The sequence below is a fragment of the Pseudomonas paracarnis genome (genome assembly GCF_904063055.1).
Classification (GTDB): domain Bacteria; phylum Pseudomonadota; class Gammaproteobacteria; order Pseudomonadales; family Pseudomonadaceae; genus Aquipseudomonas; species Aquipseudomonas paracarnis.
In genome coordinates this window covers 114351-172021 of the sequence record NZ_CAJFCN010000005.1, presented here as the reverse complement: position 1 = coordinate 172021, position 57671 = coordinate 114351, and the positions used below count along the sequence as shown (strand labels likewise).

The following is a 57671-nucleotide window of genomic DNA, read 5'->3' as shown; positions in this document are numbered from 1 at the left end:
AGCGAAGTCCGGCGGCTGCATGACGTGCTGACCAGACCGTTTGAGGAACAAGCGGGGATGGAGCAGTACGCGCAACGACCGCCGGATTGGGGCAAGCATTTGGAGATTAGTTGTTCGTCGTAAGTCCTAAAGACGGTCGGATTATTCTGCGGTGAGTAGGCTCATCAGATCTGAGGCATACGCTGATGCTCCAGATCATAGGCCTCCACCCAGTCAGAAATGATGTCAAGTAGCCCACTCATTGGATGGTCTTCATCTTCTCCTGTGATATCGAGCAGCTCATCAATCGCCTCGACCAGGACGCCATAATCATCCTCGGTTTGGGGTTTGCGCAGCAGCGTTGCAACGTAAGGCCAATGTTCAATGGCCAGTTTTAGAGCGTGGTTCATGCTTTGTCCTTTTTTCGCGTGTTGATAAACCGCGTCGCCGACACCAGATTGAAGCCAATAGCCGCCCCCAAGGAGCCCCCGATGTCCGAATCTCTTGTAATCCCCTGCCCTCATTGCAACGGCCTCAACCGCATCCCCGGCGAACGCCTGGGTGATGCGCCCAAGTGCGGGCGCTGCAAGCAGTCGGTGTTGCTGAACAAACCCTTTGATTTGAAACAGGGTGACTATGCCAACCAGATCAAGGGCGACCTGCCGCTGCTGGTCGATGTGTGGGCCGACTGGTGCGGGCCGTGCAAGTCGTTTGCGCCGGTATTCGAACAGGCAGCCGGGCAGTTGGAAGGCAAGTGCCGGCTGGCGAAGCTGGACAGCGAGGCTAACCAGCAGCTGTCGGCGCAGTTGGGGATTCGCTCGATTCCCAGTTTGATTCTGTTCAAGAACGGCCGCGAAGTGGCGCGCCAGAGCGGGGCATTCCCGTTGCCGCAGTTGATGAGTTGGTTGAGCAGCCAGGGGGTGTAAACATCCCCCTCAATCAACTCGGTCAATGTGGGAGCTGGCTTGCCTGCGATGCAGGCGACTCGGTCGGCCTGATACACCGAGGTGATGCCATCGCAGGCAAGCCAGCTCCCACATTAGATGCATTTCATGCGTTAGGTCAGCGGGGCTTCGCGGTCCATCATCTGGCTGACCAGCATGACGCCCAGTTCGCTTAACTGGTGGATGGCCAGCGCTACGTCGCGGTGTTCGCCGGTGAGGTCGTTGGACAGGTTGAGCAGCAAGGTGCGCACTGAGGAGAAGGTTTCGTAGCTGTTGAGTACGAGGGTTCGGTGGGGAGGTTGGGTGAAACATTGAAAAGACGGATAGACATGCATTTGTTCCCTGATAGGGCCACTACCGTTTCGCTACTAAACGAAGGGTGGCAGCTGTACGCAGGTTAGTAGACCGGGGAACAAAGCAAAGACCGGCGCACCCGAAGGTGCCCTGCGCACAGCCACCATCAGATAGGCGATAAACGCCATGCTTTTGGAGCAGGTGCACATGCTTTGGTCGGTCGGGCTACTAAACCCGATCACTGAACATTCAGCGACCGGCAAACCTTAGAGACGCCCATCCAGACGCACAAGCCGGCGGATTCTGGCGTAGCTGTAGGCAAGGTTACAAGGCACAAGCCCCATTGCCAGCCCCTTCCTACATACCTGGTGGGACAAATCCAACTCACCTGTCGGCATGCAATCCAAACTGTGGGAGCTGGCTTGCCTGCGATAACGGTGTTCCAGGCGACACATTGACTCAATGTGCCGCCCTCATCGCGGGCAAGCCCGGCTCCCACAGTGTTCGGTGTTGCCTGTGGGGTCAGGCGTTTTCCAGCAAGTTATGCAGGTCCACAAACTGCTGCGTCAGCTTATGCCGTGGGTCCAGGTGGATCAGCGGCTTGCTCTCCTGGTGCGACTCGCGCATACGCACGGAGCTGGCCAGGTACACCGGCAGTACCGGCAGCCCTTCGGCAATCAACTCATCGAGAATCTGTTGCGGCAGGCTCGCCCGTGCCTGGAATTGGTTGACCACGATGCCTTCCACTTCCAGGCCTTCGTTATGGTCGTCCTTCAATTCTTCGATCTCTGCTAGCAGGCCATACAAAGCCTGGCGCGAGAAGCTGTCGCAGTCGAAGGGGATCAGCACCCGATCAGCGGCAATCAGCGCCGAAACCGCATAGAAGTTCAAGGCCGGAGGCGTATCCAGGTAAATGCGGTCGTAATCCTCGCTCAGCTCATCCAGCAGCTTTCGCAGCTTGTTGATTTTGTGCTTGGCTTCGAGCTTGGGCTGCAGGTCTGCCAGCTCGGCGGTGGCGGTGATCACGTGCAGGTTGTCGAACGGCGTTTCGTAGATATCCACCTTGTTCTTCTTCGAAAACGGCCCGGAAGACAACGTCTGCTTGAAAAAATCCGCGATCCCCATGGGGATGTCGTCACCCGTCAGCCCGGTGAGGTACTGGGTTGAGTTGGCCTGTGCATCGAGGTCCACCAACAGGGTTCGATAACCTTCGCTGGCGCTGACCGCCGCCAGGTTGCAGGCGATGCTGGACTTGCCCACACCGCCTTTTTGATTGAACACCACGCGCCGCATGGAAAAACCTCCGTGTATCAATGAATCCCCCGAGTGTAGAGCGCAAAAGCGCCGGTTAGCTACCTCGTTCATCCTTGCGCGCTGTCTGGCTCACAAATGAATGGAAACCGCGTAACGATCGAGTCCGGCCTTTGATCGCCGATAATCTGCAAATTCTTCCAACTTATTTGTGATCAATAGTGAACAAACTTTCACCACTATTTGCTAGAACCCCACGGCACCGGGATAATGCGCGCCATACGGCCATTGCTCCCTGTCCCGGAATCCGGGGCCATTGGCCGCACATGGAAGCCCGCAGGGGCGGGATAACTTCTCAGTGATCAACTTCAACATCGCCCAATGGCGCGCCTGGGCTCCTGGCCTTGCGAGTGCGGACGACTGGTACGCCTGGTGCCGGGACCGGTGTTGCCGCCTGTCAGCGAAGCGTCCCCCGATGTGTCATTTTTGCCAGCCATGCAGCGCCGCCGTCTGAGCCGGCTGGCGCGCATGGCGTTCAGCGTCGGCTGGCCGCTGGCCGAGGGCCTTGAAGACCTGCCGCTGGTGTTTATTTCCCGCCACGGCGAAACCCCGCGCACCCTGGACATCCTCAGTGACCTGGCCAACGAGCAGCCGCTGTCGCCCACTCAGTTCAGCCTGTCGGTGCATAACGCGGTGATTGGCCTGTGGTCGATCCTGCGCAATGAAACCAGCGAGATGACCGCCCTCGCCGCCGCCGGCGATGGCCTCGAACACGGCCTGCTCGAAGCCGCCGCGTTGCTCAACGAAGGCGCCGCCGCCGTATTGCTGGTAATCACCGAAGAACAACCGCCCCACGCCTACGCCAGCTGGATTAGGGATGTGCCCTTCCCCTACGCCCTCGGCCTGTTGCTCACGCCGGGCGACGAGTGGCAACTGGAACTCACCACCGGCACTGTCCAACTCACTCAAACCCAGTGGCCCCACGCCCTGAACCTGCTGCGCACCCTGCTGACCGAACAGGGCGCCTGCCAACATGCCTGGAAGAACCGAGTATGGAACTGGCAACGCAAGCCCTGACCCACAAGCCACGGCAGGCCTATTATTGGCGCCTGTTCGCCACGGCCCTCAGCTTTTGCCTGTTTGGCATCGGCGGGCTGTGCCTGCGTTTGCTGGTATTTCCGTTGCTCAGTTGCCTGCCGGGCGACACCAGCCAGCATCAACGGCGCGCACGCCACACCATCAGTTGCCTGTTCTGGTTTTTTATTCGCCTGATGAAGGGCCTGGGCATTCTCACGTACAGCGTCGAGGGTGCCGAAAAGCTTGGCCGCCCTGGCCAGATGATCGTCGCCAACCACCCGTCGCTGATCGACGTGGTGTTCCTGATCGGCCTGATGCGCCAGACCAACTGCGTGGTCAAGCAGAGCCTGTTCCAGAACCCGTTCACCCGCAGCCCGGTGCGCGATGCCGGCTATATCAGCAATGACGGCAGTGCCGACATGCTCGATGCCGCAGCCGACGCCCTGCGCGCCGGCCAGACGCTGATCATCTTTCCCGAAGGCACCCGCACCACGCCGGGCGCGGCGCCGGCCTTTCATCGCGGCGGTGCGGCCATTGCGCTGCGTGGTGCGACAATCATCACGCCAGTGGTGATCAAGGTCAGCCCCGCCACCCTGACCAAGGCCGAACCCTGGTATCGCATCCCCCACCGTCGATTTCACTTCAGTTTGCGCGTGGGCGCCGATATAGAGCCACAAGCGTTTGCCGCAGTCGGGCCCGCGCCCCAGGCTTCACGCAAGCTCAACGATCACCTGCATCACTATTTCATTAAGGAGCTCGCCGAAGATGAGCGACCAACACCGCCTTGAGCACGACATAAAGACGCTGATCATCGAGGCCCTGGGCCTGGAAGACATCAGCCCCGACGATATTGGCAGCGACCAGACCCTGTTTGGCGAAGGCCTGGGCCTGGATTCGGTCGATGCGCTGGAATTGGGCCTGGCGATCCAGAAAAAATACGGCATCAAAATCGATGCCGACGCCAAGGACACCCGCAATCACTTCACCAACGTGGCCAGCCTTGCGGCGTTCGTCACGGCCCGACAGGCAGCTTGAGACCGTACCATGCAAACTCGTGACGATATCTTCAACACCCTGCGCGACGCCTTGGTGGAACTGTTTGAACTGCCCCCGGAACGCGTCACCCTCGACGCCAACCTGTACCAGGACCTGGAAATCGACAGCATCGACGCCGTGGACCTGATCGACCACATCAAGCGCCAGACCGGCAAGAAAATCGCCGCCGAAGAGTTCAAGGCGGTACGCACGGTGAACGACGTGGTAGAGGCGGTGTACCGTCTGGTCCAGCCCGCCGCATGAGCCGGCTGATCGGCCTTGGCCTTTTATTGGCGGGGCTGCTGTACCCCTTCGCCGTGTATTACGGCACCGAGCATTTTGCACCCTGGCAGTTCGGCTTGCTGTTGGGCAGCCTGTGGCTGTTGCGCGCGCTCACCGCTGCGCGGCGCCCGGGCAGCCGTTGGATGGCGGTGGTGGTGATCGTGTTTTGCCTGGCACTGGCATGGTTCGATAACCCGCAGTGGCTGCGCTGGTACCCGAGCCTGGTCAGCGGGTTCATGCTGGCGCTGTTCGGCCTGAGCCTGAAATACGGCCCGCCGATGGTCGAGCGCCTGGCACGCATGACCGACCCGCACCTGCCGCCCCACGCGGTGGTGTATACCCGCCGGGTCACCCTGGTGTGGAGTGTGTTTTTTCTCTGTAATGGCCTGCTCGCCGCCGCGCTCACCCTGTGGGCGCCGCTGAGCTGGTGGACGTTGTACAACGGCCTGATCGCCTACGGGCTGATGGGGCTGTTGTTTGCCGTGGAATGGCTGGTACGACAAAGGGTTCGAGGCCGCGTATGAAAGGGTTGAAACTTGAGCATTTGCTGCTTGAGCCACTGCAAGATCGCGGGGTGACCACCGAGCCCCTCATGAACCACGCGCAACTGTGGGAGCAGTCGCTGAGCCTGGCGGCGGGCCTGCAAGCCCGGGGTATCCGGCGCCTGGCCGTGCACCTGGAAGACGCCGGGCTGCTGGCGATTGCGCTGCTGGGCGCCTGGCGCGCAGGCGCGAGCGTGCTGCTGCCCGCCGACCTGCAACCCCAGACGCGCCAACGCTGGGCCACTGCCGTGGATGCCTGGCTGGTCGAAGCCAGCGACCTGGACGCGCTGTATCAAGTGCCCTTGAGCGCCGCCGCCCTCGACCTGGACACTTGCCAACTGAGCCTGTGCACCTCCGGCTCCAGCGGCGAGCCCAAGCGCATCGACAAGTCCCTGCGCCAGTTGGCCAATGAAGTAGAGGCGCTGGAGGCCCTGTGGGGCAAAGACCTCAAGGACGCCTGCATCATCGGCAGTGTCGCCACCCAGCATATCTACGGCTTGCTGTTTCGCGTGCTGTGGCCGCTGTGCGCAGGTCGCACCTTTGTGCGCAAACAACTGGCGTTCCCCGAAGACATGCAGCGCGCCAGCCGAGAGCACCGGCAATTTGCCTGGGTGGCCAGCCCGGCGTTGCTCAAGCGCATGGGCGACAACCTCGACTGGCCGGCACTGAGCCAGGTTGCGCGAGTGTTTTCCTCCGGCGGTGCATTGCCGGTTGAAGCTGCCGGCAGCCTCTACGACCGTTTACAGCAATGGCCCATAGAAATCCTCGGCAGCTCGGAAACCGGCGGCATCGCCTGGCGCCAGGGTGCGCAACCCTGGCAGCCGTTTGCCGATGTGCAACTGAGCCAGGATGCCGACGGCGCTCTGCGTATCGCATCAAAATACCTGCCCGAAGGGCACATCGAACAGACTGCCGACGCTGCACGCATCCATGCCGATGGCCGTTTTGAGTTGCTGGGCCGCCTGGACCGTATCGTCAAGCTGGAAGAGAAACGCATCTCCCTGCCGATGCTCGAACAGGCGTTGATGACCCACCCGTGGGTCGCCGAAACCCGCTTGGGCGTGGTGCAGGAAAACCGCGCCTCCCTCGGCGCGCTGGTGGTGCTCAGCAGCGATGGCTTGCATGCCCTGCGCAACCAGGGCCGCCGCACGCTCACCCAAACCTTGCGCCAGCACTTGAGCCAACATTGCGAGGCCCTGGCCTTGCCGCGCCGCTGGCGCTTGCTGCGCCAACTGCCGCTGAACAGCCAGGGCAAGCTGCCTCAGGCCGATGTCGAAGCCTTGTTGCTGGCGCCTCGCCCCAAGGGGCCCGAGGTGTTGGCGCAAGTCGAAACCGAAGGTGAATGGACCTTGCAACTGAGCATCCCACCGGACCTGGCCTATTTCAGCGGGCACTTCCCGGTCACGCCGGTATTGCCCGGCGTGGTGCAAGTGGAATGGGCCTTCAACCTGGGCCAGCAACTGCTCGACTTGCCGAGCACCTTCGCCGGTATGGAAGTGCTCAAGTTCCAACAACTGGTACGCCCGGGCGATCACATCGAACTGCACCTGCGCTTTGATCGGGAGCGTAGCAAACTGTACTTCGCCTATCGCAATGGGGTTGCGGCGTGCTCAAGCGGGCGGATCGTGCTGGAGGCCGCGCATGCATAAGCCGGGTGAGCACTTCGTGCTCAATCGCGGGCAAACCCGCTCCCACACTGGATCAGTGTCGGCCAACAATCTTGAGTGCACAGCAAATCCAATGTGGGAGCTGGCTTGCCTGCGATGCAGGCGGCGCGGTGTATCGGTTGCCCCCCATCATGCATAACCCCTGCGCTTTAATCCCGGTGTACAACCACGAAGCCGCCGTGCCGGCCGTGGTCCACAGTGTGCTGAAAAGCGGCCTGCCCTGCCTCTTGGTGGACGATGGCAGCAGCGCCGCCTGCGCAGCCGTGCTGGCGCACCTGGCGACGCTGGACAACGTCACCCTGCTGACCCTGCCCAGCAACCAGGGCAAGGGCGGCGCCGTGATGGCCGGTTTCCGCGAGGCAGCGCGCCTGGGCTACACCCACGCCCTGCAAGTGGACGCCGATGGTCAGCACGACCTGCGCGAAGTCGAGACCTTTATCCACACCTCACGCCAGCATCCCGACGCCGTTATCTGCGGCTACCCCGAATACGACGACAGCGTGCCCAAGGGTCGCCTGTACGCACGTTACCTGACCCACGTGTGGGTGTGGATCAATACCCTGTCGCTTGAGATTCGCGACTCGATGTGCGGCTTTCGCGTGTACCCGCTGGCGCCGACCCTGGCGCTGATGGACTCGGCCTACATCGGCACGCACATGGATTTCGACTCGGACATCCTGGTACGCCTGGCCTGGCGCAACCAGCCTATGCGTTGGCTGCCCACCCAGGTGCACTACCCCGCCGACGGCCTGTCGCACTTTCGCTTGTTGCGTGACAACCTGCGCATCAGCGCCATGCACACGCGGTTGTTCTTCGGCATGCTCGTGCGCGCGCCGATGATCCTGTGGCGACGGTGGCAAGCATGAACGACAGCACCAAACATTGGGCCGACCGCGAGGAACGCGGCAGCTTCTGGCTGATGAAATTCACCGCGGTCGCGGTCAAAGTCCTCGGCCGTCGCCTATTGAGCCCGTTGCTCTACAGCATCGTCTTTTACTTCTTCCTGTTCGGCCGCACCGCACGCCACAGCGCGTGGCAATACCAGCAGCGGCTGGCGCAATGGAGCGGGCGCGATGACTTGCTGCCGAGCCACCGCACCGTCTTTGCCCAGTTCATGGCCTTCGCCGATTCGCTGCTGGACAAGCTGGACGTGTGGAACGGCAAGCTGCGCCTGGAGCAAATCGAGATCAACGACCCGGCGCAGTTGCGCAGCCAACTGCGTGGCGAGCGCGGGCAGATGCTGGTGGGTGCGCACCTGGGTAACCTGGAAGTGTGCCGCGCCCTGGCGGAAATGGGTGAACAGGTCACCATGAACGTGCTGGTGCACACCAAGCACGCCGAGCGTTTCAACCGCCTGCTGGGCGAGGCCGGCGCGACCCATTTGCGCCTGATTCAGGTGAGCGAACTGGACCCGGCCACCATGCTGCTGCTCAGCCAGCGCCTGGACGATGGCGAGTGGCTGGCGATTGCCGGCGACCGCATCCCGCTGCACGGCGGGCGTACGGTGCGCGTGGACTTCCTCGGCCATACGGCGGCATTTCCCCAAGGCCCATGGCTGCTGGCGGGCTTGCTCAAGTGCCCGGTCAATCTGCTGATGTGTCTTAAGCACCAGGGCCGCTATCGCCTGACTATCGAGCCCTTTGCCGATTTGATCGAGTGGAAGCGCAGCACCCGCGAGCAGGTCATCGCCCTGTGGACCGCCCGCTACGCCGCACGCTTGGGCCAGTTCTGCCTGCAAGCGCCCCAACAATGGTTCAACTTTTACCCTTTCTGGAAGACCGATGACGACGCCTCTTGAGCCCATCACCTTTGGTGAACGCCCCCTGCGCATCGAAGACGTGCTGGCCCTGGCCAACCGCCAGGTACCCACTCGCCTGCAGGACGATGCCGCGTACCGCCAACGCATCGCCAAGGGCGCGCAGTTCCTCGACTCGCTGCTGGACAAGGAAGGCGTGATCTACGGCGTGACCACCGGCTACGGCGACTCCTGCGTAGTGGCGGTGCCGCTGGAGCACGTCGAAGCCTTGCCGCGTCATCTGTACACCTTTCACGGTTGCGGCTTGGGCAAGTTGCTCGACGCCCAAGCCACCCGTGCCGTGCTGGCGGCGCGTTTGCAGTCGCTGTGCCATGGCGTATCGGGCGTACGCGTGGAGCTGCTGGAGCGCTTGCACGCCTTCCTCGAACACGATGTGCTGCCACTGATCCCGGAAGAAGGCTCGGTGGGTGCCAGTGGTGATCTGACGCCGCTGTCCTACGTGGCCGCGACCTTGTCCGGCGAGCGCGAGGTGCTATTCCGTGGTGAACGCCGTCCGGCGGCCGACGTGCACCGCGAGCTGAGCTGGGAGCCGTTGGTCCTGCGCCCCAAGGAAGCCCTGGCACTGATGAACGGCACCGCGGTGATGACCGGCCTGGCCTGCCTGGCCTTTGCCCGCGCCGACTATCTGTTGCAACTGGCCACGCGCATCACCGCGCTCAATGTGGTGGCCCTGCAAGGCAACCCGGAACACTTCGACGAGCGCCTGTTCGCCGCCAAACCACACCCTGGGCAGATGCAAGTCGCCGCGTGGCTGCGCAAAGACCTGGCCATCGACGCGCCCACCGCCCCCCTGCATCGCCTGCAAGACCGTTATTCGTTGCGCTGCGCGCCCCACGTGCTCGGCGTATTGGCGGACAGCCTGAACTGGCTGCGCGCGTTCATCGAGATCGAACTGAACAGCGCCAACGACAACCCGATCATCGATGCCGAAGAAGAACGCGTGCTGCATGGCGGGCACTTCTACGGTGGGCATATCGCCTTCGCCATGGACAGCCTCAAGACCTTGGTCGCCAACGTTGCCGACCTGCTCGACCGCCAGCTCGCACTGTTGGTGGATGTGCGCTACAACCATGGCCTGCCGAGCAACCTGTCGGGCGCCCCGGCTGATCGCGCGATGATCAACCATGGCTTCAAGGCCGTGCAGATCGGCACCAGCGCCTGGACCGCCGAAGCGCTGAAAAACACCATGCCGGCCAGCGTGTTCTCACGCTCTACCGAGTGCCACAACCAGGACAAGGTGAGCATGGGCACCATCGCTGCCCGCGATGCGATCCGCGTGCTGGAGTTGACCGAACAGGTGGCCGCCGCGACCCTGCTCGCCGCCAACCAGGGCGTGTGGCTGCGCGCCCAGGCCGAGGATGCCCGCCCACTGCCACCGGCACTGGCCGCGATGCACGCGGAACTGGCCCAGGACTTTGCGCCGGTCATCGAAGACCGCGCCCTGGAAGGCGAACTGCGCCTGTGCCTGCAGCGCATCGCCGCGCAACACTGGAGGCTGCATGCGTAGCCCCGGCGTGTTGCACAGCGACACTGAAATCCTCGTGCCGTTTTTCGACATCGACACCATGAACGTGGTGTGGCACGGGCACTACGTGAAGTACCTGGAAGTGGCGCGCTGTGCGTTGCTGGACAAGATCGGCCATAACTACACGGCGATGCTCGAAGCCGGCTACGCCTGGCCAGTGATCGACATGCAGCTACGCTATGTACGCGGCGCGACCTTCGGCCAGACCATCAATGTGCGCGCCAGCCTGGTGGAATGGGAGAACCGTTTGAAGGTGAACTACCTGATTACCGACCTGGCCAGCGGCGAACGCTTGACCCGCGCCAGCACCGTGCAAGTAGCGGTGGAAATCGCCAGCCGCGAGATGCAACTGGCCTCGCCCAAAGTCTTCACCGATGCCGTAGAGAGAGCCTTGAAATGAGATCCCCTGTGGGAGCGGGCTTGCCCGCGATGGACGTTAACGATAAAGCAGGTCGCCTGACGCTGCGCAGCGCCCTCAGGTTCTTCGCGGGCAAGCCCGCTCCCACATTGATCGCGTTGTTGCTGAGCTTGAGCGCCCACGCCTTCGACCTCCAGCAGTTGAGCGATCAGCTTGCCAAACCCTCCGTGATCCACGGCGACTTCACCCAGGAAAAACACCTGCGCGCCCTGCCCCAGCCATTGGTGAGCAAAGGCACCTTCGTGCTCGCCAAGGATCAAGGCCTGCTGTGGCTGTTGAAAAGCCCGCTGCAACAGGACTACCGCATTACAGCCCAGGGCATTGCCCGCCGCGATGCCAATGGCTGGCAACTACTGCCAAACAAGAGTGCCGGCGCCGAACAGAATCGTTTGTTCCTGGCAGTACTGCAGGGCGACAGCAGTGGCCTGCAGCGCGACTTCGACCTGCAACTGCAAGGCGAGGCCCAACAATGGAAGCTCACGCTGACCCCACGCTCACTGCTGCTCAAGCAAGTCTTCACCCAGATCAATATCGACGGCGGCGCACTGGTGCGCACCATTGAACTGCTGGAAACCCAAGGCGACAGCACGCTGTTGCGCATGCAGGACAATACCGCCGACCAGCCGTTGAGCAATGCGGAGCAACACGACTTTGCCCAGTGAGCGCCTGCTGCCGCGCCTGTTCCTGACCTTGCTGGTGGCCGTGCTGGCCCTGGCAGGCTGGCAGTGGCGTGATGGCGCGCCGTTGTCGGCCAACCTGATGGAACTGGTGCCCGGCAGCACGCCGGACGCCTTGGAACTGCAAGCCGAACAGCGCATGCAAGAGCCGCTCAACCGCGAAATGCTGGTACTGGTGGGGCATGCCGACCGCCAGCAAGCGGTGGCCGTGGCGCAGCAACTGGGTGAGCGTTGGCAGGCCAGCGGCCTGTTTGAAAAGGTGCAGTGGAACCTGCAAGCCGACTTGCCAGCGTTGCGCGAACAACTGCTGCGTGGGCGTTTGTCGATGCTCTCGTCCAAGGACCGCGAACAACTGATCCAGCAGCCTGAGGCGTTCATCCAGCAACGCGTGCAATCGCTGTTCGACCCCTTCACCGGTTTCAGCCTGGTACCAAGCCAGGACGATTGGCTCGGCCTGACCGGGCGCATCCAGAACAGCCAGCCGCAACACGGTGCGGTGCAAATGGACATCGGCAGCGGCGCCTTGATCGCCGATGCCGACGGCAAGAGTTGGGTGCTACTGCGAGCGCGCACTACCGGCAACGCCTTCGATATGAAGCTGCCGCTGCAAGTGGCGGACTTGCTGAAGGCCAGCCGCGAGCAAGCCAGCGCACACGGCGCGCAACTGCTCGCCGCCAGCGGTTTGCTCTATGCGGCCAACGGGCAACAGCAGGCCACGCGGGAAATGACCTGGGTCGGCGGCGGCGCCACCCTGGGCATCCTGTTATTGCTGCTGCTGGCGTTCCGACGCTGGCGGGTGTTGCTGGCGTTCGTGCCGGTGCTGGTGGGCATGCTGTTTGGCGCAGTCGCCTGTGTGGCGCTGTTTGGGCATATGCATGTGATGACCCTGGTGCTGGGTTCCAGCCTGATCGGCGTGGCGGTGGATTACCCACTGCACTACCTGTCCAAAAGCTGGAGCCTGCAACCCTGGCGCAGTTGGCCGGCGTTGCGCCTGACCCTGCCAGGGCTGAGCCTGAGCCTGGCCACCAGCGCTATCGGCTACCTGGCGCTGGCCTGGACGCCGTTCCCGGCGCTGACCCAGATTGCGGTGTTTTCGGCTGCCGGTTTGGTCGGTGCCTATTTGTGTGCCGTGTGCCTGTTGCCCGCGCTGCTCAAGGGCGTGGAACTGCGCCCGGCGCAATGGCCGCTGCGTGTCGCTCAAGGCCTATGGCAGCTGCGCACGGCCCTGCTCAAACGCGTGCCCAGTTCGGTACTGCTGGTGGGGGTGCTGCTCTTCTGCGCTGCGGGCCTGTGGCAACTGAACACTAAAAACGATATCCGCCAATGGATCGGTGCGCCGCCGCAGTTGCTGCAGGAAGCCCAGGCCGTGGCGCGCATCACCGGGTTCCAGCCCACCAGCCAGTTTTTCCTGGTGCGGGCGGACAATCAGCAGCAGTTGCTGGAACGCCAGGCCGCCCTGGGCAAACGCTTGGACCAGTTGGTGCAGATGGACAAGCTTCAGGGCTACCTGGCGCTCAATCAACTGGTCAACCTCCCCGCAGAACAACAACAGTTGCGCGAGGCGCTGAACAACCTGGCGCTACACTGGCAACCGCTACTGGACCTCGGCGTGCCCCTCAGTGCCCTGCAAGCCGAAGTCGCGCAGTTGCAGGCGCTGCCTACCGCAGACATCGACGCCGCACTGCAAGGCCCGCTGGCCGAGCCGTGGCGCACGCTGTGGCTGGGCCCGGTGGACGGTGGCGTGGCGGCCATGGTCAGCCTGCAAGGCTTGAACAACCCGGCGCTGCTGCGGGTGCAGGCGCTGGACTTGCCCGGTGTGCAACTGGTCGACCGCCTGGGCGACTTGAACCGCGTATTTGCCGACACGCAGATGAGCGCTGCCGAATTGAAGTTGCTGTCTTGCGTGCTGATCGTGCTATTGCTGATTGCGCCCTTCGGCGTTGGCGGCGCCTTGCGTATCGTCGCCCTGCCGCTGCTGGCCGCGTTGTGCAGCCTGGCCAGCCTCGGTTGGCTGGGCCAGCCACTGACCCTGTTCAGTCTGTTTGGCCTGTTGCTGGTGACGGCCATCAGCGTCGACTATGCGATTTTGATGCGCGAGCAGATCGGCGGCCCTGCCGTCAGCCTGTTGGGAACACTGCTGGCAGCGCTGACGACTTGGTTGTCGTTCGGCCTGCTGGCGGTCTCCAGTACACCGGCCGTGAGTAATTTCGGCTTGTCGGTCAGCCTGGGCCTGGCGTTCAGCTTTATGCTGGCACCCTGGGCCGGCCGGCAGAAACACGCCTTATGAATGTGATTAGCGCCTATGCGGCAAGGAGCCCTCGTGCCCACAGTTGAAATGGAACGTCGCCAGGTGGTGGTGATCGGTGCCGGGCCTTCCGGTGCCATCGCGGCCGCGCTGTTAAAGCGCAAAGGGCATGATGTATTGATCATCGAGCGCGAGCATTTCCCGCGTTTCTCGATTGGCGAAAGCCTGCTGTCGCACTGCATCGACTTTATCGAAGAAGCCGGCATGCTCGACGCTGTGCAAGCTGCAGGCTTCCAGGTAAAAACCGGCGCGGCCTTCGCCTGGGGCGAGCGCTACAGTGCCTTTGATTTCAGCGACACCTTCAGCAACGGCAAGCCCACCACCTTCCAGGTGCAGCGCGGCGAGTTCGACAAATTGCTGGCCGACCAGGCGGCACTGCAAGGCGTGGAAATCCGCTATGGCCAAACCATTGTCGGCGTGGATTTTTCTGCCGAGAGCCGGTATTTGCATGTGCGCCGCCAGAATGGCAGCGAGTACCACCTCAAGGCCAGGTTCGTGCTCGATGCCAGTGGCTATGGCCGTGTGTTGCCACGCCTGCTGGACCTGGAAGCACCGTCGAATTTCCCGCTGCGCCAGGCCGTATTCACCCACGTCGAGGACCGTATCGAACACCCAGGCTTTGACCGCAGCAAAATCCTGGTGACCACTCACCCGACCCAGCGCGATATCTGGTTCTGGACCATCCCGTTCAGTAATGGCCGTTGTTCGGTGGGCGTGGTTGCGGCCAAGGAGCATTTCGAGGGTGCCGACAGCGACCTCGACGCCTGCCTGCGCGACTTTATCGAGCAAACCCCAAGCCTGTCCGGCGTGCTGCAAAATGCCGTCTGGGACACCCCGGCGCGCACCATCGGCGGCTACTCGGCCAACGTCAAAACCCTGCACGGCCCAGGCTTTGCGCTACTAGGCAATGCGGCCGAATTCCTCGACCCGGTGTTCTCTTCCGGCGTGACCATTGCCATGCGTTCGGCGAGCATGGCCGCAGGGGTGCTGCACCGCCAATTGAGCGGCGAAACGGTGGACTGGCAAACCGAGTTCGCCGAACCGCTCAAGCGCGGTGTCGATACCTTCCGTTGCTACGTCGAGGGTTGGTATGCGGGCACGTTCCAGGACGTGATTTTCCATCCTGGCAGTTCACCGGAGATTCGCCGCATGATCAGCTCTATCCTGGCCGGTTACGCCTGGGATGAACGTAACCCGTTTGTCAGCGAGCCGAAACGGCGCTTGCGGATGTTGTCGGATATTTGTGCGAGTGAAGCGGTATGAGCAGCCCGGGCGTCGAAAAAAACTACCTGAGTCAAAACTACGTCGAAGAAACCAAGTTCGGTTTCTGGTTCCTGCGCAGCCATACCTGGCAGCATCACGTGTTGCGCGTGGCGATCAATGACCTGCGCAGCCTGTTCAGCGAGCCGCTGCCGGTGGCGCCGGTGTTGCTGGATGCCGGTTGCGGCCAAGGCAAATCCTTCCAGTTGCTGCATCAGGTATTTGCGCCTTCGCGCCTGATCGGCCTGGATGCGGACCCTCACAGCCTGGCACTGAGCCGCGAAGAAGCCGCGCGGCTGGGCCTGGACGTCGAGCTGATCGGCAGCGACTGCGCAACCCTCAACCTAGCGGATGCCAGCGTCGATATCCTGTTCTGCCACCAGACCTTCCATCATCTGGTGGAACAACATCGCGCACTCAAGGAGTTCTATCGGGTGCTCAAGCCGGGCGGCTATCTGCTGTTTGCCGAATCCACCGAAGCTTACATCGACACCTGGGTGATTCGCTGGCTGTTCCGCCACCCGATGCATGTGCAAAAGAGCGCCGACGAGTACTTGGAGATGCTGCGCGAGCAGGGCTTTGAATTCGATGCTCAGAACATTTCGTACCCTTACTTGTGGTGGAGCCGTTCCAGTGACTTCGGCCTGCTGGAACGCTGGGGCCTGCGCAAGGCACCGCCTGTGGGCCAGCGCGAGGAAACCCTGGTCAACTGCGTAGCGCGTAAACCTGTGGAGAATGCGGTCCCATGATGCGCCTGCTGTTGATAAGTTGCCTGTTGCTGCTCGGTGCCTGTGCCAGCCAGGCGCCGCTGCCGGAAAAAATGCCGGCCCTGGCCTTGCCGATGCAATTGCATGTGCAGCGCCTGGCGGACAGCCAGAGCCAGGACTGGCTGCTGGTGATCCAGCGCGAAGGCCGCGCGATTCGCTGGTCGATGATGGACCCGCTGGGCATTCCCCTGGCCCGGCAAAAACTGCTTGATGGGCAGTGGCAGGCAGACGGCTTGCTGCCGCCCAACCCCCAGGCGCGCACGCTATTTGCCGCGCTGCTGTTTGCCCTGACCGCGCCCGGTGACGTACCGGCGTTGTATCCCACTGCGCAGGCCATGGACCTGACGCGCACGCTGCCGGGCCACTGGCAGATCGTCTATCAGTCTTCGGAGGTGTTCACTGTGAACATAGCCGACCCGCCATTGAGTTACCGCATCACCCCGCTGGGTATGAGCCGATGACCGCCTACCTCAATGCCCTTGGCGTGATCTGCGCCCTTGGCCGTGGCCAGGCGCAAGTCAGCCGCAAGCTGTTTGCCGGCGACTGCTCGGGCATGCGTGCCGAAAGCGGCTGGGTGCCGGAGCGCGTCGTGCCGGTGGCCGCCGTACACGGCGAACTGGCGAGCCTGCCCCCTGAGCTGGCCCAGCAAAGCAGTCGCAATAACCAGTTGCTGTTGGAAGCGGCGCTGCAAATTGAAGATCAGATTCGTCAGGCCATCCAAACCTACGGCCCTGGCCGGGTCGGGGTTGTGCTCGGCACCAGCACCTCGGGCATTGACGAAGCCAGCCGTGGCATTGCCCATTACCTGCAAAACACGCAGTTCCCCGCCGACTACGATTACCAGCAACAGGAACTCAGCGCCCCGGCCAACTTCCTCGCTGACTGGTTGAACGTGAGCGGCCCGGCCTATGTGATTTCCACCGCCTGCACCTCCAGCGCCCGAGCATTGATGAGCGCCCAGCGCCTGTTGGACCTGGGGGTGTGCGATGCGGTGATCTGCGGCGGCGTGGACAGCCTGTGCAAGCTGACACTGAACGGGTTTACCGCGCTGGAAGCCGTGTCTGCCGAGCGCTGTAATCCGTTCTCGGTGAACCGCAACGGCATCAATATCGGTGAAGCGGCGGTGCTGTTCCTGATGAGCCGCGAGCCGGCCCCTATCGCCTTGCTGGGCAGCGGCGCCAGTTGCGACGCGCACCATATCTCTGCGCCCGAGCCCAGCGGCAAGGGCGCGTTGCTGGCCATGCGCAAGGCCCTGGCCAGTGCAAAGCTTTCGCCCGAGCAGATCGGCTACCTGAACCTGCACGGCACCGCAACCCAACACAACGACGCCATGGAAAGCCTGGCGGTCGCCAGCCTGTTTCCCGGCGGCGTCGCCTGCTCATCGACCAAGCCCATGACCGGCCACACCCTCGGCGCTGCCGGGGCCCTGGAAGCCGCGTTCTGCTGGCTGAGCCTGACCCATCGCCTGCTGCCACCCCACGTATGGGACGGCCACCCCGACCCGGCGCTGCCCGCGTTGCAATGGGCGCGCAGCGGCGACAGCTTGAAAAAACCCTGCCTGATGAGCAACTCGTTTGCCTTCGGCGGTAACAATGTCAGCCTGATAATCGCAGAGGCCCCATGATCGATTGGCCACTTGCCGAACTGCTGCCCCACGCGGGCGACATGATCCTGATCGACCAGGTGCTGTCGTTCGATGAAGAGCAGATCCACACCCGCGTCACCATCAAGCCCGGCGGCCTGTTCAACCGTGCTGACGGTAGCCTGCCCGCCTGGGTCGGCATCGAGCTGATGGCGCAAAGCGTCGCCGCCTATGCCGGTTGCCATGCACGCCAGCAAGGCAAGGCCGTGGAACTCGGTTTCCTGTTGGGCACACGTAAGTTCGAGTGCAACGTGGAGCACTTTCCGGCCGGCCTCGAGCTGAATATCCACGGCCTGCGCTCCCTGGAAGACGACAACGGCATGGGCGTGTTCGAATGCCACCTCACCGGCGACGGTATCCAGGCCAGCGCGCGCTTGAACGTATTTCGACCGCCCCAGGCGGCCAACTATTTAGATGAATCGAAGGACGAAACGCCATGACTGAATCCGTACTGGTCACCGGCTCCAGCCGTGGTATCGGCCGCGCCATTGCCCTGCGCCTGGCCCAGGCCGGCCATGACATCGTGCTGCATTGCCGCAGCGGCCGTGCCGAAGCCGACGCGGTACAGCTCGAGGTCCAAGCCCTGGGGCGCGAGGCACGCGTGCTGCAGTTCGACGTGGCGGATCGCGCTGCGTGCAAAGAGATCCTTGAGGCCGATGTGGAGCAGCATGGCGCCTATTACGGCGTGGTGCTCAATGCCGGCCTGACCCGCGACGGCGCCTTTCCTGCGCTGTCGGAAGACGATTGGGATGTGGTGATGCGCACCAACCTGGATGGTTTCTACAACGTGCTGCACCCGGTGATGATGCCGATGATTCGGCGCCGCGCCGCCGGGCGTATCGTGTGTATCACCTCGGTGTCCGGGCTGATCGGCAACCGCGGCCAGGTCAACTACAGCGCCTCCAAAGCCGGCTTGATCGGTGCGGCCAAGGCGCTGGCCATTGAATTGGGCAAGCGCAAGATCACCGTCAACTGCGTGGCGCCGGGCCTGATCGACACCGCGATGCTGGATGAAAACGTGCCGGTAGAAGAACTGATGAAAATGATCCCGGCCCAACGCATGGGCACGCCGGAAGAAGTCGCTGGCGCCGTGAACTTCCTGATGTCGGCCGAAGCCGGCTACATCACGCGCCAGGTGCTGGCCGTGAACGGGGGCCTGTGCTGATGAAGCGCGTTGTCGTCACCGGCATGGCCGGCGTGACCTCCCTGGGCAGCGACTGGGACACCATCGCCGCGAACTTTCGCGCCAACCGCAGCGGCATTCGGCGCATGGATGAGTGGGACCGTTTCACCGAACTGAACACGCGCCTGGCCGGCCCTATCGATGATTTCGTCGTGCCCGCGCACTGGACGCGCAAGCAACTGCGCAGCATGGGCCGCGTCTCGCGCCTGGCGGTGTGGGCGGCGGAGCAGGCGTTGCGGGACGCCGGCTTGCTGGGTGACGAGTCGATCAAGGACGGGCGCATGGGCGTGGCCTGTGGCTCGTCCACCGGCAGCACCGATGAGATCAAGGCGTTCGGCAATATGCTGCTCAACTCGGTGGCCGAGGGGCTCAATGCCAACTCCTATGTGCGCATGATGCCGCACACCACGGCGGCAAATATCAGCATCTTCTTTGGCCTCACGGGCCGGCTGATTCCTACCTCCAGCGCCTGCACCAGCGGCAGCCAGGGCATCGGCTACGCCTATGAGGCAATCAAGTTCGGGCGCCTGCCGTTGATGCTTGCGGGCGGCGCAGAAGAACTGTGCCCCACCGAAGCCATGGTGTTTGATGCGCTGTACGCCACCAGCCTGAAAAACGATGCGCCGCAAACCAGCCCTCGTCCCTACGACAGCGGCCGCGACGGCCTGGTGATCGGTGAAGGTGGCGGCATGTTGGTGCTCGAAGAGTTGGAACACGCACTCGCGCGAGGCGCGCATATTCATGCGGAGCTGGTCGGCTTCGGCAGCAACGCCGACGGCCAGCACACCACCCGCCCGGAACAGAAAACCATGCGCCGCGCCATGGAGCTGGCCCTGGAAGACGCAGGTCTTGAACCGTCCGCCATCGGCTACGTGAACGGCCATGGCACGGCTACCGATCAGGGCGACATCGCCGAAACCCTGGCCACCAGCAGCCTGTTTGGCAGCCGTATGCCGATCAGTTCGCAGAAAAGTTTCCTGGGGCACACCTTGGGCGCGTGCGGGGCGTTGGAATCGTGGTTCAGCATCGAGATGATGAACCGCGACCAGTACGTGCACACCTTCAACCTGGACGCGGTCGACCCGCAATGCGGCGAGCTGGACTACCTGCAAGGTGGCTTTCGCCAGATGCACAACGACTACGTGATGAACAACAACTTTGCCTTCGGCGGGGTCAACACCTCGTTGATCTTCCGCCGCTGGGCCTGACTTTTTAATCGATTGGAGAAAACGGAATGTCTTCCCTGCTACGCGCTGCCCTGATCACCCTGGCCCTGCTGACCACGGCTGGCTGCACCAGCAAACCCGTGCTCAACACCCAGCATGAGTTACCGGCCACAAGCCAGGTCAGCGAAGAAAAAATGAAGCAAGTGATCGTCGCCGCCCTGCAAAAACGCGAGTGGACGGTACAACGCCTGAGCCCACAACTGGTGCAGGCCGAGATCACCGTGCGCGGCCAGTTCTACGCCGCCATCGACATCCGCTACACCCGCAACAGCTACGCCATCACCTACCGCGACAGCCGCGACCTGGGCTACAAGGACGGTAAGATCCATCGCAACTACAACCGCTGGGTGAGCATGCTGGATCGGGATATTCTGGCGGGGTTGCGTACTTACAGCGTGAATGAAGCAAATACTTCGCCCCAAAACTGACCCCCTTGTGGCGAGGGAGCTTGCTCCCTTGCCACAGGTTATTGAGCGGCCTTACGCGTCAACAACTCCACAAACCCTTTCGCCATTGGCGTTTGCGCGCCCTTGCGCTGCACCAGCCACACCGCCGTCACCGCCTGCGGATCGAGCAAGGTGCGATAGACCACGCCGTCAATGCGGATGCGCTGGTAAGACGCCGGCAACACCGACACCCCCAACCCCGCCGCCACCAGGCCGATGATGGTCATTGCTTCCCCTGCTTCCTGGGCAAAGTGCGGGCTGAACCCGGCGTCGCGGGCCAGGTTGAGCAACTGCGCGTACAAGCCGCTGCCGTAACTGCGCGGGAAGAACACAAAAGGCTCCTCGGCCAATTGCTCCAGATGCAAGCCGCGCTCGCTGCCGTGGGCCAATGGGTGGCCGGCGCTCAGTACCGCGACTAATGGCTCGCGCATCAACTCGATCACGTTCAGTGAGTCGGGCAAGGGCAAAGGCCGCATCAACCCAACCTGAATCGACTCGTCCACCAGCGACTCGGCCACTTGGGTGCTGCTCATTTCTTGCAGGTTCAGATGCACCGCCGGGAATGCCTGGCGGAAGGCAAAGATCGCCTGGGGAATGCTGGCGTTGAACGGCGCAGACGAGGTAAAGCCGATCTTCAATTCACCCAGTTCCCCCAACTGCGCACGCCGCGCCACATCTGCCGCCTTGTCGACCTGGGCCAGCACCAGCCGTGCCTCTTGCAAGAACAAGCGCCCGGCCTCGCTCAGCTCGACCCGACGATTGGTACGCTCGAACAAGCGTGCGCCCAGCTCGTGTTCCAGCGCCTGTATCTGCTGGCTCAGGGGCGGCTGCGAGATGCCCAGCACCTGCGCGGCGCGGCCGAAGTGCAGCTCTTCGGCAACGGCGATGAAGTAGCGCAAATGGCGAAATTCCATGCAAGCCTCATTAGGTCGTAAAAGCTATCAAACAGGTCGAACAATATATTGGAAAGAATCATTAGCCAGCTATATTCTTTTTCGTATTGTCAGTCCTGGCAGACTTTCCTCCCCGAGGTCCCCCGTGAATCCTGCTGTTGCCCCACTTGCCCAACACACCTCGCCCTCAGCCCTTGATGACGTAGTGGCGCAGCTCAACGACGCGTACATCGAAAAAGGCACGCCGATGTTCATGCGCACCGTGCTGGCGCTGTTCTCCGGCGGGTTCGCCACCTTTGCGCTGTTGTATTGCGTGCAGCCGATGATGCCGGCGCTGTCCCACGAGTTTTCCATCAATGCCGCGCAGAGCAGCCTGATTCTATCCGTCGCCACCGCGATGCTCGCCTGCGGCCTGCTGATCACCGGGCCGATATCCGACAGGCTGGGGCGCAAGCCGGTGATGGTTGCCGCGTTGTTCTGTGCGGCGCTGGCCACCATCGCCAGCGGCCTGATGCCGAGCTGGGAGGGCATCCTGTTGATGCGCGCACTGGTGGGCCTGTCCTTGAGCGGCCTGGCCGCCGTGGCCATGACCTACCTGAGCGAAGAGATCCACCCACAACACATTGGCCTGGCCATGGGTTTGTACATCGGTGGCAACGCGATTGGCGGCATGAGCGGGCGCCTGATCATCGGCGTGTTGATCGACTTCGTCAGCTGGCACACCGCAATGCTGATCATCGGTGCCCTGGCATTGATCGCCGCCACAGTGTTCTGGAGGATCCTCCCCGAGTCGCGCAACTTCCGCGCCAGCAGCCTCAAGCCGCGCAACCTGGTCGACGGCTTCGTCATGCACTTCAAGGACGCCGGCCTGCCGTGGCTGTTCCTTGAAGCCTTCCTGCTGATGGGCGCCTTCGTGACGATGTTCAACTACATCGGCTATCGCCTGCTGGCCTCGCCCTATGAGCTGAGCCAGGCGGTGGTTGGCCTGTTGTCAGTGGTGTACCTGTCGGGCATCTACAGCTCGGCCAAGATCGGCTCCCTGGCCGACCGCCTCGGCCGCCGCCGAGTGCTGTGGGCCACCATCGTGCTGATGCTCGCCGGCATGGCGCTGACACTGTTCACCCCGCTGTGGTTGGTGGTGCCGGGCATGCTGATCTTCACCTTCGGCTTTTTCGGCGCCCACTCGGTCGCCAGCAGCTGGATCGGGCGCCGTGCGGTGAAAGCCAAGGGGCAAGCGTCGTCGCTGTATCTGTTCTGCTATTACGTGGGATCGAGTATTGCCGGGACGGCGGGAGGGTTTTTCTGGCACTTTGCCGGGTGGAATGGGATTGGCGGGTTTATCGTCGCGCTGCTGATTGGCGCGTTGCTGGTGGCGTTGAAGCTGGCGAAGTTGCCGCCACTGGGAAATATGCAGACCTGACGCGATTGGCTTTATGTGGGAGCGGGCTTGCTCGCGAATGCGGTGGTCTAGTGACGAATTTGTCGACTGACACTGCGCATTCGCGAGCAAGCCCGCTCCCACATTTGTTTTGTGTTTACCCATGAAAAAGCCCGGCTTCAAGCCGGGCTTTTTCGTCATTCGTGATACTGCGCCGACAGTTCGTGCACTGCGCGCAAGAACGCACCCGCATGCTCCGGGTTCACTTCCGGGGTGATGCCATGGCCGAGGTTGAACACATGGCCGGTGCCTTTGCCGTAGCTGGCCAGGATGCGACCTACTTCGGTACGGATCGCTTCTGGCTTGGCGTACAGCACGGTCGGGTCCATGTTGCCTTGCAGGGCCACCTGGTTGCCGACGCGACGGCGCGCTTCGCCGAGGTCACAGGTCCAGTCCAGGCCCAGTGCATCGGCGCCCGCATCGGCGATGCTTTCCAGCCACAGGCCGCCGCCCTTGGTGAACATGATCACCGGCACTTTACGGCCTTCGTGTTCGCGGATCAGGCCGCTGACGATCTTGCGCATGTAGGCCAGGGAGAACTCCTGGTACGCCGCCGCCGACAGGTTGCCGCCCCAGGTGTCGAAAATCTGTACCGCTTGGGCGCCCGCCATGATCTGGCCGTTGAGGTAGGAGGTGACCGACTGCGCCAGCTTGTCCAGCAACAGGTGCATGGCTTGCGGGTTGTCGTAGAGCATGGCCTTGGTCTTGCGGAAGTCTTTCGACGAGCCGCCTTCGACCATGTAGGTGGCCAGGGTCCATGGGCTGCCAGAAAAGCCGATCAGCGGCACACGGCCGTTAAGCTCGCGGCGGATGGTGCTCACGGCGTCCATCACGTAGCCCAGGTCTTTGTGTGGATCAGGGATCGGCAGGGCTTCGATATCGGCCAGGGTGCTGACGACTTTCTTGAAGCGCGGGCCTTCGCCGGTTTCGAAGTACAGGCCTTGGCCCATGGCGTCGGGGATGGTGAGGATATCGGAGAAGAGGATGGCCGCGTCCAGTTGTGGGTAGCGGTCCAGCGGCTGCATCGTGACTTCGCAGGCGAACGCAGGATTCATGCACAGGCTCATGAAATCGCCCGCATTGGCGCGACTGGCGCGGTATTCCGGCAGGTAGCGACCGGCTTGACGCATCATCCACACCGGGGTGACGTCTACGGGTTGCTTGAGCAGGGCACGAAGGAAACGGTCGTTCTTGAGGGCAGTCATGTCGGCATCCGCAAAAAAAGTGCGGGCATTTTCTCAGAGCGCGACGCAAAAGGCACGGAATGCACCGTGCCTTTTGTCTATCGGGTCAATTTGTCGCGGCAATGCCGCCGCAGGATCGTTCCCACGCTCCGCGTGGGAACGCCTCCTGTGACGCTCCGCGTCATGCTGTTCGGGACGCGGAGCGTCCCTGGCGGCATTCCCACGCGGAGCGTGGGAATGATCATCAGACTTGGAGGTAGTCCAGGATGCCTTCGGCGGCGTTACGGCCTTCGAAGATCGCGGTGACCACCAGGTCCGACCCGCGCACCATGTCGCCACCGGCGAAGATCTTCGGGTTGCTGGTCTGGTGCTTGTACTGGCCTTGCTCCGGGGCGACGACGCGGCCCTGGCTGTCGGTCTGGATCTCGAACTGCTCGAACCACGGTGCCGGGCTTGGGCGGAAACCGAAGGCGATGACCACGGCGTCAGCCGGGATGATTTCTTCGGAACCCGGGATCGGCTCGGGGCTGCGACGGCCACGGGCATCCGGCTCGCCGAGACGGGTCTCGACCACCTTCACACCTTCGACGCGGTCTTCACCGACGATGGCGATCGGCTGGCGGTTGTAGAGGAATTTCACGCCTTCTTCCTTGGCGTTCTTCACCTCTTTGCGCGAGCCGGGCATGTTGGCTTCGTCACGGCGATACGCGCAGGTCACCGACTTGGCGCCCTGGCGGATCGAGGTGCGGTTGCAGTCCATCGCGGTGTCGCCACCGCCCAGCACCACGACCTTCTTGCCCTTCATATCGACGAAATCTTCCGGCGACTTTTCAAAGCCCAGGTTGCGGTTGACGTTGGCGATCAGGAAGTCGAGCGCGTCATACACGCCTGGCAAGTCCTCACCGGCAAAGCCGCCCTTCATGTAGGTGTAGGTGCCCATGCCCATGAACACCGCATCGTATTCGGCGAGCAGTTGCTCCATGGTGATGTCTTTGCCGATTTCGGTATTGAGACGGAACTCGATACCCATGCCGGTGAACACTTCACGACGGTGGCTCAGTACGGTTTTTTCCAGCTTGAACTCGGGAATGCCGAAGGTCAGCAAGCCACCGATTTCCGGGTTCTTGTCGAACACCACCGGGGTCACGCCGCCACGCACCAGCACGTCGGCACACCCCAGGCCAGCAGGGCCTGCGCCGATGATCGCGACGCGCTTGCCGGTCGGCTTGACCTTGGACATGTCCGGGCGCCAGCCCATGGCGAACGCGGTGTCGGTGATGTACTTCTCCACCGAACCGATGGTCACCGCGCCGAAGCCGTCGTTGAGGGTGCAGGCCCCTTCACACAGCCGGTCTTGCGGACACACCCGGCCGCAGACTTCCGGCAGGGTATTGGTCTGGTGAGACAGCTCGGCGGCGGCGAGGATGTTGCCCTCGGCCACCAGCTTGAGCCAGTTGGGAATGAAGTTGTGCACCGGGCACTTCCATTCGCAATACGGGTTACCGCAACCCAGGCAGCGATGGGCCTGGTCGGCCGAGTGCTGGGGTTTGAAGGGTTCGTAGATTTCCACGAACTCTTTCTTGCGTTGACGCAACAGTTTCTTCTTCGGATCTTTGCGCCCGACATCGATGAACTGGAAGTCGTTATTCAGACGTTCAGCCATGTTAAAACCTCATCAAACTGTTCAGGCGCATATCACTGCGGGTTGGCACGGATGCTGGAAAGCAACGATTTCAGGTTGGCAGCCTTGGGCTTGACCAGCCAGAAACGACGCAGGTAATCATCGAGGTTTTCGGCGAGGTTACGACCCCATTCGCTGCCGGTTTCCTCGACGTACTCGTCCAGCACGTGCTGCAAGTGGTTCCGGTAGGACTCCATGGCTTCGCCGCTGATGCGCTGGATCTCGACCAACTCGTGGTTGACCTTGTCGACGAAGGTGTTGTCCTGGTCGAGCACGTAGGCGAAACCGCCGGTCATGCCCGAACCGAAGTTGTAACCGGTCTTGCCCAGTACCGCGACAAAGCCTCCGGTCATGTACTCGCAGCAGTGATCGCCAGTACCTTCCACCACGGTGTGGGCACCGGAGTTACGCACGGCGAAACGCTCACCGGCGGTACCTGCGGCAAACAGCTTGCCACCGGTGGCGCCGTACAAGCAGGTGTTGCCGATGATGGCGCTGTCCTGGGTCTTGTACACGCTGCCAGCCGGCGGGACGATGACCAGCTTGCCGCCGGTCATGCCCTTGCCCACGTAGTCGTTGGCGTCGCCTTCCAGGTACATGTGCAGGCCGCCGGCGTTCCACACGCCGAAGCTTTGGCCCGCAGTGCCCTTGAAGCGGAAGGTGATCGGCGCTTTCGCCATGCCCTGGTTGCCGTGCTTGCGCGCGATTTCACCGGAAATGCGAGCACCGATGGAACGGTCGCAGTTGCAGATATCCAGCGCGAATTCGCCACCGCTGGCGTCGTTGATCGAGGAGCCGGCCATTTCGACCATTTTCTCGGCCAGCAAGCCTTTGTCGAACGGTGGGTTGCGGTCCACCTGGCAGAATTGTGGCTTGTCTGCCGGGATGTGATCGCTGCCCAACAGCGGGGTGAGGTCCAGATGTTGTTGCTTGGCGGTCTGGCCTTCGAGGATGTCCAACAGGTCGGTGCGACCGATCAGCTCTTCCAGCGAACGCACGCCCAATTTGGCCAGCCACTCACGGGTTTCTTCGGCGACGTAGGTGAAGAAATTCACCACCATGTCGACAGTGCCGATGTAGTGATCCTTGCGCAGTTTTTCGTTCTGAGTCGCTACGCCGGTAGCGCAGTTGTTCAGGTGGCAGATGCGCAGGTATTTGCAGCCCAGGGCGATCATTGGCGCGGTGCCGAAGCCGAAGCTTTCGGCGCCGAGGATCGCGGCCTTGATCACGTCGAGGCCGGTTTTCAGGCCGCCGTCGGTCTGTACTCGCACCTTGCCGCGCAGATCGTTGCCGCGCAGGGTCTGGTGGGTTTCGGCCAGGCCGAGTTCCCACGGCGCACCGGCGTACTTGATCGAGGTCAGCGGCGAAGCGCCGGTGCCGCCATCGTAGCCGGAGATGGTGATCAGGTCGGCATAGGCCTTGGCCACACCGGCGGCAATGGTGCCGACGCCGGCTTCTGCGACCAGTTTCACCGAGACCAGGGCCTGAGGGTTGACTTGTTTGAGGTCGAAGATCAGCTGCGACAAGTCTTCAATCGAGTAGATGTCATGGTGCGGCGGGGGCGAAATCAGGGTCACGCCCGGTACGGCGTAACGCAGTTTGGCGATCAGGCCGTTGACTTTGCCGCCTGGCAGTTGCCCACCCTCACCCGGCTTGGCGCCTTGGGCCACCTTGATCTGCAGCACTTCGGCGTTGACCAGGTACTCGGGGGTCACACCAAAGCGGCCGGTGGCCACCTGCTTGATTTTCGAGCTTTTGAGCGTGCCGTAGCGCGCCGGGTCTTCACCGCCTTCGCCGGAGTTGGAACGCGCACCCAGGCGGTTCATGGCTTCGGCCAGGGCTTCGTGAGCTTCCGGCGACAAGGCGCCCAGGGAAATACCGGCGGAGTCGAAGCGCTTGAGGATCGATTCCAGCGGCTCGACTTGGCTGATGTCCATCGGCGTGTCCAGGGTCTTCACCTTGAACAAGTCGCGGATCATCGACACCGGGCGGTTATCCACCAGGCTCGTGTATTCCTTGAACTTGGCGTAGTCACCCTGCTGTACAGCGGCTTGCAGAGTGTTGACCACGTCGGGGTTGTAGGCATGGTATTCGCCACCGTGCACGAACTTGAGCAGGCCACCTTGCTGGATCGGCTTGCGCGCGCTCCAGGCCTCCAAGGCCAGGGCTTTTTGCTCGGCTTCGATGTCGACGAAACGCGCACCCTTGATGCGGCTCGGTACGCCACGGAAGCTCAGCTCGCAGACTTCTTCGGACAGGCCGATGGCTTCGAACAACTGAGCGCCACGGTACGAGGTGACCGTAGAGATGCCCATCTTCGACAGGATCTTCAGCAGCCCCTTGGTAATGCCCTTGCGGTAGTTCTTGAACACCTCATAGAGGTCGCCCAGGACTTCACCGGTACGGATCAGGTCACCCAGCACTTCGTACGCGAGGAACGGGTACACCGCCGAGGCGCCGAAACCGATCAGCACCGCAAAGTGGTGCGGGTCGCGGGCGGTGGCGGTTTCCACGAGGATATTGGAGTCGCAGCGCAGGCCTTTTTCGGTCAGGCGATGGTGCACCGCGCCGGTCGCCAGGGACGCGTGGATCGGCAACTTGCCCGGCGCGATGTGGCGGTCGGTCAGTACGATCTGGGTACGGCCGGCGCGCACGGCTTCTTCAGCCTGGTCAGCAACGTTACGTACAGCCGCTTCAAGGCCCAGGCTCTCGTCGTAGTTCAGGTCGATGATCTGGCGGTCGAAGCCTGGACGCTCCAGGGTCATCAGCGAGCGCCATTTGGCCGGAGAAATGACCGGCGAGCTGAGGATCACGCGGGACGCATGCTCAGGCGATTCCTGGAAGATGTTGCGCTCGGCACCGAGGCACACTTCCAGGGACATCACGATGGCTTCGCGCAGCGGGTCGATCGGTGGGTTGGTCACCTGGGCGAACTGCTGGCGGAAATAGTCGTACGGCGTGCGCACGCGCTGGGACAGCACGGCCATTGGCGTGTCGTCACCCATGGAGCCTACGGCTTCGTAGCCTTGCTCACCGAGTGGGCGCAGCACCTGGTCGCGCTCTTCGAACGTGACCTGATACATCTTCATGTACTGCTTGAGCTGGTCGATGTCGTAGAAAGCCGAACCGTGGTCGTTGTCTTCCATGGTCGCCTGGATGCGCAGGGCGTTCTTGCGCAGCCATTGCTTGTACGGGTGACGCGACTTCAAACGGTTGTCGATGGCGTCGGTGTCGAGGATCTGTCCGGTTTCGGTGTCCACAGCCAGGATCTGGCCAGGGCCGACACGGCCTTTGGCAATCACGTCTTCAGGCTTGTAGTCCCACACGCCGATTTCCGAGGCGAGGGTGATGAAACCGTTGGTGGTGGTCACCCAACGCGCCGGGCGCAGGCCGTTACGGTCGAGCAGGCACACCGCATAGCGGCCGTCGGTCATGACCACGCCGGCCGGGCCGTCCCACGGTTCCATGTGCATCGAGTTGTACTCGTAGAACGCACGCAGGTCCGGGTCCATGGTCTCGACGTTCTGCCACGCTGGCGGAATGATCATGCGCACGCCACGGAACAGGTCGATGCCGCCGGTGACCATCAGTTCGAGCATGTTGTCCATGCTGGAGGAGTCGGAACCCACGCGATTGACCAGCGGGCCGAGCTCTTCGAGGTCCATCAAATCGTTGGCGAACTTGGTACGACGGGCCTGGGCCCAGTTGCGGTTGCCAGTGATGGTATTGATCTCGCCGTTGTGGGCGAGGAAGCGGAATGGCTGAGCCAGCGGCCATTTCGGCAAGGTGTTGGTGGAGAAGCGCTGGTGGAACACGCAGATTGCGGTTTGCAGGCGCTCATCGCTCAGGTCTGGATAGAAGGCGGTGAGGTCCGCCGGCATCATCAGGCCTTTATAAATGATGGTCTTGTGGGAAAAGCTGCAGATGTAATGGTCAGTGTCGGCGGCGTTGAGCACAGACGAACGACGACGGGAGGTGAACAGCTTGATCGCCATGTCCTGGTCGCTCAGGCCATCGCCTGCGATGAACACTTGTTCGATCTGCGGCAGGCGCTCCAGGGCCAGACGGCCGAGTACGCTGGTGTCGATGGGCACTTTGCGCCAGCCGACGATCTGCAGGCCGGCGGCAACGATCTCGCGGTTCATGTTCTCGCGAGCGGCCTCGGCTTTTACCGGGTCCTGGTTGAAAAACACCATGCCCACGGCGTACTGCTTGGGCAGTTCGACCGCAAATTGCTCTTTGGCGACAGCACGCAGGAACTGGTCGGGCTTTTGAATCAGCAAGCCACAGCCGTCACCGGTCTTGCCGTCGGCGTTGATCCCACCGCGGTGGGTCATGCAGGTCAGGGCCTCGATGGCCGTTTGCAAAAGGGTATGACTGGGTTCGCCCTGCATGTGGGCTATCAGGCCGAAACCGCAGTTATCCTTGAATTCATCGGGTTGGTACAGACCTGCTTTCATAGACACTTTCTCACCAGGCTGCCTCTTATATCGAGGCAAATTTCTTTTCAATTCAACCGGTTACCTTCCACGCCGAACGTACGCCGGCTTAGCGGGGGCAAAAGGGAGGTCATTGTACACACCGACACAGACGCTCACAAATTTAGCGACGAAATGTCGCAAATCTATGTCGCATTTATGAAAGGTTTAAAGCGATATGCTGTGCTAGTCAAAACTTTTTTAATTCTGACCGCTACGACTCAAAAGCCACTGTGACGCAGACACCACAAAGCGCGCGGTCTCGGAAGACTGCACGCACTTGCGGATTTTTTTGAGGTGCCGGGAGGGCGGCCTGGGTAAGGCCGCCGGATCTTCAGCGAGTTGCTGCCAGTTCTTGTTGAACGCTGGCAACAGTGCGAGGCCAAGGTTTACCAGCCTGAACCTTCGCTGGCAAGGCTTTGATAGCAGAATCGGCTGCGGCGCGGCTTGGGAAGCTGCCGTAGGTGATCACGTAGAGAGGCTTGCCGTTGAGCACTTTCTTGAAATAACGGTACTGGCCGCCCTGCTCTTTGACGAACGCCTGGGCGTTAGCTTCGGAGCTGGTGCCGAGGATCTGCACCACGAAATTGCCGGTAGGCTGGCTGCTGTACCAGCTGCTGCCGGCGGCACCGGCCTTGGCCACGGTGGCGGCTGGTTTTTCAGCAGGCTTGGCGGCTGGCGCTGGAGCCGGCGCTGGTTTTGCTACCGGTGCCGGCTTGGCGGTGGCAACGGTCGGCGCAGGCGTTGGCTTGGCCGCTGGCGCTACCGGTGTGACTGGCGCTACCGGAGTGGCTGGCGTGCCAGCCGGTACGCCCGCAGGTGGCGCGGTGGTGGTCACAGTCGGCGGCGTGGCGCTGGAGCCTTCCACCGGCACTCCGTCGTCGCCTTCGGAGATGCCACCGGCTTCTTCTGCCAGCGGGCCGCGCATCACCGGTTGGCCGACCATCGGCAGGTTGGTCGGTTGGCCGGAGTTGGCAAATTCGACGTTTGGCGTGGGCTTGCCCAATGGCAACTGCGCCTGCTCAGTTGGCGCGCCGGTGGTTGTCGGTGCCTTGTTGCGACCCGGGATCAACCAGGCGGCGGCTACAGCGACCACGACAACGGCGGAAATAGCCAATACGTGCTTCTTAGGCATAGTGAACCCCATCTTTGGACGCTTGACCGCAGAGCGGCTGGCAATCATGGCTTCGATCATCGCATCGCGGGCAACCTGGTTGATGTTTCCAGGCCAGCCATCGGAGCTTTCGTGAATATCAGAGATCTGCGCAGCGGTGAAAAGTTCGATACCCGCCCCGGCGCCTTCAAGGCGTTGTGCCAGGTATTCGCGGGTTTCTTCCTCTTCGTACGGCTGCAACTCGATGACGTGGAACAGCTCCTGCTCACCACTGATCTGCTCCAGATCGGCGATCAGCGACGACTCACCGAACAGGAACACATGCGGGCGACCTTCCGGCGTGCCCGCCGCGAGCGCCAGCAGCGCTTCGAGGGCGGATTCGTCGAGCTGCTCGGCGTCATCTACCAGCAGGTAGACTTCCTGGCCGGTCAGGCCCAACTGCACCACTTGCTTGAGAATCGCGTTCGGCTCGGCATTGGAGACGTCCAACGCCTGCGCTACCTGGCGCAATACGCCGGCCGCATCACCGGCACCGCGGGCCGATACCACCACGCTCTGCACCGATTGCTTGTTGGTGCTGGCCACCAGCGCCTGGCGCAGCAAGGTCTTGCCGCTGCCCAGAGGGCCGGTGACCACCAGCAGCAACTGGCTGTAGCGCGCGAGGTGATGCAACTGCCCCAGTACCGGCTTGCGCTGGGCGGGGAAGAATTTGAAACCCGGCACCCGTGGAGCAAAGGGGTCGTGGCTCAAGTGGTAATGGCCGAGGAACGCCTCGTCGGCATGCAAACTAGTCATCGGGTCTTATTAACCTTTGAGCTGGGCCAGGGCGCGGTAATCCGCTCCCAGCGTGGCCTGTAGAATCTCTTTTGGATAATCGTCGGTCACCACGGCTTCGCCGATGTGGCGCAGCAGTACCAGTCGAAGTCGACCGTCGATCACTTTCTTGTCTATCGCCATATGTTCAAGGAAATCCGCCTCGGTCATATCCGTGGGCGGAATAACCGGCAAACCGGCGCGCTGGAACAGGCGGATACCGCGATCACGCTCTTGGGCGCTGATCCAGCCCAGGCGCTGCGACATGTCCAATGCCATCACCGTGCCAGCCGCTACGGCTTCCCCATGCAACCACACACCATAGCCCATGTGCGTTTCGATCGCATGGCCGAAGGTGTGGCCCAGGTTCAGTGTGGCCCGCACACCGGACTCGCGCTCGTCGGCATTGACTACCAGCGCCTTGGCCGCGCATGAGCGGGAAATCGCCTCGGTAAGCGCCACCTGGTCGAGGCCGCGCAAGGCGTCCATGTGCTCTTCCAGCCAGGTCAGGAACGGCTCATCGCAGATCAGCCCGTACTTGATGACTTCCGCCAGGCCGGCCGACAGCTCACGCGGTGGCAGGGTGTTGAGGGTAGCAGTGTCGATCAGCACAGCTTGGGGCTGATAGAACGCGCCGACCATGTTCTTGCCCAGCGGGTGGTTGATACCGGTCTTGCCGCCCACCGACGAATCGACCTGGGACAGCAAGGTGGTCGGCACCTGGATAAAATCCACGCCGCGCTGGTAGCAGGCCGCGGCAAAACCGGCCATGTCGCCAATCACACCGCCGCCCAGGGCGACCACAGTGGTTCGACGGTCATGGCGTGCGGTCAGCAGGCCATCAAAGATCAGTTGCAGGGTTTCCCAGTTTTTGTGGGCCTCGCCGTCAGGCAACACCACGGAGATCACCGAGTACGCCGCCAGGCTGCGGCTCAAACGCTCAAGATACAGCGGCGCGACCGTTTCGTTGGAGATGATCGCCACCTGTCGGCCGGCAATATGCGGCGCAAGCAGTTCGGGCTGGTCCAACAGACCTGCGCCAATGTGGATCGGGTAGCTGCGCTCGCCTAGATCGACCTTAAGTGTCTGCATGTGTCCCCGCGTTGAAGATGTATTGACGACCGGCACTGTCGATATCTCGACACCGCCTAGTGGCTCTACGCCATACCTTACAGGGTGATGGCGCGCCGCCGAGAATAGCGCATTTCGGGCCAGGCTTTAACGGGGTGGCAACCGTTGCAAGCGCTCGAGGATGTCGAGCACGACCATCCGAGGTGGCCGCTCATCGGTTTCCACCACTAGATCGGCGATTTCCCGGTACAGCGGATCGCGCAGCGCCAGCAGGTCACGCAGGGTTTTGGCCGGGTCGGCAGTGCGCAACAACGGGCGATTGCGATCACGGGCGGTACGGCCCACCTGCTGCTCGACCGACGCGTGCAAATACACCACTCGACCACCGGCATGCAGCGCCCGACGGTTTTCATCGCGCATGACAGCGCCACCGCCGGTCGCCAATACCACGCCATCGCAGCCGCACAGCTCGGCAATCATCGCCTGCTCGCGGTCACGAAAGCCCAGCTCGCCTTCTTTATCGAAGATCCATGGGATATTGGCACCCGTGCGCAATTCAATTTCCTTGTCGGAATCTTTGAACGGCAGGCGCAGCTCTTTGGCCAGCAAACGGCCGATGGTGCTTTTTCCAGCCCCCATCGGCCCTACAAGAATCAAATTTCGCACAGAATCAACGACTCACAGCAATCGCCTGGTTATTCATGATACGCGGAGTCAGGAATACCAGCAGCTCGGATTTTTTCTCCGCCAGCACATCGCGCCGGAAAAGGCGGCCAAGATACGGCACATCGCCCAAAAATGGCACTTTATCTACCACTTTGCTCTGGGTGTTGGAGAAAACCCCGCCAATGACGATGGTCTCGCCATCCCTGACCAGAACCTTGGCGTTGACCTCGTTTTTCTTGATCGGCGGCACGTCATTGAGGCGATTCAGGTAGTCAGGCTCATCCTTGGTGACCTTGACCGCCATGATCACATGGTCGTCGGGGGTGATTTGCGGCGTGACTTCAAGCGACAGCGAAGCCTCTTTGAACGACACCGAGGTGGCGCCCTGGGAGGTGGATTCCTGGTAAGGAATCTCGGTGCCCTTGAGGATGCGTGCAGTCTCTTTGTCGGAGGTGACGACCTTGGGCTGCGAGACGATCTCACCGTTGCCGGTTTTTTCCATGGCGGTCAGCTCAAGGTCCAGCAACAGGTTGTCGGTGATATAGGCGATCCCCAGGCCCGAGGTTCCGGCCAGCGACCCCAAGTCGACAAAGGGTGAACTGGGTGGGTTTTGCGGCGGCTCGGCACCCTCCGCCGGCGGCTTGGCAATACCGCCAACGCCGCCGTTGCCGCGGGTGAGCCGCCCACCCCAGCGCACACCCAGGCTTTTGTCGTAGTCGACATTGGCCTCCACAATCCGCGCCTCGATCATGACCTGGCGTACCGGGATATCCAGCTGCGCCACGATGCGCCGCAGCTCTTCGAGCCGCTCGCCAGTCTGGTAGGCGATGATGTTGTTGGTGCGGTCATCCACCGCCACCGAACCGCGCTCATCGGTGGCGCCCTCAAAGCCGGTCACCGACTGAAACAGCTTGGCCAGGTCGGCGGCCTTGGCGTAATTGACCTGCAGCAGCTCCCGACGCAAGGGCGCCAGCTCGGCCATCTGCTTGCGCGACTCCAGCATCAACAGCTCTCGGGCAGCCAATTCATCGGCGGGCGCCACCAGCAGCACGCCCGCCTTGACTCGCTTGTCCAAGCCCTTGGTTTGCAGTACCAGGTCCAGAGCCTGGTCCCAGGGCACATCCTTGAGCCGCAGGGTGATCGAGCCCTGCACCTCATCGCTGGTCACCAGGTTGAGCCCGGCGACATCGGCGATTTGCTGCAATACCGCACGCAAGTCGATGTCTTGGAAATTCAGGGTCAGTTTGGCGCCTGTATAGCTGACCGGCGGGGCGCTGTCGGGCGGCGGCAGTTGGATAAGGTCCAGGCGATTGGGCACAGCAGCAGCCATCGGTGCCGTGAACGCTATCCATAGCGCCACACCGAAGGACGAGAAGGTCCTTTTCATTGTTTGATTCCGTTATGAGTTGACGTTCAGCACAAGGGTTCGCGGGCGTTCCAGCCAGGCACCCTGTCCATCGGGAAACAGCTCCACCAGCTCGACAGCAGCGTCTTGAATGGCCGTGACCTGGCCATGGTCCGGCCCCAGGTAATCACCCACCGCCAGCCGATACACCCTGGCCCCAGCCCGCAACAAGGCAAAGGCCTGCGCACCACGGGACAACGTGCCGACCATTTCGAACTGGTCGAGACGCATACCCTCCAACAGTCCCCGTGGCCGGGTGAAATCCGGGGCAAGGGCCGGCCGGCCCGGAACGTGGGGTGCCTGCAAAGCGGGCGGCGTGAACGGGTCGCGCAAGGACGAGGGCTCGTAGACAAATTGCGGCCCTGGGTCGAGCACCTGGCGGGCCTTGCCGTTTTGCAGGGTGCTGCGATAGGTCTTGGCGAGCATGTTCAGACGCAACAAGGCACCCTGATGCCCGAGCGCAACATCCTGCACGGTAACGACCCGCGGCAACCCACCCAAGGCACTGACAAACGTCGCCAGGTCGTGGTAAACCCCGGACGCGCTTATCTGCATGGGTTGTTCGATATAAAGCTGCCGAGGCGCTTCATCCAGCACGGTGATGCCTTCGACCCACACCCCATGGGCAGCCGCCAGCCGGGCGATGTCTTCCAGCACGGCAGGCAGCTCGGACTCGCCGGGCAATTGCCCTAGAAGGCTGGCAAGGTTGTCTTCCATGCTCCGGACTTGCCGGGTGCGCAGCTCAAGGCTCGCGGCCAGGTCGGACTTTTCTGTGAGTTGCTGCTGCAGCGCCTGCTCCCGCGCCTCAAGCCCGTGCAATCGCTCCCGCTGCGGCCCCCCATGCGAAACCTCGCCCAGCACCAGCACCAGGCCGGCCAGCGCACAGCCAAGCAGCACCTTGCCCGGCAGGGACCATTTAGCAGCGTTGTAAGAGAGCGTGGAAAAATCGAGCCTGGGCAGGCTCATGGTTGCGCCTCGCTGGATTCTCCCTGGCGCACCATCAGCTGAAATTCGCTTTCGCCGCGCGCACCTTCGGCCTGCACGCGCTGCAGACGGGTCGAACTGGAACCCTGGGTTGGCTTGAGCTGCTGCATCAAACGGGCGATATCCTGGTTGCTTTCAGCCGTGCCGCGAATGCTGATGGTGTCGCCGTTTGCGACCACCTCATGCAGATGGACACCTTCAGGCACCGCACGCGCCAATTGTTCGAACAATCGAGCCCCGGAAGAGCGGGCATCGTGCAGGTCCTGAACCACCTTCATGCGTTCGGCCAGTTGCTGGCTTCGCTCCTGAAGATCGTCGATCGTCTTGATGCGCGAGTCCTGGGTGGCGATGTGCTCTTCCAGGCGGCTGTTGCGGCTTACCTGCCGGTCTATCGCCTGGTCGATCACTTGATCAGCCAACCACAATGCCGCGAGCGCCATGCAGGCAAACGCCAGCAATAGCACCAACAGGTATTTGCGCCTGCGCTCCGCCAGGGCCTGGCGCCAAGGCAAAAGATTGATTCGTGTCATCCAGCGAAACTCCTCAGGGCCAGCCCGCAAGCCACTCCCATCCCTTGGGCATCCAAGGCCCATTGTGCACCATCGACTCTGTGACCCGGCGTGAAGCTGGCAAAATCCTGAAGGCAAGCGCGCTGCAATGCAAACCCTTCTACATCAACCACCCGCGGCACCAGCCCCGCCAGGGCCAAAACCGCCTCGCGCGCTTCGACCTGCTCGCGCAGGCACGCCGCCAGCATCACCTCCACCCACTGTGGGCCTTGAGCCGATGGCCCTTGAACCTGAAAGTCGATGGCCACTTCATCCAATGGATAAGGGATGAACTGGTCGGCTTCCATCTGGATCTTCCAGGCCATTTCCTCGTCGCTGAGGCCTGCGTCCATGTCAATCAGCCGGGTAATTACCGACGGGCCCGCAACCGCCACGGCGGCGTACCGGGCCGAGGTACCCAGGCGCGACAGCGCCTGTTGCAGCCCCCGGCCCACACCCTCAAGGTCCAGCAGGGTGCCGTCGACCACCGCGTGGGGCGCCAGCACTTGCGTGGCGTAGCCCTGGACGCTGAAACCGCCGGATGAACGGCCCAGTTCGATCAGCTTGATGCCACTGTCATTGATATCGACCCCCAACACCGTGTCGACTTTTCGCCTGAAAAATCCCTTTCCCATAAAACTCCCCAAAACTTTCCCTGTCATACCGGCTGTCATCTCGCCTGATTGCTGCCAGGCACCTTGCATTCGGTCGGCTTGTTCAAGGCTCGCGAATGACGCCCCAAGCCGAAAAATGCTTTAATGCCCAGCGTTTTTTCCCGCTTTTTATCTGCTGCCCGGGTCGATCCATCGTTTGCCATGCATGCCCCGACGCGTAACTCTTTCTTTTCTCTGGAAATCCAAAAGCCTTGATTCGTCTGCTGAAGTTTTTCGGGTACTCCATTGTCGCCATCGTCTGCGGGCTGCTGCTCGTATTCAGCGGGGCCTACCTCTACCTTAGTCCGGGTTTGCCCTCCGTAGAGGCCCTCAGAAGTATCCAGTTGCAGATTCCTTTGCGGGTCTACAGCAGCGATGACAAGTTGATCGCGGAGTTCGGCGAAATGCGCCGCACACCGATCCGTTTCGCCGATATTCCACCCAATTTCATCAGCGCATTGCTGTCCGCCGAAGACGATAATTTCGCCAACCACTACGGCGTAGACCCCAGCAGCCTGGTGCGTGCAGCCACACAACTGGTAAAAAGCGGACACATTCAATCGGGCGGCAGCACCATCACCATGCAGGTGGCGAAGAACTTCTTCCTCACCAGCGAGCGCAGCTTTTCCCGCAAGGCCACCGAAATCCTGTTGGCGCTGCAGATCGAACGCCAGCTGACCAAGGATGAAATCCTCGAGCTGTACGTCAACAAAATCTACTTGGGCAACCGCGCCTACGGCATCGAGGCCGCGTCCCAGGTCTATTACGGCAAGTCGATTCGTGACGCCAGCCTGGCGCAGATGGCCATGATTGCTGGCCTGCCCAAGGCACCTTCGCGCTTCAACCCGCTGGCCAACCCGGCGCGCAGCAAAGAACGCCGCGACTGGATCCTGGGCCGCATGTACAAGCTGGGCAAGATCGACCAGGCCGCTTATGAAAGCGCCGTGGCCGAGCCGCTGAATGCCAGCTATCACGTGCCGACGCCCGAAGTGAATGCACCCTATATCGCTGAAATGGCCCGCGCCGAGATGGTTGGCCGTTATGGCAGCGAGGCCTACACCGAAGGTTTCCGCGTCACCACGACGGTGCCGAGCGACTTGCAGGAAATCGCCAACCATTCGGTACATGAAGGCCTGATTACTTATGACCAGCGTCACGGCTACCGCGGTCCCGAGTCGCGCCTGCCGGGCAAGACCCTGAGTGCCTGGACCACCGAATTGAGCAAACAGCGTTCGATCAGCGGCCTGGACCCGGCCATCGTTACCCAGGTATCGAAAGACGGCATCCAAGTGCTGACCCGTTCTGGCGAAGCCCATGTAGCCTGGGACAGCATGAAGTGGGCGCGCCCGTTCCTGAACACCAACAGCATGGGCGCGATGCCCAAGCAGCCCTCCGACGTGGCCCAGGTGGGTGATCTGATCCGCGTGCAACGCCAGAAGGATGACAGCCTCAAGTTCAGCCAGGTGCCGCTCGCCCAGGGCGCCCTGGTGTCCCTGGACCCGCAGAACGGTGCGATCCGTGCGCTGGTCGGCGGTTTTGCCTTTGAGCAGAGCAACTACAACCGCGCTACCCAGGCCAAGCGCCAGCCAGGCTCCAGCTTCAAGCCGTTCGTCTACAGTGCGGCACTGGACAACGGCTACACCGCCGCCAGCCTGGTCAACGACGCGCCAATCGTGTTTGTCGACGAATACCTGGACAAGGTCTGGCGCCCGAAGAATGACACCAACACGTTCCTCGGCCCGATCCGTATCCGCGAGGCGCTGTACAAGTCGCGCAACCTGGTGTCGATTCGCCTGTTGCAGGCGATGGGCGTAGGCAAGACCATCGACTACATGACGCGCTTTGGCTTCGCCAAGTCGGACCTGCCGCCGAACCTGTCCCTGGCCCTGGGTACCGCAACCCTCACGCCGATGGAAATCGCCACCGGCTGGAGCACCTTTGCCAACGGCGGCTACAAGATCGCGCCTTACCTGATCGACAAGATCGAAAGCCGCAATGGCGACACCCTGTTTACTGCCAATCCGCCACGGGTACCGGGTGATGTGGTCAATGGCGTGGCGGCAACCGACGGCCTTGCGGCACCGAGCAACGGCGGTATCACCATCGAGCCGACGCCAGGCACGCCGTCGGCCGCAAACGCCAGCGCACCGGCCGAACCGCAAGCGCCAGCGGTTGCCGAGCGCATCGTGGATGGCCGTACTACCTACATCCTCAACAGCATCCTGCAAGACGTGATCAAGAAGGGCACCGGCCGCCGCGCACTGGCCCTGGGCCGCGCGGATATCGCTGGCAAGACCGGTACCACCAACGAATCCAAGGACGCCTGGTTCTCCGGCTACAACGGCGACTACGTGACCACCGTGTGGACCGGCTATGACCAGCCTGAAAGCCTGGGCCGCCGCGAGTTTGGTGGCACCGTCGCCCTGCCGATCTGGATGAGCTACATGGGCGCAGCGCTCAAGGACAAGCCGCTGCATACCCAGCCAGAGCCGGAAGGCATCCTCAGCCTGCGCATCGACCCGATCAGTGGCCGCGCAGCTTCACCGAGCACGCCGAATGCGTACTTCGAGCTGTTCAAGAGCGAAGACACACCGCCGTCGGTCAACGAACTGGGCAACGGCGCAGTGCCGGGCAGCCCACTGCCGGCGGATGAAGGCGCGCCGATCGATTTGTTCTGACCTGATCACGCTGATCGGCCGATCGTTCCCACGCTCCGCGTGGGAATGCATCCTGTGACGCTCTGCGTCACGACCTCAAAAGCAGACGCGGAGCGTCCAGGTGGGCATTCCCACGCAGAGCGTGGGAATGATCAGCCAAAGCCTCTCGTGAATCGCTACCCACAAAAAAGCCCCGACTGATCACTCAGCCGGGGCTTTTTGTTGGTGCGCTATAACGGCTTAGCCGTTGAACACATCATCCACGCTCTGCAGCGGGTAGTTCTTTGGATACGGCAGGGTAGCCACACCAGTCTCGATCGCGGCCTTGGCCACGGCATCGGAGATCAGGGTGATCAGGCGCTTATCCATTGGTTTTGGAATGATGTACTCACGACCGAATTCCAGCTTGGCGCCACCGTAGGCGTCGCACACGTCCTGAGGTACCGGCAGCTTGGCCAGTTCACGCAGGGCGTTGGCAGCGGCCACTTTCATTTCTTCGTTGATACGCTTGGCGCGAACGTCCAGGGCACCACGGAAGATGAACGGGAAGCCCAATACGTTGTTGACCTGGTTCGGGTAGTCCGAACGGCCGGTGGCCATGATCACGTCGCTGCGAGTGGCGTGGGCCAGCTCAGGAGAAATTTCCGGATCCGGGTTGGAGCAGGCGAACACGATAGGGTTCGGCGCCATGGATTTCAGGCCTTCAGCGCTCAGCAAGTTCGGGCCGGACAGGCCAACGAACACGTCGGCACCGTCGAGGGCGTCAGCCAGGGTGCGCTTGGAGGACGGATGGGCAAACATCGCCTTGTACTGGTTCAGGTCGGTACGCTCGGACTGGATCACGCCCTTGCTGTCGACCATATAGATGTTTTCCAGCTTGGCGCCCATGCTGATGATCAGCTTCATGCAGGAAATGGCCGCGGCACCGGCGCCCAGGCAGACGATTTTCGCCTCGCCCAGGGTTTTGCCAGCGATTTCCAGGGCGTTGATCATGCCGGCTGCGGTAACGATCGCGGTGCCGTGCTGGTCATCGTGGAATACCGGAATGTCGCACTGCTCGATCAGGGCCTTTTCGATCTCGAAGCACTCAGGTGCCTTGATGTCTTCCAGGTTGATGCCACCGAACGTGATGGAAATGCGCTTGACGGTGTCGATGAACGCCTGCGGGCTTTCGGAATCGACTTCGATGTCGAAAACGTCGATGCCGGCAAAGCGCTTGAACAGCACGCCCTTGCCTTCCATGACTGGCTTGGAAGCCAATGGGCCGAGGTTACCCAGGCCCAGAATCGCGGTGCCATCGGAAATCACTGCAACCAGGTTGCCTTTGCCGGTGTACTTGTACGCCAGCTCTGGGTCACGGGCGATTTCACGTACGGGTTCGGCAACACCAGGGCTGTAGGCCAGCGACAGGTCGCGGGCAGTGGCAGTGGCTTTGGTGAGCTCTACACTCAGCTTTCCTGGACGAGGATTGGCATGGTATTCGAGAGCGGCAGTTTTCAAATCAGACATATCGGCATTCCGCTTTTACTGTTGGTCGACGGACCGCCGAGGATACGCGTGTCGTAAAGTCCCTACAAGACTGGGCAGTCACAGGTGTCAAGGGCCCTGGGCTACGACTTTTGGCCAAGAGCCACGGGATACAAGGGCTCAACTGTTCACAATCGAAATAAAAAATGTCTACAATTTTTTATTCAAAGCGTCGATTTCAGCATGCGAGAGTCGGTTATTGGCAACAGCCAGCGTGCTTGGCCTTTTTTCAGGCCGCCACGGCGGGAACGATCCTGCACCCAGCCACGCGCCTCAAGGGTGCGGCCTTGCAGACCATTGAGCATGGCCGTATCGAACTGGCTGATCAGCTCGGGCGCAATGCGTAATACCAGTGAACCCTGCAGTTCAATCCAGATTCCGCCGCGATTGCGCTCGATCTTGCTGACCCGACCAGCCACCAGGGCAAACCCGGAGCGCTTGAGATTGGCCACGTTTTGCACCGGCGATTGGCACCACAGGCCGAGCCGTGACTGGCGGGCGCTGTTTTCGGCCGCCTGCTGGCAGGCCACCAGGTCCACGTTCGGCGCCACGCCCACCTGGTACCCCAGGCCCTCGGCCAGCAGTTGCGCCTCCAGGTTCTCGCCATTGGCGCCGTAGAGGTAAGCCAGGGTGCGCCCGTAATGATCTTTGCCTTCGCGCCCCGGCACCAGGCCGACACGCCCATCACTGGCCTTGACCAACGCCTGCAGGCGCTGGCGTGCGGCGACGGCAAATGGCTCGTCTGGACGGCCCTTCTTGCCGGTTTCCGGCGCATTGAGGCCGATCATACGTACGCTGCGACCATCCTTGAGGCGTACTGTGTCGCCATCCACCACACGCTGCACCTCAACGCGGGCGATAGCTGCCGGGGCGGGGCAGAATGCATCGGCCTCAGCGGTCACCAGCCAAATTCCAGGCACAAAAAAGGCGCCCACAAGGGACGCCTTTTTCAACAGCGGGTAAAAGCCCATAAGGCTCTTGAACCTTACTCTGCTGGAGTAGCAGGCTTCTTGCCGAAAGCACCAAAGCGATCTGCGAAGCGCTGTACGCGGCCGCCGGTGTCCAGAGTTTTCTGCTTACCGGTGTAGAACGGGTGGCACTCGTTGCATACGTCAGTACCCAGTGGCTTGCACAGGTTCGAACGAGTTTCGAACTTGTTGCCGCAGCTGCAGGTGACTTGGATGGTTTCGTACGCTGGATGGATATCGGCTTTCATGGCACTTCCTCAGGCTAGCGTGCCGCCACTCGACACTATTGTCGAATACCGCACGTAATTAGGCCGCGGATTCTACCAGACCTTTTTAATCGCGCAAGCGGCGGTAATGGCCGAAAGCTCCCTTTCATCAGATATTCCTGACACACCGCCGACAATGTGGGAGCCGGGCTTGCCCGCGAAGGCGGTGTGTCAGTCACTGCATCTGTTACTGCACTAGCGCTTTCGCAGGCAAGCCAGCTCCCACAAGATCCGGTTCCAGTACTGGAGACGTGACAACCCCGGTCTGCTAGGCTCCCGCCCCTGCGCCACCGCTGCCTTAATAGATGAGACTCCTCGCGTGCCCGACGCCATTTTGCGCCTAGCCCTGCCCTCGCCCCTGCGCCGCCTGTTCGATTACCGGGCCCCGCCCGGCGTGTCGCGTGCGCAGTTGCAGCCAGGCATGCGCGTGCGCGTGCCGTTCGGGCGCAGGGAAATGATCGGCATTCTGGTGGAAGTTACCGACCACAGCGAAGTGCCTGCCGAAAAGCTCAAGCCGGCTATTGCCCTGCTCGACGCCACACCGCCGCTGCCGCCCGCGCTGTTCAAGCTGTGCCTGTGGACCGCGCAGTATTACCAACACAGCCTGGGCGATACCTTGAGCTGGGCGCTGCCGGTGCTGCTGCGCCAGGGCGAACTGGCCGAAGCGCGTCAGGAGCGTTTCTGGTCGATGGCGCCCGGCGCACGCCTCGAAGACCCGCGCATCGCCCGCGCCCCGCGCCAGCGTGAGGCCCTGGCCACCTTGGCGCAGCATCCACACGGCGTGGCCCATCAGCTATTAAGCAAGCTGATGCTGAGCAAAGACAGCCTCGACCTGCTGCTGGCCAAGGGCCTGGTGCAGGTGGAAATCCGCAAGCACGCCCCGGACCCGCGCCACGAACACTGGCTGGCCCAGCCGGAGTTGCCGCTGAACCCCGAGCAACGCGCCGCGTATGAGGCGATTCGCGCCGGTTTCGACAGTTTCCACGCGTTCCTGCTAGCCGGCGTCACCGGCAGCGGCAAGACCGAAGTCTATTTGCAACTGATCCGCGAAACCCTGCAGGCGGGCAAGCAGGCACTGGTGCTGATCCCCGAGATCAATCTGGGCCCGCAGACCGTGGCGCGTTTCGAGCAACGCTTCAATGCCCGGATCGCCCTGGTGCACTCAGCGGTCAATGACCGTGAACGCCTGGAGTCGTGGCTGGCGGCGCGGGACGGCGAGGCCGACATTATTATCGGCACGCGCTCAGCACTGTTCACGCCGATGAAAAACCCCGGGCTGATCATCGTCGACGAGGAGCACGATGGCTCCTATAAACAGCAGGAAGGTTTGCGCTACCACGCCCGCGACCTCGCGCTGGTGCGCGCCCGCCAGGAAGACATCCCGATTGTGCTGGGCTCGGCCACGCCGTCCCTGGAAAGCCTGCACAACGCCTACACCGGCCGTTACGGGCTGCTGCGCCTGAACGAGCGCGCCGGCGGCGCCAAACAACCGCGTTTCCTGCGCCTGGACGTGAAAAGCCGCCCGCTGGACAGCGGGATTTCCGGCCCGATGCAACAGGCCATTGGCCAGACCCTGGCCGCCGGCCAGCAAGTATTGGTATTTCTCAACCGCCGCGGCTTTGCCCCGACGCTGCTGTGCCATGACTGCGGCTGGATGTCCGGCTGCGAGCGCTGCGATGCGCGCATGACCGTGCACCAGCGCCACGGCGAGTTACGCTGCCATCACTGCGGCCATGTGGAACGGGTACCGCGCCATTGCCCGCAGTGCGGCAAGGTGGACCTGCGGCCCGTGGGCGCCGGCACCGAGCGCGCCGAAGAACGCCTGGGCATTCTGTTCCCGGATTACCCGGTGCTGCGGGTCGACCGCGACAGCACGTCGCGCAAAGACGCTATGAACCAACTGTTCACCACCATCCACAAGGGCCAACCGTGCATTCTGGTGGGCACGCAGATGCTTGCCAAAGGGCATCACTTCCCACGGGTGACCCTGGTGTCGATCCTGGATGCCGATGGCGGGCTGTTCTCCGGGGATTTTCGCGCCAGCGAACGCATGGCGCAGTTGATCGTGCAGGTGGCAGGGCGCGCCGGGCGGGCCGAAGAGCCAGGCAGGGTGATTATCCAGACGCACCTGGCCGACCACCCGCTGCTGATTCAACTGACGGAACAAGGCTACTTTGCCTTCGCCGAGCAGGCCTTGAGCGAACGCCGCGCCGCCGGCCTGCCGCCCTTTGCGCACCTGGCGCTGCTGCGTGCCGAAGCCCACAAACCCGGGCAGGCCGAAGGCTTTCTTGATGAGGCCTGCAGCGCCGCCGAACGTTTATTGGGCGAACTGGCCCTCAGTGGCATCGAACTACTCGGCCCGGTGCCAGCGCCCATGGAGCGGCGCGCCGGGCGTTATCGCGCTCAGCTACTCTTGCAGGCAACCTCCCGCGCGCCGCTGCATCGGCTATTAAGTCGCTGGATGCTTGAGCTGGAGCAACTGCCCAGCGGTCGGCAGGTGCGATGGTCGTTGGATGTAGACCCGGTAGATTTGTATTGAGGGTAATTACGTCATCGCAGGCAAGCCAGCTCGCACATTATGAAATGTGAATACCCTTAAATGTGGGAGCGGGCTTGCCCGCGAAGAGGCCCGCAGGTCCGCCATATAGTCTGAACGGTTGGCAAGCCCGCCCTCGCCACGGATAATGCCCAGTTTTTCCACCTGCGCATCGCGCGCCGCCGCTTGCGGTCGAAAGAGAACACCATGAAAGACACCATTCGCCAGCTGATCCAACAAGCCCTCACCCAACTCGTCCACGAAGGTGTGTTGCCTGAAGGCCTGTCGCCGGCGATCCAGGTGGAGAACACCCGCGACAAGACCCATGGCGACTTCGCCAGCAACATCGCGATGATGCTGTCCAAGCCGGCCGGCATGAAACCGCGCGACCTGGCAGAAAAAATCATCGCCGCGCTGCCGGTTGACGCCAGTGTCACCAAGGCCGAAATCGCAGGCCCTGGCTTTATTAACTTCTTTCAGAACACCCAGGCCCTGGCGTCACGCCTGGATGCTGCCCTGGCCGATGCCCGCATCGGTGCACGCAAGGCCGGCGACAGCCAGCGCGTGGTCATCGACCTGTCGGCGCCGAACCTGGCCAAGGAAATGCACGTGGGCCACCTGCGCTCCACCATCATTGGCGACGGCGTGGCACGGGTGCTGGAATTCCTCGGCGACACCGTGATCCGCCAGAATCACGTGGGCGACTGGGGTACCCAGTTCGGCATGCTGATGGCCTACCTGCAGGAAAACCCGATCACCAGCAACGAGCTGGCCGACCTGGAAAACTTCTACCGCGCCGCCAAAAAGCGGTTTGACGAGTCTGAAGAGTTCGCCGACCGCGCACGGGGCCTGGTGGTCAAGCTGCAAGCCGGCGACGAAGAGTGCCTGGCGCTGTGGAACCGCTTCCGTGAAATTTCCCTGTCCCATTGCCAGGAAATCTACGAGCTGCTCAACGTGAAACTGACCATGGCCGACGTGATGGGCGAAAGCGCCTATAACGACGACCTGATCAACGTGGTCAACGACCTCAAGGCCAAAGGCCTGCTGGTCGAAAGCAACGGCGCCCAGTGCGTGTTCCTCGAAGAATTCAAGACCGCCGACGGCGAGCCGCTGCCGGTGATCATCGTCAAGGCCGATGGCGGCTACCTCTACGCCACCACTGACCTGGCCGCCGTGCGTTACCGCAGTGGCGTGCTCAAGGCTGACCGTGCGCTGTACTTCGTCGACCAGCGCCAGGCCCTGCACTTCCAGCAGGTGTTCGAAGTGGCCCGTCGCGCCGGTTTCGTCACCCACCCGATGCACATGGAGCACATGGGCTTTGGCACCATGAACGGCGCCGATGGCCGCCCCTTCAAGACCCGCGACGGCGGCACCGTGAAGCTGATCGACCTGCTGACCGAAGCCCAGGAACGTGCCTACAACCTGGTGAAGGAAAAGAACCCGGAGCTGGCCGAGGCCGACCTGCGTAATATCGCCCGCGTGGTGGGCATTGGCGCGGTGAAATACGCCGACCTGTCCAAGCACCGCACCAGCGACTACAGCTTCAACTTCGACCTGATGCTCAACTTCGAAGGCAACACCGCGCCGTACCTGCTGTACGCCTACACCCGCGTGGCCGGGGTATTTCGCAAGCTGGGCAAGGACTTCAGCGAAGTCGAGGGCCAGATCGCGCTGGACGCCGCCCACGAACAGGAACTGGCGGCCAAGCTCGCGCAATTTGGCGAAGTGCTCAACAGCGTTGGCGAAAAAGGCACGCCGCACATCCTGTGCACCTATTTGTACGAAGTGGCCGGCCTGTTCTCCAGCTTCTACGAGAACTGCCCGATCCTGACCGCCGACGACGAAGCCCAGAAACAAAGTCGCCTGCGCCTTGCCGCATTGGCTGGACGCACCCTCAAGCAAGGCCTGGAACTCTTGGGCCTGGAAACTCTGGAGCGTATGTAAGTTGGCTGCCAAGAAAAAACCTGCACCCAAGCGCGGCGCCAGCCGCTACCAGGCCCCGGCGAAGCAACCGATTCCGGGTTGGTTGTGGATGGCCATCGGCCTGACGGTCGGCGCATTTATCGTGTTTCTGATGAAGCTGGAGCCCGGCCAGGGCGATGACGTCAAGCGCGTCAAACAGGAGCAGCAAAAGGCCACGAAAATCGCCGAAGCCAACAAGACCGCGCCGAGCCCGACCGCACCGGTAAAGCCCAAGTACGACTTCTACACGCTGCTGCCGGAATCGGAAGTGATCGTGCCGCCTGACGCCGTGCCGGAAAAAACCCTGCCGACGCCACAAGTGCCGACCACGCCGGTAACCCCAGCGGAAGCGGCGAAAATCGACACGGCGCGCGCCCAGGCCGCGCTGGCCGGTATCACGCCGCCGCCAGCACCGCCAGTGGCTGCAACCAAGGCGGCGCCGGTGACCAAGTTCTTCCTGCAAGCGGGCTCGTTCCCGAAACAGGCGGATGCGGACCGTGTACGCGCACAGATCATTCTGTTGGGCCAATCGGTATCGGTTGAGTCCGGCACGGTGAAGGATGCGACTTGGTATCGCGTATTGGTGGGGCCGTTCAGCAACCGTGAACAGCTGACCGTGGCGCAAAAGCAATTGGCCGGCGCCGGGTTTAGCAACCTGTTGTTACAACAACGCCAGAGCCGCTGACGCATACCCACTGATCGTTCCCACGCTCCGCGTGGGAACGTGCCCCTTGACGCTTTGCGTCACAGAGCAGGCGCAGAGCGCCCAAGGCGGCATTACCACGCGGAGCGTGGGAACGATCACCACTCGTCCGCACTCCCTCCCTACGGTTGAAATCCCCCTCGCCACCCCCATATGAGTTTCCATCAGGGCATTTTCGCCCCGCTGCGTGGAGACTCTCCCCTTGACCACCATCGTTTCAGTACGTCGCCACGGCAAAGTTGTCATGGGCGGCGACGGCCAGGTTTCCCTGGGCAACACCGTGATGAAAGGCAACGCCAAGAAAGTGCGCCGCCTGTACCACGGCCAGGTGCTTGCCGGCTTCGCAGGCGCAACCGCCGATGCCTTTACCCTGTTCGAACGCTTCGAAGGCCAGCTTGAGAAACACCAGGGCCACCTGGTGCGCGCCGCTGTAGAGCTTGCCAAAGAATGGCGCACCGACCGCTCCCTCAGCCGCCTGGAGGCTATGCTGGCGGTTGCGAACAAAGACGCTTCCCTGATCATCACCGGCAACGGCGACGTGGTTGAACCCGAGCATGGCTTGATCGCCATGGGTTCAGGTGGCGGCTACGCCCAGGCTGCGGCCAGCGCGCTGCTGAAGAAAACCGACCTGTCGGCCCGTGAAATCGTCGAGACCGCCCTGGGTATCGCTGGCGATATCTGCGTGTTCACCAACCACAATCAGACCATTGAGGAGCAGGACCTCGCCGAATAAGCCCTAGGCTTATTCAGGCTTGAGGCCGCCAAACACTATGTCCATGACTCCCCGCGAAATCGTCCATGAACTCAACCGCCATATCATCGGCCAGGACGATGCCAAGCGCGCCGTTGCCATTGCGCTGCGTAACCGCTGGCGCCGGATGCAACTGCCAGAAGAACTGCGCGTTGAAGTAACGCCCAAGAACATCCTGATGATCGGCCCTACCGGCGTCGGCAAAACCGAGATCGCTCGGCGGCTGGCCAAACTGGCCAATGCCCCGTTCATCAAGGTCGAAGCGACCAAATTCACCGAAGTCGGCTATGTGGGCCGCGATGTCGAGTCAATCATTCGTGATCTGGCTGACGCCGCCCTGAAGATGCTGCGCGAACAGGAAGTGACCAAGGTCAGCCATCGCGCCGAAGACGCCGCTGAAGAGCGCATCCTCGACGCCCTGCTGCCACCGGCACGCATGGGTTTCAACGAAGACGCCGCACCTTCGTCGGATTCCAACACCCGCCAGCTGTTCCGCAAGCGCCTGCGTGAAGGCCAGTTGGATGACAAGGAAATCGAGATCGAAGTGGCCGAAGTGTCCGGCGTGGATATCTCTGCCCCGCCTGGCATGGAAGAAATGACCAGCCAGTTGCAGAACCTGTTCGCCAACATGGGCAAGGGCAAGAAGAAAAGCCGCAAGCTCAAGGTGAAAGAAGCGCTCAAGCTGGTGCGCGACGAAGAAGCCGGGCGCCTGGTCAATGAGGAAGAACTCAAGGCCAAGGCCCTGGAAGCGGTCGAGCAACATGGCATTGTGTTTATCGATGAGATCGACAAGGTGGCCAAGCGTGGTAACTCCGGCGGCGTGGATGTCTCCCGCGAAGGCGTGCAGCGCGATTTGCTGCCGCTGATCGAAGGCTGCACGGTCAACACCAAGCTGGGCATGGTCAAGACTGACCACATCCTGTTTATCGCCTCCGGTGCCTTCCACCTGAGCAAGCCCAGCGACCTGGTGCCCGAGCTGCAAGGCCGCCTGCCGATTCGGGTGGAGCTCAAGGCACTGACGCCGGGCGACTTCGAGCGCATCCTCAGCGAACCGCATGCCTCGCTCACCGAGCAGTACCGCGAGCTGCTGAAAACCGAAGGGCTGGGTATCGAATTCCAGGCAGACGGTATCAAGCGCCTGGCGGAGATCGCCTGGCAGGTCAATGAAAAGACCGAGAACATCGGTGCCCGTCGCCTGCATACCTTGCTTGAGCGCCTGCTTGAGGAAGTATCCTTCAGCGCCGGCGACATGGCCGGTGCGCAGAATGGCGAAGCGATCAAGATCGATGCCGATTATGTGAACAGCCACCTGGGCGAATTGGCGCAGAACGAAGATCTGTCTCGTTATATCCTGTAAGCCTCACTCAATGTGGGAGTGGCTTGTGTGGGCGCTGGCTTGCCTGCGATAGCATCACCTCAGTGTTCCTGAAACACCGAGGTGCCGGCATCGCGGGCAAGCCCGGCTCCCACATTGGTCCCTCCCACATTTTGGGCCGGTTCCTTCAGGGTTATCTCCAATGTCGAAATTTCCTACCGCAGTAAACCTGCATAAAACCTCCAACACCCTCGGCCTTACCTACGGGCCCGACGAGGTTTACCAACTACCCGCCGAATTCCTGCGGGTGCACTCCCCTTCCGCCGAGGTCCAGGGCCACGGCAAACCCATCCTGCAATTCGGCAAGCTCAACGTCCGGTTGATCAAGCTGGAACCGGCCGGCCAGTACGCACTGAAATTGACCTTCGACGACGGTCATGACAGCGGACTGTTCACCTGGGACTACCTCTATCAGTTGGCCGTACGTCAGGACGCTTTGTGGGCCGACTACCTGGCCGAGCTCAAAGCCGCTGGTAAAACCCGCGATCCGAGTGAGTCGGTCGTGCGGCTGATGCTCTAGCTCAACGGTCTTGCTGTTTAGAGCGCATTTTCTAATTTCATCTGCTTGAATGCCCTGTCGCGTGGCCAACGATTGGCCCGCTTGCGAAAAAAAATAAACTCGGGTAACCAATGGAGCTGGCAAGTTCCCTGCATTTGACGATGCGGTATCAACGGTCACCCGAGTCGCAGTACCAGGCTGGTGTCGTGTATCGAAATTGGGTGCGCAGCAATCGCCGGTACTCGTCTTTCGGACAATGGAGCGTCGTAGATGAGTAACAAGAATAACGATGACTTGAAACGCCAGGCCTCGGAAAACACCCTGGGGTTGAACCCGATCATCGCGTTACGCAAAAAGGATTTATTGGCCTCGGCCAAGATGGTGCTGACCCAAGCCATCAAGCAACCGTTGCACAGCGTCAAGCACGTCGCCCACTTTGGCGTTGAATTGAAGAATGTGATGTTCGGCAAATCCGCACTGGTGCCCGAGGGCGACGACCGTCGCTTCAACGACCCAGCCTGGAGCCAGAACCCGCTCTACAAACGTTATTTGCAGACTTACCTGGCATGGCGCAAGGAACTTCACGACTGGATCGACGACAGCAACCTGTCGGCACAAGACATCAGCCGGGGCCACTTCGTGATCAACCTGATGACCGAAGCCATGGCCCCCACCAACAGCGCGGCCAACCCGGCGGCGGTCAAACGCTTCTTTGAAACCGGCGGTAAAAGCCTGCTCGACGGTTTGTCTCACCTGGCCAAGGACATGGTGCACAACGGCGGCATGCCCAGCCAGGTCAACATGGGCGCCTTTGAAGTCGGCAAGACCCTGGGCACCAGCGAAGGCGCGGTGGTGTTTCGCAACGACGTGCTGGAGCTGATCCAGTACAAGCCCATTACCGAGCAGGTGCATGAGCGCCCGCTGCTGGTGGTGCCGCCGCAGATCAACAAATTCTACGTCTTCGACCTGTGCCCGGATAAAAGCCTGGCGCGCTTCTGCCTGCGTAATGGCCAGCAGACCTTTATCGTCAGTTGGCGCAACCCCACCAAGGCCCAGCGCGAATGGGGGCTATCCACCTATATCGAGGCGCTGAAGGAAGCGGTCGATGTGGTCACGGCGATTACCGGCAGCAAAGACGTGAATATGCTCGGTGCCTGCTCAGGCGGCATCACCTGCACGGCGCTGCTGGGCCACTACGCGGCGCTGGGGCAGAAGAAGGTCAACGCCCTGACTCTGCTGGTGAGCGTGCTGGATACCACCCTGGACACCCAGGTGGCGCTGTTTGTCGACGAGCAGACTCTGGAAGCGGCCAAGCGCCACTCCTATCAGGCCGGCGTGCTGGAAGGTCGCGACATGGCCAAGGTCTTTGCCTGGATGCGCCCCAACGACTTGATCTGGAACTATTGGGTCAACAACTACCTGCTGGGCAACGAGCCGCCAGTGTTCGACATCCTGTTCTGGAACAACGACACCACACGCTTGCCGGCCGCGTTCCATGGCGACCTGATCGAACTGTTCAAAAACAACCCACTGGTACGGGCCAACGCCCTGGAAGTGTGCGGCACGCCCATCGACCTCAAGCAGGTCACTGCCGATATCTATTCCCTGGCCGGCACCAACGACCACATCACGCCGTGGCAGTCCTGCTACAAGTCAGCGCAGTTGTTCGGCGGCAAGGTCGAGTTTGTACTGTCCAGCAGCGGGCATATCCAGAGCATCCTCAACCCGCCGGGCAACCCCAAAGCGCGCTACCAGACCAGCGAGGGTCTGGCCGGCAGTGCGCTGGAGTGGCAAGAAGATGCGACCAAGCACACCGATTCGTGGTGGCTGCATTGGCAGGTGTGGCAGGCGGAGCGGGCGGGAAAATTGAAAAAAGCCCCGACGACATTAGGCAATAAAACCTATGCAGCCGCTGAAGCGGCGCCGGGTACCTATGTACATGAACGCTAGGCATTCTTGTGATTGAAATGAGATCAGATGTGGGAGCTGGCTTGCCTGCGATAGCAATGGGCCTGCTCACTAATCGCGGCCTGAAAGAATGCCATCGCAGGCAAGCCAGCTCCCACACTGACCGAGTTCCTACAGACCAATAGCACCACTTCACAGGGCTTGAGCATGGCGCAACCGTTCATCTTCCGTACCATCGACCTGGATGGCCAGACCATCCGCACGGCGGTACGCCCGGGCAAGCCGCACTTGACCCCGCTGCTAATCTTCAACGGCATCGGCGCCAACCTTGAGCTGGTGTTTCCGTTCGTCCAGGCCCTGGACCCGGACCTGGAAGTGATCGCCTTCGACGTGCCCGGCGTGGGCGGTTCCTCGACGCCGAACCGGCCCTACCGCTTTCCCGGCCTGGCCAAGCTCACCGCCCGCATGCTCGATTACCTCGACTACGGCCAAGTGAACGCCGTGGGTGTGTCCTGGGGCGGAGCGCTGGCCCAGCAATTTGCGTATGACTACCCCGAGCGCTGCAAGAAATTGATCCTGGCGGCCACCGCAGCCGGGGCTTTCATGGTGCCGGGCAAGCCCAAGGTGTTGTGGCTGATGGCAAGTCCCAGGCGCTATATCCAGCCGTCCCACGTGGTGCGCATTGCACCGATGATTTATGGCGGCTCGTTCCGCCGTGATTCCAAACTGGCCGCCGAGCACGCCAGCAAAGTGCGCTCGGCCGGCAAGCTGGGTTACTACTGGCAACTGTTTGCCGGGCTGGGCTGGACCAGCATTCACTGGCTGCACAAGATCCGCCAGCCCACCCTGGTGCTGGCCGGGGACGATGACCCGCTGATCCCGCTGGTCAACATGCGCATGCTCGCCTGGCGCATCCCCAATGCGCAGTTGCACATCATCGACGACGGCCACCTGTTCCTGATCACCCGGGCCGAAGCCGTGGCGCCGATCATCATGAAGTTTCTGGAGGAGGAGCGCCTGCGCGCCGTGATACATCCGCGACCGGCGGTGTGAAGGACCACACCACCGCGCAACTTGCCAGGAACCGACTATGGTTCTGGATTGGCGTGCCTGCTTGATGACTTGACGAAGGAGTGTTGGCTCATGCGAGAAAGACCCGTGACGAACCCGGCGCCCACCCCCGCTGCGTTCATCAACGCGCAAAATGCGATCACCGGCCTGCGCGGCCGGGACTTGCTGTCGACCCTGCGTACCGTCGCCGCGCACGGCCTGCGCAACCCGGTGCACACCGCTCGCCACGCCCTGGCCCTGGGCGGCCAGCTGGGCCGTGTGCTGCTGGGTGAGACTGTGCACGAACCCAACCCCAGGGACCATCGCTTCAGCGACCCCACCTGGAAGCTCAACCCGCTGTACCGCCGCAGCTTGCAAGCCTATCTGAGCTGGCAAAAACAGACACGGCAGTGGATCGATGACAGCGCCCTCAGTGACGATGATCGCGCCCGCGCGCAGTTCGCCTTCGCCCTGCTCAACGATGCCGTGTCCCCTTCCAACACCCTGCTCAACCCGCTGGCGATCAAGGAGTTGCTCAACTCCGGCGGCAACAGCGTAGTGCGTGGCGTGAGTAATTTGTTCGAAGACCTGCTGCACAACAACGGTTTGCCGCGCCAGGTCAGCAAGCACGCTTTCGAAGTGGGCAAGACCGTGGCGACCACCCCCGGTTCGGTGGTGTTTCGCAATGAGCTGCTGGAGCTGATCCAATACAAGCCCATGAGCGAAAAACAGTACGCCAAGCCACTGTTGGTGGTGCCGCCGCAAATCAACAAGTACTACATTTTCGACCTGAGCCCGGCCAACAGCTTTGTGCAATACGCGCTCAAAAACGGCCTGCAGACCTTTATGGTCAGCTGGCGTAACCCGGACGTGCGGCATCGCGAATGGGGCCTGTCCACCTACGTGGCGGCGCTGGAAGAAGCGCTCAACGTGTGCCGGGCCATCACTGGCGCCCGCGAGGTCAACCTGATGGGCGCCTGCGCCGGCGGCCTGACCATCGCCGCCCTGCAAGGCCACCTGCAAGCCAAGCGCCAGTTGCGGCGCATCTCCAGCGCCAGTTACCTGGTAAGCCTGCTCGACAGCCAGATCGACAGCCCCGCAACCCTATTCGCCGATGAACAAACCCTGGAGGCCGCCAAGCGCCGCTCTTACCAGCAAGGCGTGCTGGATGGCCGCGACATGGCCAAGGTGTTTGCCTGGATGCGCCCCAACGACTTGATCTGGAACTACTGGATCAACAATTACCTGCTGGGCAAGGAACCGCCGGCGTTCGACATCCTGTACTGGAACAACGACAACACGCGCCTGCCCGCCGCCTTGCACGGCGACCTGCTGGACTTCTTCAAGCACAACCCCCTGAGCCACCCTGGCGGCCTGGAGGTATGCGGCACGCCCATCGACTTGCGCAAGGTCGCGGTGGACAGCTTCAGCGTGGCCGGCATCAACGATCACATCACGCCGTGGGACGCGGTGTACCGCTCCACGCAACTGCTGGGTGGCGAGCGGCGCTTCGTGCTGTCCAACAGCGGGCATATCCAGAGCATCCTCAACCCACCGGGTAACCCCAAGGCCAACTACGTCGAGAACCTCAAGCTGAGCAGCGATCCGCGCGCCTGGTATTACGACGCCCAGCACGTCGAAGGCAGTTGGTGGCCGCAGTGGCTGGAGTGGGTGCAAAAACGCTCCGGTGTACAACGCGAAACCCTCACCGCTCTGGGCAACCAGAATTACCCACCGATGGAAGCGGCGCCGGGCACTTACGTGCGCGTGCGATGAGCTCAAACATCACATTAAGAAGACTGGATGAAGACCCGCGACCGTATCCTTGAATGTGCCTTGCAGTTGTTCAACCACAAGGGCGAACCGAACGTGTCGACCATGGAGGTGGCCAATGAAATGGGGATCAGCCCCGGTAACCTCTACTACCACTTCCATGGCAAGGAGCCGTTGGTACTGGGGCTGTTCGAGCGCTTTCAATGCGAGCTGGCGCCGCTGCTCGACCCGCCTGCCGATGCGCAACTGGAGGCTGAGGACTACTGGCTGTTTTTGCACCTGATTGTCGAGCGCATGGCCCACTATCGCTTCCTCTTCCAGGACCTGTCGAACCTGGCCGGGCGCCTGCCGAAGCTGGCCAAGGGGATCCGCAATCTGCTTACCGCGCTCAAACGCACCCTGGCCTCCTTGTTGGCGCGGTTGAAGGCTGCGGGGCAACTGGTCAGTGACACCCAGGCACTGGGGCAGTTGGTGGAACAGATCACCATGACCCTGCTGTTCTCCCTCGATTACCAACGCGTACTGGACCGTGAAGGCGAGGTACGAGTGGTGGTGTACCAGGTCATGATGCTGGTAGCGCCGCACCTGCTGTCACCTGCACGCCAGGCCACCGAACGCTGGGCCTTGCGCTACCTGGATGATCCGCTTTGACCGGTGCTTACTCAGGCCCGCCGAATTGCTGAATGAATTTGAAAAGTTCACTGTCATTGCGCACGCCCAACTTCCGATAAGCCGATTGTTTCTGCGTACTGATAGTACTTGCACTGCGGGAGAACTTTGCCGCAATCGAACTGACTGACATGCCATCGAGAAAACAGCGCAACACTTCGCGCTCTTTAGGTGTGAGCCCGGAGGTCAATGACAGCGTCGCTGAAACATTGACCGTCGACTTCACAGTGACGAGATCAAACGCAGAGTGTTTGCCCTGTAATGTCGCCAACATACAAGGTTGTATATAAAGCCGCCCTTGAGCGACAGTTCGGATAGCCGTGATCAGCTCGGTCAGATTCTGAGTCTTACCCAGAATGCCCCAACATCCAGCCTTGAGCGCCAGCGAGACTGTCGCAGGCGAATAATCCGAGGAAACGATCAATGCCCGGCACTGGCTGAAACGCCTGCCCAGCGTCTGGAGCAGACTGAGGCCGTCGATGTCTGACGGCGCCAGCACGAAGTCCATGACGACCACATCGACCCGCTGACGGGCCAGCGCCTCCAGCAGTTGCCGGCCCGTACCGTAGGAGCCGGTCACCTGAATGTCGGCCTCGGCATTCAATCCCAGTGCGATACCTTGGCGAACCATCTCGTGGTCATCCAGCAGCATGACGGTACAGATGGCCAATGGTGAAGTTGTCATAACGAGCCCCGCATAAATCAATGCAGTACTGCACGCTATAGACCAGCCTTATGCAGGGTTCAATAAGCGGACACAACAGTACTACATTTACTTACGGCAACTTCCTACAGAAACAGCTGAGGAAACTTTACCCAACCAAAAACCCATACGAAAAAAACTAAACAAAACAAAACGCTTTCGAACAATCACGAACCAAAACTCGAGACTTCGCTATAGAGCGCATTCACTTTTAGATACAAATTATGCCAGCCCGCCCCATGAAAAAAATTCGACAAGAACCTCAGGCACTGCGCTTAAACCTGCGGCGGATAACTTCAATAACTCGAGATCGAAAACAGAATGAAAGCCAACGTTTTACCTGCCGTTGCAACCGCACTGGCCTTGAGCGCCACGATGACGTCATCGGTGTACGCCGCGGACGGCGTGATCAACTTCAGTGGACTGGTGACCGACGTGACCTGCACCGTCGAAGGCGCGGCTCCGGGCACGGGGGCTGTGGTCAAGGACGTGAACCTGGGTGGCGTCTCTGCTGCACGCCTGGCCACGGCAGGCAGCCGTGCCAACCTGACCGGCTTCACCATTCGCATCGGCGCACCGGGTGAGGGCAGTTGCACCAACGGACGCACCGCCATGGTTGCCTTCGATCCGACCAGCCCGGCCATCGACGTGGCCACTGGGCGCTTGAACATTGATGGTTACGACGATCCATCGGATACCACCAACGCCAAAAACGTCCAGGTGGAGGTCACCAGCCGCAGCGGCACGCCGATCAACGTGTACACCGAAAAATCCGAAGGCGTGGTGATCGCCGATAACCAGGCAACCATCCCATTGGCTGCACAACTGTACGCCAGCGGCCCGGCCACCGAAGGCAAGGTCAACACCCGGGTCGGGTTCATGATCGAGTACGCCGAGTAAAGCGCGAGCGAGCCTGCGAAGGCGGGCTCCTCCCTGGGTAAAGAGACCAGACGATGAAAACGAAGGCCCGTCTTACATTTGTCGCCGGTGTGTCTGGTGCAATGCTGCTGTTCATACTTGCCGCCGAGGCAGGCGTCATCATCCACGGCACACGGGTGAT

At 61.7% G+C, this 57671-nt stretch carries 51 protein-coding genes and 3 pseudogenes (2 of these 54 cut by a window edge); 36 read left to right on the top strand and 18 right to left on the bottom strand.

Annotated features, from left to right (window positions below; all coding sequences use genetic code 11):
• Positions 1–123, top strand: partial view of a protein adenylyltransferase SelO gene (gene selO / locus JMV15_RS13085; protein WP_038448589.1) — the end only. 1341 nt of this gene lie to the left of the window's left edge; the window shows 123 of its 1464 coding nt (coding positions 1342–1464); its start codon lies beyond the left edge, outside the window; the stop codon is at positions 121–123.
• Between the two features lie 41 nt (positions 124–164).
• On the opposite strand, the gene JMV15_RS13080 is transcribed toward selO, so the two are convergent.
• Positions 165–389 carry a hypothetical protein gene (locus JMV15_RS13080; RefSeq protein WP_032904074.1) on the bottom strand — a complete coding sequence of 75 codons (225 nt, stop codon included), beginning with the start codon at positions 387–389 and terminating at the stop codon, positions 165–167.
• Positions 390–470: 81 nt separating this feature from the next.
• Between JMV15_RS13080 and trxC the strand changes: the two genes are divergently transcribed.
• Positions 471–905 (top strand): thioredoxin TrxC, encoded by a 435-nt coding sequence (trxC, locus tag JMV15_RS13075; RefSeq protein WP_038448585.1) that lies wholly within the window; start codon positions 471–473, stop codon positions 903–905.
• 131 nt (positions 906–1036) lie between these two features.
• On the opposite strand, the pseudogene JMV15_RS13070 reads toward trxC, so the two are convergent.
• Together JMV15_RS13070 and JMV15_RS13065 are read right to left on the bottom strand one after the other, a co-directional pair.
• Positions 1037–1254: pseudogene (locus tag JMV15_RS13070) on the bottom strand (DUF6124 family protein).
• A 485-nt stretch (positions 1255–1739) separates the two neighbouring features.
• The gene (locus JMV15_RS13065) at positions 1740–2510 is read right to left on the bottom strand and encodes a ParA family protein (protein WP_014716606.1); all 771 of its coding nucleotides are present in this window, start codon (positions 2508–2510) and stop codon (positions 1740–1742) included.
• A 316-nt stretch (positions 2511–2826) separates the two neighbouring features.
• Between JMV15_RS13065 and JMV15_RS13060 the strand changes: the two are divergent.
• The 20 genes and pseudogenes from JMV15_RS13060 (at position 2827) to JMV15_RS12965 (ending at position 20318) form a co-directional block, all read left to right on the top strand.
• Positions 2827–3545 (top strand): annotated as a pseudogene (locus tag JMV15_RS13060) (beta-ketoacyl synthase chain length factor).
• A complete protein-coding gene (locus tag JMV15_RS13055) occupies positions 3521–4333 on the top strand; it encodes a lysophospholipid acyltransferase family protein (protein WP_038448583.1) in 813 nt (270 codons plus the stop codon). The pseudogene JMV15_RS13060 and the gene JMV15_RS13055 overlap by 25 nt, the downstream one beginning before the upstream one ends.
• Positions 4311–4580 (top strand): phosphopantetheine-binding protein, encoded by a 270-nt coding sequence (locus tag JMV15_RS13050; RefSeq protein ID WP_034125597.1) that lies wholly within the window; start codon positions 4311–4313, stop codon positions 4578–4580. Before JMV15_RS13055 ends, JMV15_RS13050 begins: the two co-directional genes overlap by 23 nt.
• Positions 4581–4589: 9 nt before the next feature.
• Positions 4590–4844 carry an acyl carrier protein gene (locus JMV15_RS13045; protein WP_003187949.1) on the top strand — a complete coding sequence of 85 codons (255 nt, stop codon included), beginning with the start codon at positions 4590–4592 and terminating at the stop codon, positions 4842–4844.
• A complete protein-coding gene (locus JMV15_RS13040; RefSeq protein ID WP_014716602.1) occupies positions 4841–5386 on the top strand; it encodes a COG4648 family protein in 546 nt (181 codons plus the stop codon). The genes JMV15_RS13045 and JMV15_RS13040 overlap by 4 nt, the downstream gene beginning before the upstream one ends.
• Entirely contained in the window at positions 5383–7053 is a 1671-nt protein-coding gene (locus JMV15_RS13035; RefSeq protein WP_038448580.1) for an acyl-CoA synthetase family protein, read from the top strand. Before JMV15_RS13040 ends, JMV15_RS13035 begins: the two co-directional genes overlap by 4 nt.
• 149 nt (positions 7054–7202) lie before the next feature.
• Positions 7203–7937 carry a glycosyltransferase family 2 protein gene (locus JMV15_RS13030; protein WP_019818323.1) on the top strand — a complete coding sequence of 245 codons (735 nt, stop codon included), beginning with the start codon at positions 7203–7205 and terminating at the stop codon, positions 7935–7937.
• On the top strand, positions 7934–8869 hold the full coding sequence (locus JMV15_RS13025) for an LpxL/LpxP family acyltransferase (RefSeq protein ID WP_038448578.1): 936 nt from the start codon (positions 7934–7936) through the stop codon (positions 8867–8869). The genes JMV15_RS13030 and JMV15_RS13025 overlap by 4 nt, the downstream gene beginning before the upstream one ends.
• Complete coding sequence (locus JMV15_RS13020; protein WP_014716598.1) at positions 8853–10394, top strand: HAL/PAL/TAL family ammonia-lyase; 1542 nt, start codon at positions 8853–8855, stop codon at positions 10392–10394. The genes JMV15_RS13025 and JMV15_RS13020 overlap by 17 nt, the downstream gene beginning before the upstream one ends.
• Positions 10387–10812, top strand: coding sequence for an acyl-CoA thioesterase (locus JMV15_RS13015; RefSeq protein ID WP_003187940.1), 426 nt, complete (start codon positions 10387–10389; stop codon positions 10810–10812). The genes JMV15_RS13020 and JMV15_RS13015 overlap by 8 nt, the downstream gene beginning before the upstream one ends.
• A complete protein-coding gene (locus tag JMV15_RS13010; protein ID WP_231125695.1) occupies positions 10809–11492 on the top strand; it encodes an outer membrane lipoprotein carrier protein LolA in 684 nt (227 codons plus the stop codon). The genes JMV15_RS13015 and JMV15_RS13010 overlap by 4 nt, the downstream gene beginning before the upstream one ends.
• Positions 11464–13794, top strand: a complete 2331-nt coding sequence (locus tag JMV15_RS13005; protein ID WP_038448574.1) for an MMPL family transporter — start codon at positions 11464–11466, stop codon at positions 13792–13794. Before JMV15_RS13010 ends, JMV15_RS13005 begins: the two co-directional genes overlap by 29 nt.
• Positions 13795–13827: 33 nt before the next feature.
• Entirely contained in the window at positions 13828–15075 is a 1248-nt protein-coding gene (locus JMV15_RS13000) for an NAD(P)/FAD-dependent oxidoreductase (RefSeq protein ID WP_038448572.1), read from the top strand.
• Positions 15072–15821, top strand: a complete 750-nt coding sequence (locus JMV15_RS12995; RefSeq protein WP_038448570.1) for a class I SAM-dependent methyltransferase — start codon at positions 15072–15074, stop codon at positions 15819–15821. The genes JMV15_RS13000 and JMV15_RS12995 overlap by 4 nt, the downstream gene beginning before the upstream one ends.
• Positions 15818–16300, top strand: a complete 483-nt coding sequence (locus JMV15_RS12990) for a hypothetical protein (protein WP_038448569.1) — start codon at positions 15818–15820, stop codon at positions 16298–16300. The genes JMV15_RS12995 and JMV15_RS12990 overlap by 4 nt, the downstream gene beginning before the upstream one ends.
• Positions 16297–17463, top strand: coding sequence for a beta-ketoacyl-[acyl-carrier-protein] synthase family protein (locus JMV15_RS12985; RefSeq protein WP_038448567.1), 1167 nt, complete (start codon positions 16297–16299; stop codon positions 17461–17463). The genes JMV15_RS12990 and JMV15_RS12985 overlap by 4 nt, the downstream gene beginning before the upstream one ends.
• Positions 17460–17921, top strand: coding sequence for a hotdog family protein (locus tag JMV15_RS12980; protein WP_020301669.1), 462 nt, complete (start codon positions 17460–17462; stop codon positions 17919–17921). Before JMV15_RS12985 ends, JMV15_RS12980 begins: the two co-directional genes overlap by 4 nt.
• Positions 17918–18646 carry a 3-oxoacyl-ACP reductase FabG gene (gene fabG / locus JMV15_RS12975; protein ID WP_014716589.1) on the top strand — a complete coding sequence of 243 codons (729 nt, stop codon included), beginning with the start codon at positions 17918–17920 and terminating at the stop codon, positions 18644–18646. The genes JMV15_RS12980 and fabG overlap by 4 nt, the downstream gene beginning before the upstream one ends.
• Entirely contained in the window at positions 18646–19872 is a 1227-nt protein-coding gene (locus JMV15_RS12970) for a beta-ketoacyl-ACP synthase (protein WP_014716588.1), read from the top strand. The genes fabG and JMV15_RS12970 overlap by 1 nt, the downstream gene beginning before the upstream one ends.
• Positions 19873–19898: 26 nt before the next feature.
• A complete protein-coding gene (locus tag JMV15_RS12965; RefSeq protein WP_020301670.1) occupies positions 19899–20318 on the top strand; it encodes a hypothetical protein in 420 nt (139 codons plus the stop codon).
• 38 nt (positions 20319–20356) lie between these two features.
• Here JMV15_RS12965 and JMV15_RS12960 read toward each other — a convergent pair whose 3' ends face one another.
• A complete protein-coding gene (locus JMV15_RS12960) occupies positions 20357–21250 on the bottom strand; it encodes a LysR family transcriptional regulator (RefSeq protein ID WP_014716587.1) in 894 nt (297 codons plus the stop codon).
• 184 nt (positions 21251–21434) lie between these two features.
• Between JMV15_RS12960 and JMV15_RS12955 the strand changes: the two genes are divergently transcribed.
• The gene (locus JMV15_RS12955; protein ID WP_044482889.1) at positions 21435–22649 is read left to right on the top strand and encodes an MFS transporter; all 1215 of its coding nucleotides are present in this window, start codon (positions 21435–21437) and stop codon (positions 22647–22649) included.
• A 155-nt stretch (positions 22650–22804) separates the two neighbouring features.
• Here the strand turns inward: JMV15_RS12955 and hemE are convergent, their stop codons facing one another.
• The 10 genes and pseudogenes from hemE to pilM all read right to left on the bottom strand — a co-directional run bounded on the left by hemE (position 22805) and on the right by pilM (position 37246).
• Positions 22805–23872, bottom strand: a complete 1068-nt coding sequence (gene hemE / locus JMV15_RS12950; RefSeq protein WP_038448562.1) for a uroporphyrinogen decarboxylase — start codon at positions 23870–23872, stop codon at positions 22805–22807.
• Positions 23873–24095: 223 nt separating this feature from the next.
• Complete coding sequence (locus JMV15_RS12945; RefSeq protein ID WP_003187920.1) at positions 24096–25514, bottom strand: FAD-dependent oxidoreductase; 1419 nt, start codon at positions 25512–25514, stop codon at positions 24096–24098.
• A 32-nt stretch (positions 25515–25546) separates the two neighbouring features.
• On the bottom strand, positions 25547–29992 hold the full coding sequence (gltB, locus tag JMV15_RS12940) for a glutamate synthase large subunit (protein ID WP_019818335.1): 4446 nt from the start codon (positions 29990–29992) through the stop codon (positions 25547–25549).
• A gap of 352 nt (positions 29993–30344) precedes the next feature.
• The gene (locus tag JMV15_RS12935; RefSeq protein ID WP_014716583.1) at positions 30345–31919 is read right to left on the bottom strand and encodes an SPOR domain-containing protein; all 1575 of its coding nucleotides are present in this window, start codon (positions 31917–31919) and stop codon (positions 30345–30347) included.
• 9 nt (positions 31920–31928) lie between these two features.
• Positions 31929–33029, bottom strand: coding sequence for a 3-dehydroquinate synthase (gene aroB, locus JMV15_RS12930; RefSeq protein WP_014716582.1), 1101 nt, complete (start codon positions 33027–33029; stop codon positions 31929–31931).
• Between the two features lie 126 nt (positions 33030–33155).
• Positions 33156–33674, bottom strand: coding sequence for a shikimate kinase AroK (aroK, locus tag JMV15_RS12925; RefSeq protein ID WP_003187914.1), 519 nt, complete (start codon positions 33672–33674; stop codon positions 33156–33158).
• A gap of 4 nt (positions 33675–33678) precedes the next feature.
• Positions 33679–34935, bottom strand: a pseudogene (locus tag JMV15_RS12920) (type IV pilus secretin PilQ); the annotation flags it as partial.
• Between the two features lie 138 nt (positions 34936–35073).
• Complete coding sequence (locus tag JMV15_RS12915; RefSeq protein ID WP_014716580.1) at positions 35074–36045, bottom strand: pilus assembly protein PilP; 972 nt, start codon at positions 36043–36045, stop codon at positions 35074–35076.
• A complete protein-coding gene (locus JMV15_RS12910; protein WP_014716579.1) occupies positions 36042–36593 on the bottom strand; it encodes a PilN domain-containing protein in 552 nt (183 codons plus the stop codon). Before JMV15_RS12910 ends, JMV15_RS12915 begins: the two co-directional genes overlap by 4 nt.
• Positions 36590–37246 (bottom strand): type IV pilus assembly protein PilM, encoded by a 657-nt coding sequence (gene pilM / locus JMV15_RS12905; protein WP_032873526.1) that lies wholly within the window; start codon positions 37244–37246, stop codon positions 36590–36592. The genes JMV15_RS12910 and pilM overlap by 4 nt, the downstream gene beginning before the upstream one ends.
• Before the next feature lie 233 nt (positions 37247–37479).
• Here pilM and JMV15_RS12900 point away from each other — a divergent pair, with 233 nt between their 5' ends.
• Positions 37480–39942 carry a penicillin-binding protein 1A gene (locus JMV15_RS12900; protein ID WP_370694793.1) on the top strand — a complete coding sequence of 821 codons (2463 nt, stop codon included), beginning with the start codon at positions 37480–37482 and terminating at the stop codon, positions 39940–39942.
• 219 nt (positions 39943–40161) lie between these two features.
• On the opposite strand, the gene JMV15_RS12895 is transcribed toward JMV15_RS12900, so the two are convergent.
• The 3 genes from JMV15_RS12895 to rpmE all read right to left on the bottom strand — a co-directional run bounded on the left by JMV15_RS12895 (position 40162) and on the right by rpmE (position 42664).
• On the bottom strand, positions 40162–41430 hold the full coding sequence (locus JMV15_RS12895) for a malic enzyme-like NAD(P)-binding protein (protein WP_014716577.1): 1269 nt from the start codon (positions 41428–41430) through the stop codon (positions 40162–40164).
• A gap of 182 nt (positions 41431–41612) precedes the next feature.
• Positions 41613–42419, bottom strand: a complete 807-nt coding sequence (locus JMV15_RS12890) for a thermonuclease family protein (protein ID WP_201491577.1) — start codon at positions 42417–42419, stop codon at positions 41613–41615.
• A gap of 14 nt (positions 42420–42433) precedes the next feature.
• Entirely contained in the window at positions 42434–42664 is a 231-nt protein-coding gene (rpmE, locus tag JMV15_RS12885) for a 50S ribosomal protein L31 (protein WP_014716575.1), read from the bottom strand.
• A 337-nt stretch (positions 42665–43001) separates the two neighbouring features.
• Here rpmE and JMV15_RS12880 point away from each other — a divergent pair, with 337 nt between their 5' ends.
• The 10 genes from JMV15_RS12880 to JMV15_RS12835 all read left to right on the top strand — a co-directional run bounded on the left by JMV15_RS12880 (position 43002) and on the right by JMV15_RS12835 (position 55890).
• Positions 43002–45221, top strand: a complete 2220-nt coding sequence (locus JMV15_RS12880; RefSeq protein ID WP_038448547.1) for a primosomal protein N' — start codon at positions 43002–43004, stop codon at positions 45219–45221.
• A gap of 204 nt (positions 45222–45425) precedes the next feature.
• Positions 45426–47162, top strand: a complete 1737-nt coding sequence (gene argS, locus JMV15_RS12875; RefSeq protein ID WP_038448545.1) for an arginine--tRNA ligase — start codon at positions 45426–45428, stop codon at positions 47160–47162.
• Between the two features lies 1 nt (position 47163).
• Positions 47164–47865 carry an SPOR domain-containing protein gene (locus tag JMV15_RS12870; RefSeq protein ID WP_003187899.1) on the top strand — a complete coding sequence of 234 codons (702 nt, stop codon included), beginning with the start codon at positions 47164–47166 and terminating at the stop codon, positions 47863–47865.
• A gap of 220 nt (positions 47866–48085) precedes the next feature.
• Positions 48086–48616, top strand: a complete 531-nt coding sequence (hslV, locus tag JMV15_RS12865; protein ID WP_003171209.1) for an ATP-dependent protease subunit HslV — start codon at positions 48086–48088, stop codon at positions 48614–48616.
• Positions 48617–48653: 37 nt separating this feature from the next.
• Complete coding sequence (gene hslU / locus JMV15_RS12860) at positions 48654–49991, top strand: ATP-dependent protease ATPase subunit HslU (RefSeq protein WP_003171208.1); 1338 nt, start codon at positions 48654–48656, stop codon at positions 49989–49991.
• A gap of 160 nt (positions 49992–50151) precedes the next feature.
• A complete protein-coding gene (locus JMV15_RS12855) occupies positions 50152–50529 on the top strand; it encodes a gamma-butyrobetaine hydroxylase-like domain-containing protein (protein WP_019820036.1) in 378 nt (125 codons plus the stop codon).
• A 249-nt stretch (positions 50530–50778) separates the two neighbouring features.
• Positions 50779–52458 (top strand): class II poly(R)-hydroxyalkanoic acid synthase, encoded by a 1680-nt coding sequence (gene phaC / locus JMV15_RS12850; RefSeq protein WP_014716570.1) that lies wholly within the window; start codon positions 50779–50781, stop codon positions 52456–52458.
• A gap of 165 nt (positions 52459–52623) precedes the next feature.
• Complete coding sequence (phaZ, locus tag JMV15_RS12845) at positions 52624–53469, top strand: poly(3-hydroxyalkanoate) depolymerase (RefSeq protein WP_019820034.1); 846 nt, start codon at positions 52624–52626, stop codon at positions 53467–53469.
• A 90-nt stretch (positions 53470–53559) separates the two neighbouring features.
• Entirely contained in the window at positions 53560–55242 is a 1683-nt protein-coding gene (gene phaC, locus JMV15_RS12840) for a class II poly(R)-hydroxyalkanoic acid synthase (RefSeq protein ID WP_019820033.1), read from the top strand.
• 27 nt (positions 55243–55269) lie between these two features.
• Positions 55270–55890 carry a TetR/AcrR family transcriptional regulator gene (locus JMV15_RS12835; RefSeq protein ID WP_020302373.1) on the top strand — a complete coding sequence of 207 codons (621 nt, stop codon included), beginning with the start codon at positions 55270–55272 and terminating at the stop codon, positions 55888–55890.
• Between the two features lie 7 nt (positions 55891–55897).
• On the opposite strand, the gene JMV15_RS12830 is transcribed toward JMV15_RS12835, so the two are convergent.
• Positions 55898–56593: a response regulator transcription factor gene (locus JMV15_RS12830; RefSeq protein ID WP_014716566.1), complete on the bottom strand. Its 696-nt coding sequence runs from the start codon at positions 56591–56593 to the stop codon at positions 55898–55900.
• A 339-nt stretch (positions 56594–56932) separates the two neighbouring features.
• Here JMV15_RS12830 and JMV15_RS12825 point away from each other — a divergent pair, with 339 nt between their 5' ends.
• Positions 56933–57511, top strand: coding sequence for a fimbrial protein (locus JMV15_RS12825; protein ID WP_014716565.1), 579 nt, complete (start codon positions 56933–56935; stop codon positions 57509–57511).
• Positions 57512–57564: 53 nt separating this feature from the next.
• A protein-coding gene (locus JMV15_RS12820) for a fimbrial biogenesis chaperone (protein WP_020302375.1) crosses the window boundary here: on the top strand, positions 57565–57671 show its start. 667 nt of this gene lie beyond the right edge of the window; the window shows 107 of its 774 coding nt (coding positions 1–107); it begins with the start codon at positions 57565–57567; its stop codon lies off the right edge, out of view.

Coding starts and splice junctions, on each gene's coding strand:
- pilM (WP_032873526.1), bottom strand. CDS start 37,246: ATGGGAAAGGGATTTTTCAGGCGAAAAGTCGACACGGTGTTGGGGGTC.
- JMV15_RS13035 (WP_038448580.1), top strand. CDS start 5,383: ATGAAAGGGTTGAAACTTGAGCATTTGCTGCTTGAGCCACTGCAAGAT.
- JMV15_RS13030 (WP_019818323.1), top strand. CDS start 7,203: ATGCATAACCCCTGCGCTTTAATCCCGGTGTACAACCACGAAGCCGCC.
- JMV15_RS12890 (WP_201491577.1), bottom strand. CDS start 42,419: ATGGGCTTTTACCCGCTGTTGAAAAAGGCGTCCCTTGTGGGCGCCTTT.
- fabG (WP_014716589.1), top strand. CDS start 17,918: ATGACTGAATCCGTACTGGTCACCGGCTCCAGCCGTGGTATCGGCCGC.
- trxC (WP_038448585.1), top strand. CDS start 471: ATGTCCGAATCTCTTGTAATCCCCTGCCCTCATTGCAACGGCCTCAAC.
- JMV15_RS12910 (WP_014716579.1), bottom strand. CDS start 36,593: ATGACACGAATCAATCTTTTGCCTTGGCGCCAGGCCCTGGCGGAGCGC.
- hslU (WP_003171208.1), top strand. CDS start 48,654: ATGTCCATGACTCCCCGCGAAATCGTCCATGAACTCAACCGCCATATC.
- JMV15_RS12935 (WP_014716583.1), bottom strand. CDS start 31,919: ATGACTAGTTTGCATGCCGACGAGGCGTTCCTCGGCCATTACCACTTG.
- JMV15_RS12855 (WP_019820036.1), top strand. CDS start 50,152: ATGTCGAAATTTCCTACCGCAGTAAACCTGCATAAAACCTCCAACACC.
- JMV15_RS12970 (WP_014716588.1), top strand. CDS start 18,646: ATGAAGCGCGTTGTCGTCACCGGCATGGCCGGCGTGACCTCCCTGGGC.
- JMV15_RS12830 (WP_014716566.1), bottom strand. CDS start 56,593: ATGACAACTTCACCATTGGCCATCTGTACCGTCATGCTGCTGGATGAC.
- argS (WP_038448545.1), top strand. CDS start 45,426: ATGAAAGACACCATTCGCCAGCTGATCCAACAAGCCCTCACCCAACTC.
- JMV15_RS12990 (WP_038448569.1), top strand. CDS start 15,818: ATGATGCGCCTGCTGTTGATAAGTTGCCTGTTGCTGCTCGGTGCCTGT.
- JMV15_RS13005 (WP_038448574.1), top strand. CDS start 11,464: ATGCGGAGCAACACGACTTTGCCCAGTGAGCGCCTGCTGCCGCGCCTG.
- JMV15_RS13080 (WP_032904074.1), bottom strand. CDS start 389: ATGAACCACGCTCTAAAACTGGCCATTGAACATTGGCCTTACGTTGCA.
- JMV15_RS13040 (WP_014716602.1), top strand. CDS start 4,841: ATGAGCCGGCTGATCGGCCTTGGCCTTTTATTGGCGGGGCTGCTGTAC.
- JMV15_RS13010 (WP_231125695.1), top strand. CDS start 10,809: ATGAGATCCCCTGTGGGAGCGGGCTTGCCCGCGATGGACGTTAACGAT.
- JMV15_RS13025 (WP_038448578.1), top strand. CDS start 7,934: ATGAACGACAGCACCAAACATTGGGCCGACCGCGAGGAACGCGGCAGC.
- JMV15_RS12835 (WP_020302373.1), top strand. CDS start 55,270: ATGAAGACCCGCGACCGTATCCTTGAATGTGCCTTGCAGTTGTTCAAC.
- JMV15_RS13055 (WP_038448583.1), top strand. CDS start 3,521: ATGGAACTGGCAACGCAAGCCCTGACCCACAAGCCACGGCAGGCCTAT.
- JMV15_RS13020 (WP_014716598.1), top strand. CDS start 8,853: ATGACGACGCCTCTTGAGCCCATCACCTTTGGTGAACGCCCCCTGCGC.
- JMV15_RS13050 (WP_034125597.1), top strand. CDS start 4,311: ATGAGCGACCAACACCGCCTTGAGCACGACATAAAGACGCTGATCATC.
- JMV15_RS12965 (WP_020301670.1), top strand. CDS start 19,899: ATGTCTTCCCTGCTACGCGCTGCCCTGATCACCCTGGCCCTGCTGACC.
- gltB (WP_019818335.1), bottom strand. CDS start 29,992: ATGAAAGCAGGTCTGTACCAACCCGATGAATTCAAGGATAACTGCGGT.
- JMV15_RS12945 (WP_003187920.1), bottom strand. CDS start 25,514: ATGGCTGAACGTCTGAATAACGACTTCCAGTTCATCGATGTCGGGCGC.
- JMV15_RS12825 (WP_014716565.1), top strand. CDS start 56,933: ATGAAAGCCAACGTTTTACCTGCCGTTGCAACCGCACTGGCCTTGAGC.
- JMV15_RS12915 (WP_014716580.1), bottom strand. CDS start 36,045: ATGAGCCTGCCCAGGCTCGATTTTTCCACGCTCTCTTACAACGCTGCT.
- phaZ (WP_019820034.1), top strand. CDS start 52,624: ATGGCGCAACCGTTCATCTTCCGTACCATCGACCTGGATGGCCAGACC.
- JMV15_RS12995 (WP_038448570.1), top strand. CDS start 15,072: ATGAGCAGCCCGGGCGTCGAAAAAAACTACCTGAGTCAAAACTACGTC.
- JMV15_RS13045 (WP_003187949.1), top strand. CDS start 4,590: ATGCAAACTCGTGACGATATCTTCAACACCCTGCGCGACGCCTTGGTG.
- hemE (WP_038448562.1), bottom strand. CDS start 23,872: ATGACTGCCCTCAAGAACGACCGTTTCCTTCGTGCCCTGCTCAAGCAA.
- JMV15_RS12895 (WP_014716577.1), bottom strand. CDS start 41,430: ATGTCTGATTTGAAAACTGCCGCTCTCGAATACCATGCCAATCCTCGT.
- rpmE (WP_014716575.1), bottom strand. CDS start 42,664: ATGAAAGCCGATATCCATCCAGCGTACGAAACCATCCAAGTCACCTGC.
- JMV15_RS13065 (WP_014716606.1), bottom strand. CDS start 2,510: ATGCGGCGCGTGGTGTTCAATCAAAAAGGCGGTGTGGGCAAGTCCAGC.
- aroB (WP_014716582.1), bottom strand. CDS start 33,029: ATGCAGACACTTAAGGTCGATCTAGGCGAGCGCAGCTACCCGATCCAC.
- JMV15_RS12985 (WP_038448567.1), top strand. CDS start 16,297: ATGACCGCCTACCTCAATGCCCTTGGCGTGATCTGCGCCCTTGGCCGT.
- phaC (WP_014716570.1), top strand. CDS start 50,779: ATGAGTAACAAGAATAACGATGACTTGAAACGCCAGGCCTCGGAAAAC.
- JMV15_RS12980 (WP_020301669.1), top strand. CDS start 17,460: ATGATCGATTGGCCACTTGCCGAACTGCTGCCCCACGCGGGCGACATG.
- JMV15_RS12960 (WP_014716587.1), bottom strand. CDS start 21,250: ATGGAATTTCGCCATTTGCGCTACTTCATCGCCGTTGCCGAAGAGCTG.
- JMV15_RS13015 (WP_003187940.1), top strand. CDS start 10,387: ATGCGTAGCCCCGGCGTGTTGCACAGCGACACTGAAATCCTCGTGCCG.
- phaC (WP_019820033.1), top strand. CDS start 53,560: ATGCGAGAAAGACCCGTGACGAACCCGGCGCCCACCCCCGCTGCGTTC.